Source organism: Labrys sedimenti, assembly GCF_034424805.1.
In the GTDB taxonomy this organism is placed as follows: domain Bacteria; phylum Pseudomonadota; class Alphaproteobacteria; order Rhizobiales; family Labraceae; genus Labrys; species Labrys sedimenti.
Genome location: NZ_JAXOUF010000004.1, coordinates 226,897 through 283,765, shown reverse-complemented (window position 1 = coordinate 283,765; position 56,869 = coordinate 226,897). Strand labels below are relative to the sequence as shown.

The window sequence follows — 56,869 nt, the reverse complement described above, 5'->3', positions numbered from 1 at the left end:
CGCTCGGCCAGGCGCTCGATGCCGTCAGCCAGAGCCGCGAATCCGCCGCCGTCATCGGCATCGATCCGCAGCGCATGTATACCGTCGCCTTCGGGCTAGGCTCGGCGCTGGCCGGTGGAGCCGGCGCGCTGATCGCCCCGGTCTTCGCGCTCTCGCCCTCGATGGGCGACCTGCCGGGCGTGCAGGCCTTCATCATCATCGTGCTCGGCGGCATGGGCTCGGTCGGCGGCTCGATCGTCGGCGGCATCCTGCTCGGCCTCGTCCAGAGCCTCGGTGTCGGCTATCTGCCCGATCCCAACCGGGCGCTGGCCTACACCCAGGCCTTCGGCGCCCTGCTGCTCGTCGTCACGCTGCTCGTGCGGCCGACCGGCCTTTTCGGCCGCTCGCATCTGCGCCTCGAATAGGCCGGGCAGACCATGGCGCGCTTCTCCCTGTCCCAGGCCGTCCAGGCCATCCTGTTGATCGCCGCGCTGCTCGCCCCGCTCGGCGCCGGCACCTACTGGATCCATGTCGGTGCCATCGCCTGGTACTACGCCTTGCTGGCGGCGAGCTGGGCCATGCTCGCCGGCTTCGCCGGGCAGTTCTCCTTCGCCCATGTCGCCTTCGCCGCCCTTGGCGGCTATGCCTCGGCTCTCGGTACCAGCCTGCTCGGCCTGCCGCTCGCCCTCTCCATGTTGTTGGCCGTCATCCTCGCCGCGATTGCCGGCGCATTGATCGGCGCCCTGGTGCTGCGATTGTCCGGCCCCTATCTCGCACTGTTCACGCTCGCCCTCGCGGAGATCTTCCGCATGGTGCTGGTGGCCGAGGAGGGCGTTACCCGCGGCATGCTCGGCCTGCCGGTGCCGACCCTGTTCGCCGGTCGGTCGGACCTGCCCTATTACTATCTCGGCCTTGGCCTCGTCGTCGCTGCCATGCTGGCGATGAACGGCCTCCTGGCAACGCGTGTCGGCCTGTTCCTGCGTGCCATTCGCGAGGATGAAGGCGCGGCGCGGGCCAGCGGTATCGACACGACGCGCTACAAGATCCTGGTCTTTGTCGTCACCAGCATGATCGCCGCCGTGGCCGGCATCTATTACGGGCATTTCATCGGCATTCTGACGCCCAACATCGCCATCCTGCCCGAAATGGGACTGGTGATCGCCATGGCGGTGATCGGTGGTATCGAGAGCCTGCCCGGCGCGGTCATCGGCGCCGTCGTGGTTTTCGTGCTGTCGGAATTCCTCAGGGCGTATGGCGAATGGCGCTTCGTCCTGATGGGCCTGGTGTTGATCCTGGTGCAGCGCTTCGCCCAGAACGGCCTTTATCCGATGATCGAGCGCTGGGGCCGGGCACGCCGGACCGCGCAGGCAGGCCAACCAGCTGGGAAACGCCATGCCGAATGAGAGCGCAGCCTTCTTCTCCGTCAGCGGCCTCGCCAAGCATTTCGGCGGCATTCATGCCGTCGAGGACCTGTCCTTCACCCTGCAGCGCGGCGAGATACTGGGCCTGATCGGTCCCAACGGCTCGGGCAAGACCACCACCATCAACATGGTCACGGGCGCGTTGAAGCCCGATGGCGGCAGCATCGAGGTCGAGGGCGCCGACATGGCCGGCCAGCCCGCCTATCTCTATGCCCGCCGCGGCATTGCGCGCACCTTCCAGGTGCCGCGGCTGTTCCGGCGTATGACGGTGATGGAGAACCTGATCGTTCCCGCCCTCTCGGACGCCTCGGAACGCCGCCGGACGGCCGAGGAGCGGGCCCGCGGCGTGCTCGCCTTCCTCAGGCTCGAGCACCTTGCCGACCATTATGCGCGCGCGCTCTCCGGCGGCCAGCAGAAGCTCCTGGAACTCGGCCGCGCGCTGATGCTGCGGCCGCGCCTGCTCCTGCTCGACGAACCCTTCGCCGGTGTGCATCCGCGCCTGCTCGATGAGATCGTCGAGCATATCCGCAGCCTGAACCGGGACGGCCATACCATCGTGCTGGTCGACCACAATCTGGATGCGGTGCGCTCGGTCGTCACCCGCGTGCTGGTGATGGCGCGGGGCCGCAAGATCGCCGACGGCGCCGTGTCGGACGTGCTCCGCAATGCCGACGTGGTTCGCGCCTATACCGGCACGCGCATGGGAGGGCCTTGAAATGAACCCGGCCACGGCGTCCGTCCCTGCCGAGCCGCGCTGGAGCGACGGGCCTGGCTTGCTGGCCTGCGAAGGTCTCGTCGCCGGTTATACCGGCGACATCGACATTCTGCGCGGTCTTTCGGTGAAGGCCTGGCCCGGCCGCATCTCCTGCGTGGTCGGGCCGAACGGCACCGGCAAGTCGACCCTCCTGAAATCGCTGTTCGGCTTCCTGCGCCCCAGCGCCGGCCGCGTGCTGCTGGGCAGCAGGGACATCACCGGCAGCCCGCCCTTCCGCATGCTCGGTCTCGGCGTCGCCTATCTGCCGCAGCGGCCGAGCCTGTTTCCGCATCTGTCAGTGGAGGCCAATCTCAAGCTCGGCCTGTGGCATGCGAGGCCGAAGAAGCAGATGCTGGCCGAGCGTCTCGACAGTGCCTATCAGCGCTTTCCCGTCATCCGGGAGAAACGCGGTCAGCCGGCCGGTCAGCTTTCCGGCGGCCAGCAGCGGCAGGTCGAGATCGCCCGCAGCCTGATGGCCGATCCCTCCGTCTATCTGATCGACGAGCCGACGGCCGGAGTCGATCCGCAGACCAGCGAAACCATCTACGACATCGTACAGGGCCTGGCGCTCGACCTGTCGAAAGCGGTGCTGCTGGTCGACCAGGATATCCGCGCCGCGCTTGCCATCACCGACTACGTCTATGTGGTGAAGAACGGCACCGTCTTCTCGGAAGGAGAGCGTGACGATTTCGGCACCGACACCGATGCGCTGGTGGCGCGCTGGCTCTATGCGAGCGGGGAATAGAAGTTCGAGCCACATCGCCTGAACGGCATGGCTCAGGGCGCTTGATAGGCGGGCGGTGGCTCGAACAGCCCGCCGCGGCGGATTTCGAGGGCTCGGCCGATGCGCAGGGCCAGCGCTTCCTCGAAACGTGGCACCGCGATCTGCAGGGCGGTCGGCAGGCCGGTCCCGACCAGGCCGGTCGGGATGCTGAGCGCAGCCATGTCCATCAGGTTGACGAAGCGCGTGAAGGTGCCGAGCGGTGTCTTCGTCTCGTCGATCTCGGCCAGCGGCGGCGGCAGGATCGGGGCCGTGGGCGTCAGCAATGCGTCCGTGCCCTCCAGATAGGCGGCGAATTCGACCTGCGCGGCGCGCCGCTGTTCCAGCAGATCCTGGTAACGGGCGGCGTCGACCTGCCTGCCCTTGAGGATGCGCGACCGTACATCCGGATGCAGCGGGCTGTCGTCCGGCCCGGCATAGCGGCCGAGATGGTGCCAGGATTCGGCCGACATCAGCTCACCGGTCAGGGTCATATAAGCCTCCGGCGGCCGGGGCATCGCCTTTTCCCGAATGTCCGCACCGAGTGCCTCGAGATCGGCAAGTGCTGCCCGGAAGCGCTCGAAGACGAGGGGCTCGACAGCGGCAAGGCCCGCAGCGGCGGGGATGCACAGGCGAAGGCCGGCAAGGTCATGCTCCGGCGCGCTCGACAGGGCGACCGGCGGCACGCCGAATGTCGCCGGGTCGAGTGGATCCCGCCCGGTCATGGCGGCAAACAGCAAGGCTGCGTCCTCAACCGAGCGCGTGAGGGGACCGACGCTGTCGAAGGAGGTGGCGAGGGTCATGAGACCCCCGCGCCCGATCCGGCCGACGGTGGTCTTCAGGCCGACGATGCCGCACATGGCGGCGGGGTTGCGGATGGAGCCGCCGGTGTCGGTGCCGAGCGCGGCCGGAACCAGGCCGGCGGCAACCGCCACGCCGGAGCCGCTGGAGGAGCCACCGGGCGCCCGGGGGACATCGGGATCCCGTGGATTGAGCGGCGTGCCGGTGATAGGATTGGTACCCCAGCCGCCGAAGGCGAATTCGACGGTCTGCACCTTGCCCACGAGCACCATGCCGGCCTCCGCGAGGCGCGTCACGGCGTTGGCCGTCACAGTCTGGGGCTCGGCGCCGAGAGCCCTGGAACCGGCCCTTGTCGGCCAACCCCGGACATGGAACAGATCCTTGGCGGCATAGGGGACGCCGTCGAGAAAGCCTCGCGCCTCGCCGTGGCGACGGCGCTGGTCGGACGCGACGGCAGCCTGGAGCGCTTCCTCTGCAAAGACGCCGACAAAGGCATGGAGCGTGCTGTCATGGGCGGCGATGCGCGCCAGGGCGCGGCCTGTGATGGCTTCGGAGGTGGTACGCCCCTCCGCCAGCAGGCGGCCGAGTTCGGCCGCTGTTGCGAATGCGGAAATGTCGTCTGCGCCCATACCAGTCTCCTCGCCGGATTCGGCCCAGCAAAGCATGGCGCGGCCCGGCAAGGAAAGACCAAGATGCGGATCGCCATCAGGCCGGCACCACTGGAGCCGGCCTGCGAGGCCTCTGCTAAGACAGGGCCCGGTGGTCAGGGGACAAGCAGCAGCTTGCCCGTGGTCCTGCGGCTCTCCATGTCCGCATGGGCCCTGGCCGCATCCGCCAGCCGATACTTGCCGCCGACCCGAACCGCGAGCTTGCCCTCGGCCAGCCAGTCGAATAATTGGGCCGAGCGCCTGCGCAGCAGTTCGGGCGTATGGATATGATCGAAAAAGGTCGCGTAGCCGATCTTGATGCTCCTCGGCAGGCTCATGATGTCGAGCGGGCCGGGGCCGCCCAGGACCGGGCCGTACCAGCAGAACGTGCCGGACCGGCGCAGGATGTCGAGCGAGCCCTGGAAAGTGGCGGGCCCCGAACCGTCATAGACCACGTGGACGCCTTCGCCCCTGGTCAGGCGCAGGGCCTCCTCGGCAAACTGGCCTTCGGCATCGACGATCACATGGTCGGCGCCGGCCGCCTTGGCCATGGCCACCTTGTCGGGCGTCGAAACCCGCCCGATGACCCGGCCGCCCCGCAGCTTGATGATCTGCGTCAGCAGCAGCCCCACGCCACCGGCGGCGGCGTGGACGAAGGCGGTGTCGCCGGGCTGAACGGGATAGAAGTCGGTGGCGAAGTGACTGGCTGTAAGACCCTGCATCATGATCGAGGCGGCAGTCCCGTCGTCGATCGCGTCGGGTACGGGCACCAGCGCACTGGCCGGGATCGCGATCCGCTCGGCATAGCTGCCCGGCGCATAGACCCAGGCAACGCGCTGACCCGGCTTGAAGTCCTCGACGCCGTCACCCAGCGCCAGGACGCGGCCGGCACCTTCCACGCCGAGAATCTTGGGATTGGGCATTTCAGTCCAGGCCATGCCCTGCCTGACGCCGATATCCATGAAGTTGACGCCGGTAAAGGCGACCTCGACCAGGACCTCACCGGGGCCGGGCACCGGCTCGGCGTGTTCGACATGGCTCAGCCTGTCGCCTCCGCCGATTCCGTTCATGACGATGGCTTTCATTTCTCATACTCCAATTTTGAATGTTCGTTCCTGAATTTTACAAAAAAAGGGCCTAACACAGGGCCCTCAGGGCCATGTCGGCCAGGCTGGCCAGGATCCGATGGTCGGCGCCGCTGCGCCCGGCAATCCGGATGCCGGCGATGCTGGCGACCAGAAATTCAGCCGTTCTGTCCGGATCGAGGCCGGCGGCGACGTCTCCTTCGCGCTGCGCGTCCCGGACCCGGCCGGCAAGGACGCCGCCCAGGCTTCGGGCCAATGAGGCGTTGATCTCGGCGAGATCGGCGCGGGAAACCCCGAACTCGCAGATCGAGCCGGTACCGAGGCAGGCCCGGTCGGCCGTATCGACCACCCGGCGCAGCATCGCCTTGATGCCATCCATGCCGCGTGCGCCGCTTCGCAGGGCATCGAAATGGGCCGAGCATTCTCCCAGCCCATAGCGGCGGACCGCCGCACAATAGAGCTGCCACTTGTCGCCGAAGGCGGCATAGAGGCTTTGCCGGCCGATGCCCATGGCGTCGACGAGCATCTGGGCCGAACTGCCTTCGAAGCCATGTTCCCTGAATACGCCGATCGCGGCGTCGAGGGCGGCGTCAGTGTCGAATTCCCGTAATCTTGCCATGTCGATCACCTAAACATTCGGGAACGAATGTTCAAGAAAAATCTTGAATGGGAACCCTGCTTTCGCCATTGCGTCGGACCACGCCATATCGAGACGCCGAACCGTACGCCCCGGAAAGTCGTCATCCGAAGGTGAAGGCATAGGCCTCGACGCCGGGGTCGAGAAAGCGGACCTCGAAGGTCCGCGCCGCCACGCTGCCGGATTGGCGCACGAGCTGGTAGAGCCGCGTCTCGGTGACCAGGCCGTTTCCCTGCGCATCGATATCGGCCCCATGGTCGGAACCGGGCGCCTTGCCGTCGACGGTGACCCGCAGGCGCACGGGCTTGCCGGCAGCGCCGGGACCGAGCACGAGATGCAGGTCGCGGGCGCTGAAGCGATAGCTGATGCCGCCGCCTGCCTTGTCGAGAACGGCTTTTTCCGGACCGACGGTCCACGTGCCCGACAAGCCCCATTGATTGAGCCCGGGATCGGTGACCGAATAGTCGCGGGCCGCGTCAGGCGCCAGACGCTCTGACGAGGCAAAATTGTCGGCGCGGCCATAGCCGAGATAGGTCTCCTGCGAACCGAGATTGCCGAGGTCGGGACTGGCCTCTGCGCCTTTCGTAGCGGGAGTGACCGCTTCTTTCGTGAGCCCGTCGCTGCCGGCCTCCCGCAGCAGGTCCTGGATCGCCTGTTCGGTCTGGCGATAATTGCCCTCGCCGAAATTGTGGTAGCGGATCTGGCCTCGGGCATCGATCAGGTAGAAGGCCGGCCAATAGCTGTTCTGGAAGGCGCGCCAGATGCGATAGTCATTGTCGACCGCCACGGGATAGGAGATGCCGAAATCCTTGACCGCCTGCCTGACATTGCCGAGCTTCTTTTCGAAGGCGAATTCGGGCGCGTGCACGCCGATCACCACCAGCCCCTGGTCCTTGTATCTGTCTGCCCAAGCACGGACATAGGGTGTGGTGCGGATGCAGTTGATGCAGGAATAGGTCCAGAAATCGACGAGCACCACCTTGCCGCGCAGTTGCTCCGTCGTGAGCGGGGGCGAGTTCAGCCAGGCCACGGCGCCGTCGAGCGAGGGAGCCTGGCTCTCGACGGGAAGATCACTGCGGAAGGGGGTCTCGGCCTTGGCGCTGGCGATCAGCATGCCGCCGCCGGCGAGACCCGACGCTATGGCGGTTCGCGGATCCACATGCAGCCTGTCGAGGATGGCCTGCTCGATGGTTGACGTGCTGGCATAGGAGAGCCGCGCCAGCAGGCCAGTATCCAGACCCAGGGCAACCGTGCCAACCCCGGCAAGCACGGCCACGCCGAGGCCCTGTCGAACGCGCTCGCTGACGCCGAGCGAACGCTTCATGCCCGCAAGCAGCCTGCCGCCCACCAGGAGGGCGCCGGCCAGCGAGGTGGCGGCGCCACCCGCATAGGCGAGCAGCAGCAACGTCGTCTCGATATTGGCGCCCTGAAGAGCCGCGCCGGTCAGGACCAGGCCGAGGATCGGCCCGGCGCAGGGCGCCCAGAGCAGGCCCGTTGCCACGCCGAGCATGAGCGAACTGCCGGCGGTCCGCGCGCCCGAGGCGGCCGAGGCACCGTGCAGCCGGTTGCCGAGGTCGACGATCGGCTGGGTGACCGCACCGGCGAGGCGCGGCGAGATCAGGCTCAAGCCGAACATGGCCAGAAGCGCGAGCGCAGCCAGGCGCCCGAACTCGTTGGCCTGGATGACCCAGCTCCCGCCGACGGCCGCCAGGGTCGCAACCAGCGCAAAGCTGCCGGCCATGCCGGCAAGCATGGGCAGCCTGCCGCGCAGGAAGGGCAGGTCTGCCCCGGCGAAGACGAAGGGGAGAACGGGCAGGATGCAGGGGCTGAGAATGGTCAGCACGCCGCCGAAAAAGGCAATGGCTAGAAGAACCATCATTGTCTCCTGTGCAACGGAGTGTCGGGCCCACGATGGCAGAGAGGTCCGACGGGCAAGGAGGCTGATGTGGCGTGCGCGAGTATCGTGAATGTGTCCGGGGCCTTGGCCGATTGTACCGGAGTGTAGGCGCCGGTCCGGCGGCGACACATGGACACAAAAAGCAAGGCGCCGGCAATGCGGCCCCGATTGTATCGGAACGTATCCGCGCCGCCGGATCCTACATGCATATGCAATGGGTGCCGGCGAGGACACATCCAGGATACATCGCGCTGGCTTGATTGCGCCTTGTGCCGTGGCCCTGATTCCTGCGCCTTGTATGAGATTTCCAGCAGGCGAAAGCGGTTTGCGACCTGATGGCGTCGCCGGGAATCGCAAAGCGCCCAAGCCAATCCGTTGGATGGGCTTGGAAACAACGAACTCGAGCAATGTGCGTTTTCACCAGAACGCGCATTGCTCTAGAAGACATGGCGTTGCGATGTATGACCCGGACTCGAATGCATCGTTTGGGTATCAGTTGACCGGCGGAAGCAGGACGTTCAGGCATGGAACATGTCGACCACATACTGATCGTCGATGACGACAGCGAAATTCGCGACCTGGTGTCGAGTTATCTGAAGAAGAATGGCCTTCGCGCGTCGGTCGCCGCCGATGGACGCCAGATGCGCAGCTTCCTCGACGCCAACACGGTCGACCTGATCGTGCTCGACGTGATGATGCCGGGCCAGGATGGCCTCGTGCTCTGCCGCGAATTGCGGGCCGGAAAGCACAAGGCCACACCGATCCTGATGTTGACGGCCCGCAGCGACGAGATGGATCGCATCATCGGGCTGGAAATGGGCGCCGACGACTATCTGCCCAAACCCTTCGCCGCGCGCGAATTGCTGGCGCGCATCAACGCCGTCCTGCGGCGAACCCGCATGCTGCCGCCCAATCTGCAGATCAGCGAGGCCGGACAGCTTCTGACCTTCGGCGAGTGGCGGCTCGACACCGTCGGCCGCCATCTTCTCGACAGCCAGGGCACGGAGGTGGCACTAAGCGGGGCCGAGTACCGGCTGCTGCGCGTCTTCATCGACCATCCCCAGCGCGTCCTCAACCGCGACCAGCTCCTGAACCTCACCCAGGGCCGTGATGCCGACCTGTTCGACCGCTCGATCGACCTCCTGGTCAGCCGCTTGCGCCAGCGACTCGGCGATGATGCGCGCGAGCCGACTTACATCAAGACCGTGCGCAGCGAAGGCTATGTTCTCTCCGTTCCCGTCGAGATCTCGGAGCCCAGGTCATGATGGTCGATGGCGCGTACCGCGCCCTGTGGTGGCCCAAGAGCCTTCGCGCCCGACTGTTCCTGATCCTGCTGGCGGGTCTTGCGATCGCCTATGGCCTGTCCTTCGGTGTGCTCTATGCCGAACGCTATATGTCGGCGAAGGCGCTGATGCTGCGCACGCTGGAAAACGATGTCGCGACCTCGATCGCGGTGCTCGATCGGACGCCGGCGAGTGAAAGACCGGAACTGCTGGATTGGTTGAGCCGCGGCAACTACAACCTCACGCTGGGGCCGGGCCTTCCCGGCGTGCCCAATACCTCCAGCCACGGCCAGGAGATCGCCGCGAAACTGGAGAGCGCCGCCGGGTCCCGTTTCCCCCTGCGCATCGAAGCCATCCCGGGGGAGGGCAACCGCCTGCAGGCCCACCTGACCTTGAGCGACGGCAGCCCGCTGACCATCGAGATCACGCCGCGAGGTGTCATGCCGATCGCGGATTGGCTGCCCTATGTCCTGGTCCTGCAGATGGCGCTTCTGCTGTTCTGCACCTGGTTCGCCGTCCGACAGGCCATCCGCCCGCTCGGACAGCTTGCGGCCGCCGCCGATGCGCTCGATCCCACCAAGAAGAGCGTGCCGCTCAGCGAGGCCGGGCCGAGCGAAGTCGCGCATGCAGCCCGTGCCTTCAATGCGATGCGCGAACGCATCGCCCATTATCTGGAGGAGCGCGTCCAAATTCTCGCCGCGATCTCCCATGACCTGCAGACGCCGATCACCCGGATGCGGCTCAGGGCCGACATGGCCGACGATTCACCGGAGAAGGACAAGTTGGTGCGGGACCTGCGTGAAATCGAACGCCTGGTCCAGGACGGCATCGCCTATGCGCGCAGCTCGCATAGCAGCGGCGAGAAGGCGGCCCGCATCGATCTCGCCTCCTTCATCGACAGCATCGCCTATGACTATCAGGATACCGGCAAGGCGGTGACCGTCGTCGGTTATGTCGATGGCGTCGCCTCCACCAAGCCGCATGCGTTGCGGCGCATTCTTTCGAACTTCATCGACAATGCGTTGAAATTTGCGGGCGCCGCCGAGGTCGGCGTGGAGCGCAGTGCCGACGGCAAGACCGTCATCACGGTGATGGATCGTGGTCCCGGCATCCCCGAAGACATGCTGAAGGCGGCCATGCAGCCCTTCTTCCGGCTGGAACAGTCGCGCAATCGCGAGACCGGCGGCACGGGCCTGGGCCTTGCCATCGCCCAGCAACTGGCCGGCACCATCGGTGGTGCGGTCCGGCTCTACAATCGCGACGGCGGAGGGCTGGCGGCAGAAGTCGTCATCCGGTGAAGGCCGGGGTATTTCCAAGGTTTTCAGGCATTGCGGTATGCCAACATGTCGCTCTGGCCGCAAGGTACGCTTTGTTACACTTCCGGGGTTTTCGGAAACATCGCGGACAAACGCCCCCTCCAAAACACTCCAGTCTTTCCGATGCCGCAGACGGCGACATCGCCAACCCTAGATGGACAGGAGTGTATCATGACCAAGATCGACAAGGTTCTCTATACCGGCCGGACCCATACCACCGGCGGCCGGGACGGGGCCGCGCGCAGCGAGGATGCCCGGCTCGATATCAAGCTGTCGCCCCCCGGCAGCAGCCAGCCCGGCACCAATCCCGAGCAGCTCTTTGCGGCGGGCTGGTCGGCCTGCTTCATCGGCGCCATGGGGCTTGCCGCCGGCAAGCGCAAGCTGAAGCTCCCGACCGACACGGCCGTGGATGCGGAAGTCGATCTCGGCACCACCGACGGCGCCTATTTCCTGCAGGCGCGCCTGAAGGTCAGCCTGCCCGGCCTCGATCGCGAGCTTGCACAGGCGGTCGTCGAGGAAGCCCACCAGACCTGCCCCTATTCGAAGGCAACGCGCGGCAACATCAATGTGGAGCTTTCCCTCGTCTGAGGAAGGAATTCTCCATCTCGCCCCCTTTTCCATCCGCAACCGATAGGGCGCGGCACCGCCGCGCCCGGCGAGGTTTCCAATGAAACGGATCACGATTTGCCTACTCGGCCTGGCGATCCTGGCAACTTCCTGCGTCTACGAACCGGCCTCCAGCGAACCATCGCCCCTTGCAGGGTTGCTGGCGCTTGCAGGAGTGTTGACCCCCGGTTTGCCGCGATGACCGCTACGAGATGCGAGGGGCCGCCGGTCTCGCACGGGCGTTCTTGCAAGACCGAGTTCGGCAAGGATCGGAGCGCTCGTCTCTCGTATTGTCCGTCAAATCACAAAACGCTCCGGATGCTTGTGCACAAGGCCCGGGGTATGGTGAGTTAACGGCGTTGAGTCTTTGAGCGCCTGCTCGCATGAGGGCCGCCGGATGGATAGCCGTATGGAGTCGAGTTTGCCCTCTACCGTTTCGCAGCCTGTTGTAGCCTCCCTGACGGGCAGTGCGATTTTTCTGGTGGTGACGGTGAAGCCCGGCGCGGAGCCGGAAGCGGCGATCCGGGCCTTGTGCGCGGACCTGTCTGGATTGCTGCGGGCGGTGGGGTTCCGGGACCTGGAGGGGCGGCTGTCCTGCGTGATGGGTCTGGGCTCGCAGATGTGGGACCGTCTGTTCGGGGCGCCCCGGCCGAAGGATCTGCATGCCTTCCGCGAGGTCCACGGCGTCCATCATGCGGTCTCGACGCCGGGGGACCTGCTGTTTCACATCCGCGCCCGGCGCATGGACCTTTGCTTCGAACTGGCGGCGCAGATCATGGCGCGGATCGGGGAGGCGGCCGCCGGCGTGGACGAGGTGCACGGCTTCAAATATTTCGACGACCGCGATCTGATCGGCTTCGTCGACGGCACCGAGAACCCGGTCGAGCAGGCGGCGGTGGCGGCCACCATCATCGGCGAGGAGGATGGCGCCTTTGCTGGCGGCAGTTATGTGATCGTGCAGAAATACCTGCATGACCTGGCGGGCTGGAACCGTCTGCCGGTCGAGATGCAGGAGCGGATCATCGGGCGTGCCAAGCTGTCGGACATCGAGCAGGAGGATGCGCGCAAGGCGCCCTATGCCCACAATGTCCTGACCTCGATCGAGGAGGATGGCGAGGCGCTGGAGATCGTGCGTGACAACATGCCGTTCGGCGATGCGGGCAAGGGTGAGTTTGGCACCTATTTCATCGGCTATGCCCGTTCGCCCCGCCGGATCGAGCAGATGCTGGAGAACATGTTCATCGGCCGCCCGCCGGGCAATTACGACCGGCTGCTGGATTTCAGCCGGGCGGTGACGGGTTCGCTGTTCTTCGTGCCCTCGGCGACGTTCCTGGATGACGTCACGGCCGCGGCCGGCGCTCCGGCGCCGGGCGAGGCGGCCCCGCCGGAGCCCGAGCCGGCACAGAATCCCGGTTCACGACCGTCCGGCGGCGATGGTTCGCTCGGCATTGGATCGCTCAAGAAGGAAGCAGGTCATGAATAATCTCCATCGGGAGCTGGCACCGATCTCAGAGGCTGCCTGGGGGCAGATCGAGGAAGAGGCGGCGCGCACCCTCAAGCGCCATCTGGCGGCGCGGCGGGTGGTCGACCTCGAGGGCCCGCAGGGTCTGGGGGCCTCGGCGGTGGGGACCGGGCATGTTCGCCCGCTGGCCGGGCCTGGCGAGGGCATCGAGGCGGTGCAGCGGGAGGTGAAGGCGCTGGTCGAGCTGCGCGTCGGCTTCGAACTCGCCCGCTCGGCGATCGACGATGTGGAGCGGGGGGCGGCCGACTCGGACTGGTCGCCGCTGAAGGAGGCGGCGCGCAAGCTGGCCTTCGCCGAGGACCGGGCGGTGTTCGACGGCTTTGCGGCGGCCGGGATCGGGGGCATCCGCCAGGGCCTCAGCAACCCGGCGCTGACGCTGCCGGCCCAGGTGAAGGCCTATCCGGACGTGGTGGCGCAGGCGGTGAGCCAATTGCGGCTGGCGGGGGTGGAGGGCCCCTATGCGCTGGTGCTGGGAGCCGATGCCTATACGGCGGCGGCCGGCGGCAGCGATGACGGCTATCCGGTCTTCCACCATATCGAGCGCCTGGTCGACGGGCCGGTGATCTGGGCGCCGGCGATCGAGGGTGGGCTGGTGGTGACGACACGGGGCGGGGATTTCGAGCTCTCCGTGGGCCAGGACATCTCCATCGGCTATGCCAGCCATTCGGCGACCTCGGTGCAGCTCTACTTCCAGGAAAGCCTGACCTTCCGCCTGCTCACGGCCGAAGCAGCCGTCGCCCTCCTGCCCGCCGGGAAATAGCGCTCCGCCGGCACGAGGCGCGCTCTGCCAGCGGGTGCGAGCAGGCGACATATCCGGCAAGCCGGGTTTTTGCGTAAGCGACCCGGCTGTCAAAAATGCGCAAGATCATCGCCGGGACGTATGTAGATCCAATCAATCCCCGCATGGTCGGCCCATTTGATCGTGCAGGCGAGCAAGTCGTCCAATAGATGAAAGGCCCCGATCGGAACGGACGGTACGCTGTCGCCGGTGGATGTGGTGCTGTTGATCGACCAGACGGGCCCCTCCCTGGTGATCAAGACCCAGTCTCCCCGCTGCGTGGAATATTCTCGGAATTGATTGCTTGTTCTGGCACAATGCCGCGAGGATTAGCCAGCTTTATTACCAAATCACGATAAATCGGGACGTCGATTTTTCCTGTTCAACGGCAGCGGGCTATACCAACGGTCTTGATGCTTGACCGATCAAGTACTTTCATTGCTTCACTACGCTCGCAAGGACGCGTGTGTCAAACATCGCGACCGTTGGTATTACACTCGTTGATCGCGATCGACCGGACGTATCAACATTCCACCCATGCCGTAATCTTTCGAGGCAAAGTGTGCAAGGGCGCCGGCGTCGCCCTCCTGGGCGATCTTCATTCTGGACCTCGCGACGTGGCAGGAACGTCGTCGATTATGAGGTCTGCCGAGAAAGTCCGCAGTTCGTTCTGCCTTAGACATGTCGATGGTTGAGAGCGGGCAATGTAAATCAGCTGCTTCCCGGTCGTCGATAGTTATCGTGAATTACACGCAGAAGGCGATCGATCAAGGATAAATCCAGAAGTGTTCTAAATAGTTTTACCGGAAATCATGATTATCTTTGAAGATAAGCTTTACACTGGCGTGCAATTGCCTGAAAGTCTGAGACAGCGCAGCGACAGGGTCCACAATGCTGCGCACATAAGAAAAACGTCACTCATTTCGCATCAACACAAAAAGAAAGTGACTGAACATGCTCGAGGACGACACGAGTTTGCTCGACCTGACCGCCGACATCGTCTCCGCCTATGTTGCCAACAACCAGGTCGCTACCGCTTCCCTGGCGGATCTGATCCGTTCGGTGCATGGAAGCCTTACCGGCCTGAACGATCCCAAGCCGGTCGCGGCGGACAAGCCACCGACGCCGGCGGTTTCGATCAGGAGATCCATCACGCCCGACTACGTGATCTGTCTGGAAGATGGCCTCAAATTCAAGTCGCTCACCCGGCATTTGCGAACGGCGTATAATATGACGCCGGAACAATATCGGGAGAAGTGGGCGCTGGCGGCAGATTACCCGATGGTTGCGCCGAACTATTCGGCCCAACGTTCTCGCCTGGCGAGGGAGTTTGGCCTCGGCCAACGACGCCAGGAGCCCGAGAGCATGCCAGCATCGCCTCGCGCTCCAAGCAAGGGCAAAAGGAAAAAGGTATCGTAGGCGGACATCGCTCGCGCCGGGTAAAACAATCCACCATCAAGATCCGGGATCGAACAGCTGGAGAAAAGTGCGATTTCTTCGGACCGCACCTTTACTCGAACGCCTTGTATCGACGCGTCCTCGTGATCTCGGCGACACCGTCAAATCGCAAACGCTTCAGGTGGTCGCAACCAATCGCGACCACCGCCGCACCAGATAATTGTGCTCGTCCATCGTCGTGTTCCAAACGGCGATCGAATTGGCGCGCTGCCGGTAGGATCCACCATCGCGCACGGATCCGGCCTTGATGGTGATGGTTCCATCCGGACCGGGCAACTCAGTCTGTGTCGGCAGGCCCTCATACCAGTAGGCCCACTCGTCTGGTGTCAGATAAGCCCGAACGCGGGCGGGGATGGACATGTAATAGCCCTGGCGGGCCATCACCGCGCCTGGCCAGCCGGCCAGCCACCAGTTCAGATAGTCATAGGCGACGTCGAGCATCCGTCCGGACAAGTTGCTCGAGAGGCACAGGCCGCCATGCCATGCTCTATAGCCTTCGCGCGGCACGGCCTCCATGACCGGCACGTTGCAATGGCGCAGGGCGGTGATGCCCGGCGACCACATGCTCTGGATGACGACACCGCCATCGCGCATCAGGCCGGCGGCTTCCGCCGCGGTCTTCCAGAAGCCGGCGAAAAAGCCGGCCTTGCGCCGTTCGATCAGGATGCCCAGCAGAGTGTCGATCTCCTCGGTCGACATGTTGCCGATATCCTCGAAGCTCATCAATCCCAGCGATTGGGCGGCGAGAGCCGCGTCGAAAACACCGATCGCCGGCTCGTCGACCAGGGCTGCCTTGCCGTGCCAGTGCTCGTCGAGCAGGGCGCCCCAGGAGACGATCTGCTCGGCATCGCCATTGGCGAGATCGGGACGGAAAGCGAAGGAATCGAAATTATGGGTGGTCGGCAGCATCGAGAGCCAGCGTGAGGGCGTCGGGCCCAGGGCACGGTTCGGCTGGACGAAGAGCTTGGTCACGGGAGCGTCCCCGAACCCGATGCGGGCACCCGGATCGAGCCGTCCCGTCTTGGTCAGGTCGGTGATTTCGCTCCAGAGCGGAATGCGCGTGAGATCGATGGGTTGGATGGCGCGCCAATACCAGACGATATCGAGGTTGTGGAAACACTGGTCGTAGATGTCATAGCTGCCGGGCTCCGCCGCCGCCTTGTGCTGGGCGGTGATGAAATCCTGGGTGTCGAAGATGACATTGAGGCCAAGATCCGCTTCGGCCTTGAGGCGCAGTTCCTCCAGATGCGAAATCTCGGTCCCCAATACCCGCAGTGTCGGCCGTTCCGCGAGGTGCAGGGCGGGCGCCGGGAGCTTTTCTTGCAATGCATCTCCTTTCATGGAGAGCTCGAACAGCGGGGCGGAGACAATGGCATTCGAAATCGCTTGATCAGGGTTGCTGCGACACGGGAGCCGCCAATCTGTTGAAGGCCGCCAGGGAGCGTCGGATCAAGCTGGAATCGAGGTCATCCACGATGAAAACGATGTGTGAGCGTCGATCATTGTCGGGCCAGGCCTGCATATGCACGGGCGTGTGCACTAGGTGCTGCACCCCGTGGATTGCCACTGGCGCACTCTCCCCGGCAAGGTTGAGCATGCCCTTTACCCGCAGGATACGGTCGCCATGACGGTTGAGGAGCATGGTCAGCCAGATGCCGAAGGCCGTCCAGTCGATCGGCTCATCGACCGTGACCACGAAGGAGCGGATGCGCTCGCCATGGCGCGTGCGATCGCCCGAACCATGCTCGTGCCCGGGCTGGCCGGCTGTCCCGGGGGCAAGCGGGTCGTCGCTTTGGAAGGTCTGGCGGAACCAGGCGCGGGTCGAGCGCTCCGGGCGGCCGGCGGAAGCTGAACCGTTCTGGTCGAAGAGTGAAGCAGCATCGAAATCGCCATCGGCGGCCCGCAGGACCGGCGCATCCGGGTTGAAGCGCCGGAGCCGATCGAGGAGGCGGGCGACTGTCACTTCATCGGCGATGTCGGTCTTGGTGAGCACGAGCCGATCGGCGATGGCGGCCTGACGCGTCGACTCGACATGGGTCTCGAGCTGGAACCGGCCGTTCACTGCATCTACCGTCGCAATCACCGTGCCCGGCCGGAAATGATGCCGCAGGACGGGATCTGCCTTGATGGTCGACAGGATCGGGAAGGGATCGGCCAGGCCGGTGCTTTCAATCACCAGCCGGTCGAAGGGTGGAATGTCGCCACGCGCCCGCCTGGCATGGATATCGCGGATCGCCTGGGCCAGTTCGCCGCGTATCGTGCAGCACAAGCACCCCGACGGCAGCAGCACCATGGTGTCGTCGATGGGTTCGAGTAGATGGTGGTCGAGCCCGATTTCACCGAATTCGTTGATCAGCACGGCCGTGCGCGCCATGTCCGGGTCCGACAGCAGCCGCCGCAACAACGTCGTCTTGCCCGAACCGAGGAAGCCGGTGAGGAGGTGGACCGGGGTGAAGGCCGGGACGTCATCCGCCACGGCGCTTCTCCATGGCCTCGATCACCGGCAGGGAGAGCGGATCGCAGGCGCGCCGGGCCAGCCTTTCGGCCGCGGGCCACAGATGGCCGAGATCGTCGATGATCTCGGTCTTGCCGGTTTTCGTCGACAGCAGGAAGGAAGCGCCCTGCCAATCGGAGAGGGTCATGCCGAAGGGTTCCAGAACCTGGCAGGCAATGCGCACGCGGTTCATGCGCTCACGGCGGCGATCGATTCTGTCGCCATTGCGCGTGAAGACGCCCGGCCGGGCCACCGCATCGGCCCAGTGCTCATTGCCACCCAGAATGCCGCAGAGCGAACACATGCAGATCTTCCCCGTTGCGGCGCATTTTTTCGACTTGAAAGGGCTGTAGCCCTTTCCCGACAGCATTGATGGCCGGGCCCACGATAGGGGACCCGGCCTCCCTCGTCACTTCTTGCGCGGGAAGCGGCGCGCGAAATCGTCGGCCATTTCGTTCATGGTGACGAACTTGACGCCGGGATGCTTGGCCATATGCGCATAGAGGCGCTCCAGCATCATCAGGACCTGCGGGCGGCCCGAGACGTCGGGATGGATGGTGATCGGGAAGACGGCATAGTCCATCTCGCGATAGACCCAGTCGAACTGGTCGCGCCAGAGCTGCTCGATATCGTGTGGGTTGACGAAGCCGTGACTGTTGGGCGCCTTCTTGATGAACATCATCGGGGGCAGATCGTCGAGATACCAGGAAGCCGGGATTTCGATCAGGTCGGTTTCATGCCCCCGCTTCAGCGGCACCATCCAGTCCCTGGGCTTGCCAGAATAATCGATCTTGGTCCAGGAATCGCCGACGCGCACATAATAGGGCGTGAAGTCGTTGTGCATGAGCGAATGGTCGTATTTGATGCCGCGCTCGAGCAGCAACTCATTGGTGACGTTGGAAAATTCCCACCACGGCGCGACATAGCCGGTAGGACGCTTGCCGGAGAGCTTGGTGACGAGATCGATGCATTTGTCGAGGATCTCGATCTCCTGTTCGCGCGTCATCGCAATCGGATTTTCATGGGTGTAGCCGTGGATGCCGATTTCATGGCCGGCGTCGGCGACGGCCTGCATCTGTTCGGGAAAGGTCTCGATCGAATGACCGGGGATGAACCAGGTCGTCTTGATGCCGAAGCGTTCGAACAACTTGACCAGGCGGGGCGAGCCGACCTCGCCGGCGAAAAGGCCGCGCGAGATGTCGTCCGGCGAATCCTCGCCGCCATAGGAACCGAGCCAGCCGGCGACCGCATCGACGTCGACGCCGAAGCCGCAGAGTATTTCCTTTGCCATGGGTGAGGTCTCCTCATTTCATGTTGAAATCGATGTTTTCTTGAAAGAATGGTCTGTCAGGCGGCTGGAATGACGGTTGCCTCGGCGGCATTCCAGGCCAGTACGACTTCCCCTCCCGGGGGAAAGAGGCCCGGCGGGTATTTCTCGACATGCGCTTCCAGGGAGATCGTCCGGCCTCCCGGAAGCTCGACGGACAGATGCGAGATGTGCCCGACGACATCGAGGCGCCGGACGGTCGCGGCGATGGTATTGCCCATGTCGCTTGCGCGCGCGCCAGAAGCCGAGCGGACTTCTATGGCTTCGGCCGGGACGACCACCTTGGCGGCGCTGCCATTGGCCAGGGCACCGTTTGCTGTGCCGCGCAGAATGCCGAGCGGGGTGTCGACCACCACGCGCCCGTCCTCGATGCCGCCGACGGAGCCGTCGAGAATGGTGTTGCGGCCAATGAACTGCGCCACGAAGGGTGTGTTCGGGCGGGTGTAGAGCTGGTGCGGCGGGCTGATCTGTTCGACGCGCCCCTGGTTCATCACCACGATGCGATCGGAAAGGGCGAGTGCCTCGGACTGGGCATGCGTGACGAACACGAAGGTGACACCCAGCCTTTTCTGCAGCAGCTTCAATTCGTTCTGGATCGCTTTGCGCAGATTGGCGTCGAGCGCACCCAGCGGTTCGTCCAGCAAGAGGATATCGGGTTCGACGACGAGGCCGCGCGCCAAAGCGATACGCTGGCGCTGGCCGCCGGAGAGCTTGTCGGGACGCTTGTCGGCGACATCCTCGAGGCCGAGCGTGTCCAGGATGCGATCGACCTTCGCGTCGCGCTCGGCTTTCGCCAGTCCCTTGACCTCGAGGCCATAGCCGATATTGCGGCGTACGGTCATATGGGGGAAGAGCGCGTAGTTCTGGAAGATCATCGATGTCGGGCGCCGTTCTGGCGGCACGTCGTTGATGCGCGTTCCCCTGATCAGCATGTTGCCGGACGAGATGGATTCGAAGCCGGCGATCATGCGCAAGGTTGTCGTCTTGCCGCAGCCGGAAGGTCCCAGAAAGGCGATGAACTCTCCCTTGGCGACGGCCAGGTCGAAACCGGCGACGGCGGGCGTGCCGTTGTCATAGACCTTGCCGACCTTGATGAGTTCGAGATCGTGGATCATCGCTTCGTGCTCCGCGGGAATGGCAGGGGAGGCGGGCGGAAAAGCGCGCTTTCCGCCCGGATCGTGATCAGGCGTTCAGGAACTCGTCCCACTTCTGGATGAGATGGTCATAGGCATCCGGCCATTGGTGCCAGTAGGCGACATTGGCGGCCCGTTCGGCCAGGCTGCCGCCGTCGCGCAGGTCGCCTTCCTTGATGCCGCGCTCGGCCGCGCCGACCCAGGGCTTGCCTTCGTACCAGAAGGCATATTTCTCTGGCGCCATCTCGCTTTTGATATTGGTCGTCGGCGAATAATAGCCCTGTTCGGAAACCGTGATGCCGGGCTTGCCCGAAAGCCAGTAATCGGCGTAGGCGGCCACGGCTTCCTTGTTGGGGGAGCCGGCGATCAGCGAAGGGCCGATCGCCCAGGCGCGATAGCCTTCCTTGGGGCGGGCATATCTGCAGGCCTTGCCCTGGGCCTTGACTGCCATCACGGCCGGCTGCCAGGCATCGCACACCACCATCTCGCCGGAGGCGAGGAGATTGACGAGCTCGCCGAAATCACCCCAGAGCGCGCGGAACTGGCCTTCCTTCTTCTTCGACACCAGGAATTTCGCAGCCTCGTCGATCTCGGCTTCCGAGGGGTTGCCTGGATTCTTGACCGCCGACAGGCCCAGCGAGTTCATGGCCATCACGGCCTGGCCGAAGGCGATGAGCGGATCGGTGTTGAGGCCGGACTTGCCCTTCCATTTGGGATCGAAGATCGCCGCCCAGGTGTTGGCCTCCTCATCCGACAGGACGTCCGGATTATAGCCGATGGAGTCGTAATTATAGACGGCCGGCACCATCCAGAGCTGGCTATGGGCATCGTCCTGCCAGATCTGGCCGGTGATCTGGGCCTTGGGATCCCATTTGTCGCTCGGCTTGGTGAAAGTATCGCGGATATTGGCCCAGTTCTTCAGCGACGAGGCGGCTATCGGCGCGACATTGTTGGTCATCACCACCGATGGCAGGCGTTCGGCGATCACTTCCCAGCAATCATAGTCCTTCGAACCCGACAGGATCTTGGTCTGGGCATCGGGGAAGGTCGCGGCCGTGCCCGAGGTCGTGCCCACGCCGGAGGCGGCCTTGAACTCGGCCAGGATGCGTTCCTGCACCGTCACGGACAGGCCGATCGTGCGCAGGCTCTGGCTCGCCAGGCCAGTACCTTGCGCCCAGGCGGCCCGGGAGGAGAGGAACGGCGTGCCGCCGCCCAGTGCCAGGGCCATCATTCCCGCGGATCGCTTCAACAAAGAGCGGCGCGTCATCTCGCTTCGGTCAGACATCGTTCCTTCTCCGGTTCTGGTTATTTGCTTTTGTTTCAGTAGCGGCCCACCAGCAGGCCGCCATCGACCACCAGCGTCTGGCCCGTGAGGTAGCGAGCGCTGGAAGAGGCTAGGAAAACGATAACGTCGGCGATCTCTTCGGGCTCGCCGATGCGGCCCATGGGAATGAAGGCGCCGGCGGTCTCCGCGCCCTCGGGACCGAGGGAATGTTCCTTGGAGAGGAGCTGGGCGGTGCGGATGTACCCGGGTGCCACGCCATTGACCCGCACTCCGTCGCGGGCGACCTCGACGGCGAGGCCCCGCACCAGGCCGACGACACCGGCCTTGGCCGAGGAGTAATGCACATGCTCGTCCCAGCCATAGGCGACGCCCATGATCGAGGAGAGCGCGACGATGGCGCCGGATCTGCGGGCGCGCATGCCGGGCAGCGCTGCCCGCGCCACGCGGAAGATGCCCTTGAGGTCGATGTCGAAGGTCAGGTCCCATTTGTCGTCATCGAGCCTGGCGAGCGGCACGCGGTGGGCGATACCGGCATTGGCGACGACGACATCGATGCCGCCGTGACGAGCCTCCACATCGGCGACGAGGGCGTCGGCCTTGTCGGTGGAACGAACGTCGAGCGGCGCGAATTCGGCCGAGCCGCCGGCGGCCTTGATCTCCTCGACGACAGCCTTGCCTTCCGCTTCCAGAATGTCGGTGACCACCACATGGTCGCCGAGCGCGGCGAAGGCCTTTGCGCTGGCGCAGCCGATGCCGATGCCACCGCCGGTGATCAGGACGATGCGTGCCTTCGTCATGGTGCTGTCTTCTCCCTCTGCTCGTTCACAACATCACGTCGCCGGAATTGGGCCCGAGCGTCTGGCCGACGAAGAGGCTGGCGGCCGGGGACGCGAGGAAGGCGACGGTCGCCGCCACCTCTTCCGGTTCGCCGAAGCGGCCGAGCGGCAGCTCCCTGGCCTTGCGGTCCTTCCAGTCATCGGAGAGCGCCTTCACCAGCGGCGTGTTGATCGGCCCTGGCGCTACGGCATTGACCCGCACGCCGCGGCCCGACACCTCGCGGGCAAGCGATTTGGTCATGCCGATCACGGCGGCCTTGGCGCCGGAATAATGGGTGAGCTCGATCCCGCCGATCTGGCCGAGCTGGGATGCGACATTGATGATGATGCCCGATCCTGCCGCCAGCATCGCCGGCAGCACGGCCCGTATCATCAGGAAGGTGCCGCGCACATGCACGGCGAACATGCGGTCGAAATCACCGGGCTCGAGATGTTCGAACAGGCATTGATGGACATGGCCGGCATTGTTGACGAGCAGGTCAACCGGCCCGAGTTGCGTTCTGGCCGCGGCGACGATGGCCGCGACGTCCGCTTCGCTGGAGACATCGCCGGCTGCGGCAACCGCCTTGCCGCCCGCCGCCCGGATGGCATCGGCGAGGGCCTGCGCCCGCTCCGGCGCCAGATCGTTGACGAGCACGCCATAACCGTCCGCCGCGAGACGTTCGGCGATAGCTTTGCCGATGCCCGAGCCGGCTCCGGTGACGATGGCTGTTTTCAGGCCGGGCATCATGCCTCCTCCTGGATGGCGACGCGCCTGCCACGGCGAACCGAAAGGCCCATCAGGATTGCGTAGACAGCGAGCAGGGCGAACGAGAACAGGGTGGTCAGCACGCCGAAGGCGAAGACGTTGGGATGGATCTCGACCGAGAACGTGCCGTAGATCGCCAGCGGCAGAGTGAGATCGCGCCCCGAGGCGAAGAGCGTGCGCGAGAATTCGTCATAGGAAAGGGTGAAGGCGAACAGCATCGCCGACAGGACGCCCGGGAAGATCAATGGGAACGTCACTTTCCGGAACGTGCGGATCGGCGAGACGCCCAGCGACCAGGAAGCCTCCTCGACGCTCTGGTCGAAGCGGTTGAAGATCGCCAGCATGACGAGGAAGGCGAAGGGATAGGTGTAGACGACGTGGAGGACGAAGGCCGTGCCCCACCAGTGCCGGTCGATGCCGAGGACATTGGCCACCAGCGCCATGCCGAGACCGACCAGCACGCCGGGCACCATCATGCCGAGGACGATCAGGTAGAAGGCGATGCCCGAGCCCCGGAACTTCTTGCGGAACGCCTGCGCGGACGTCACGCCCAGGACGGTCGAGACCACCATCGTCATGATGGCGAGGATCACCGAACGCCCGAGGCTTTCCTCGATCGGCAAGGGGGCAATGCGTGAAGGGGGCGTGAGGCCAAACAGATGCCTGTACCAATAGGTCGACCATTCGATGATCGGGAACTGCGGCCCGCCCTCCGGCCCGGTCTGGAAGGACAGGATCGCCAGCACGACGAAGGGGCCGTAGAGAAACAGCAGGAAGAGGGCCGTATAGACGGCCAGGACCGGTTTGACGCCGCGTGCCTGCATGGCTCAGAGCTCCTTCCTGAGATCGACGACGCGCAGCAGGGCGGCGACCACCGCGCCCATGACGATCGTCAGGATGACGCCGACCACCGCGGCAAAGGCCCATTTGAGCGAACCGACCTGGGTGACGATGATGTTGCCGAGCAGGTTGACCTTGCGGCCGGACAAGGCGGCTGAAGTCGCGAACTCTCCCAGCACCATCACCGAAACGAAGATCGAGCCGACGACTACGCCGGGCATGGACAGGGGCAGGATGATGGTGCGGAAGATACGCCAGAAGCCGGCGCCGAGATCGCGTGCCGCCTCGATGACGTTCGGGTCGATCCGGCCGAGCATGAAGGCGATCGGGCCGACCATGAAGACGCAGTAGATCTGCGTCATGCCGATCACCACCGAGAGGTCGGAGAAGAGCAGGGCCTCGATCGGCTGGGTGATGATGCCGGCCTTGAGCAGGATCAGGTTGATGGCGCCCTCCTTGCCCAGCATCGGACGCCAGGCAAGGACGCGGATCAGGAACGACGTCCAGAACGGGATGACGCACAGCACCAGCAGCGTCGTCTGCAACGCCTTGTTGCGCACGAACAGGCCCACGAACAGGGCCGTGGGGTAGCCGACCACCAGGGTCGCGGCCAGCACCGTCAGCCAGATGCGGATCGTGGTCCAGAGGGCCTGGAGATAGGTATCGCTCGTGAAGAAGCTGACCCAGCTCTTGGTGGTGAGGATGGGCTCGATCTTGAAGGTGGTCTGCGTCCAGAACGAGACATAGACCATCATCAGGATGGGGACGAGCAGGAAGAGCACCATCCATGCGACGCCCGGGGCCAGCAGCCATAGTGTCTTGTTGCCGGACCTGTGCGGCGATGCAGCCTGCGGCGCCGCCGCTTCGCTGCCGGGAGGCGTCGTCATCCAGTCGATCTCCGTTCCGGGTCGAGGGTCAGCAAGAGCCATGGCCGGCGCTCATGCGAAGAGGAGCGCAAGGTCGCGCTTCCAGACGAGGCCGTAGCGTTCCTGCGGCGCGTAGTCGGCGGGCGGGCGATGGCTGAGATGGGTCTCCACCTCCACCACCTGGCCGCTATCGAGTGCGAAGAAGGAGTTCACCGCCGCGCCGCTATATTCGCTGGCAATGAAGGCGCCCTCGACGCCCACCTCGTCCGTCGCAAGGGCCGAGGAGAGCGGGCGCACTTGAATGCGGTCATAGCGGACGGCGTAGGCAGTTTTTCCACCTGCGAGGCGTGTGCTTCCGTCAGTCGAGAATCTGCCCGCCGGCCCGACGAAGTCCGCGCCCGAGAGCGTTCCCTCGAACAGGTTGTAGCAGTTGAGGAAACGCGCCACCGAGGGCGCTGCAGGGCGGTTATAGATCGTGTCGGCATCCGCCGATTGGGTGATCCGGCCCCGGTCGAGCACCAGCACGATGTCGCCCATCGCCAGCGCTTCGGATTCACTGCCGGTGACATGGAGGAAGGTGACGCCGAGGCGTTCGCGGATGCTCCTGAGCTCTGTCCGCATCCGGGCTCGCAGATTGGCATCGAGCGCGCCGAGTGGTTCGTCGAGCAGCACGAGCCGCGGTTCCGTCACGAGCGTTCGCGCCAGCGCCACGCGTTGGCGCTGGCCGCCCGAGATCTGGGCAACACCGCGATCCTCCAGGCCGGCCAGACCGACCAGTTCAATCATTTCGCCGACCTTGCGGCGAATGGCGGCGCGATCCGTCGGTGCAGCGGCCTCGCGGTTTTCGAGGCCGTAGGCGATATTCCTGGCAACGGAGAGATGAGGGAACAGGGCAAAGTTCTGGAAGACGAAGCCGATGCCACGCCGATGCGCCTGGACATTGTCGATCGGGAGGCCGCCGAGTGCAACGCTGCCCTGGTCGGGATCTTCAAATCCCGCGATCACGCGCAGAAGCGTGGTCTTGCCCGAACCGCTGGGGCCTAGAAGCGACACATAGGCGTTGTCGGGGATGGCGAGGTCGATACCGTCCAGCGCTTGCAGATCGCCATAGGATTTCCTGATGCCGGATAGACGAAGTACATCTGCCAAACGAGCCTCCCAGGTCGTATTAAGCCACGTAAATACCAGGCTACTCCTCGGAGTAGCTTGGGTAATCGGTAGCTTAATGTGAGATGATGAATATCATTCGGCCGCAATACGCTCGCGCCCGATTGAATCTCGATCAACTTTCTTGATTCAGTTCGCCTCTGCATTGCTTCTTCGGCAATGAGTGCTTGGATCTTAGTACGATCGATTTTTGTATGCAACAATCTTTTTTGTGCATCGCCTGCTCAAATTCCGGGCGAGCTTCGAATTTGGACTCTCGGTGAAGGATTGGTGGAGCCTGGGCACCTTTTGTTGAGAATTGGCCATCCAGATTGGGTTTCTCTGTATTTTTTTACCGCATGCGGCGCGCTCGGCAGGGATGCGATGGGTGGCCGGGGATGATGTGGCGTCGGAGGGGGGTGGGCGCTCGCGACGAGATCTGCCGGAGATTTTGCCGGAAATCGGTGAAAATGAATTCTCTGCGCCAAAAATTGCATTATAGTATGCAAAAATCATTTATCCGAATGTGGGACAGGGTGTGTCAAACGCGGTAGACACGGACAGTTCGGGCGGCGGTCAGCGATGACGCCCGCAAGGAGGTCCGTTTACGGTATGCCATTGTCCAAGCCTCGCCAGACAGCCCAGCGGCGCTACGAAATCGTCGAAGACGTCTTGCGTGCCAATATCGCCGACGGGCTACTGCCATGGGGACTGGTGCTGCTCGAAGGGCCGATCGCCGAGATCTTTCAGACATCGCGTGCCCCGGTTCAGAAAGCGCTGCTTCGCCTCGAGGCAGAGCAACTCATCCATCGTTTCGATGGGCGCGGCTATCTCGTCGGAGCACCGGGACGGCAGGTCGCCCCCGTGCGCACCGATATCAAGAGCTTGGGGCTGATGGTGCCCGAAGCCATCGACGAGGCGCTGCAAAGCCGGTCGACCTGGGAGCGCATCTATGATTCCATCGAGGCGGATGTCGCGGCCTGCGTCGTATTCGGACAATATCGCATCATCGAGATCGAGCTGGCGGATCATTTCCATGTCAGCCGCACCGTGGTGCGCGATGTGCTCGGACGCCTGCAGGAGAAGGGGCTGGTGCATAAGAACCAGAGTTCCCACTGGATCGCCGGACCGCTCACGGCAAAATCGATCAAAGACCGCTTTGCCTTGCGGCGCATCCTCGAACCTCCCGCCCTGGTGTCGGCGGCTCCGCGCATCGATCGCTCCAGATTGACGGCTCTTCTCGAGAGCCTCTCCGAGGCCGAAAGAACCGTATCGGATGCCGATCTGGTCGAGTGGGAAGATCTGGAGACCAAACTGGTCGAAACCTGCGTGATGGCCACCCCCAACGAGCGGCTGCGCGATCTGATACGGGACAATCTGTTGCCGGTGGTTGCCTCGGAGCGCCTGCTGCGCCAACTCGGCCTGCCGCGCGATCGTATCGCCATTGCCGAATATCGCCTGATCGTCGAACTGCTGACACGCGGGGCAATCGATGCCGCAGCTGCGATGTTTGACGCGCATCTGGAAGAGGCGAGGAACCGCAATATCGCGCAGATGAAGATCGTCGCGGTGATCCCGGCCCCGCAAACGATTGCGCCTTACTTGACCAGGATCGCTGAGTAGGTGTTGCGGCTCGGAATCGCCAGCCTTCCCAAGCGCGCGGATTGCCGGCCTCCATAGCCAAAATCGCCGTGGAAAACCGCCCAGGCGGGAACGAACCTGGGCGGTTTTCGTGTCTGGAAACCTGCACTTCAAGGGGGGGCCGGCCCGGCACCCAGCCAGGAGCGGAAAGACCCTCGAAAGATCTCTGCGGGGCTGCGGAAGACAAAAGGGTCGGCCAGACAGGTTGGTCAGTTTTGTAGATCGGCGGGCACCTTGCCCCCATTCGCCGCCAGTTTTGCAATGACCGCCTTGTGCAGCCAGATATTCATCGTAGCGGAGTCCGACGTATCGCCCGTATAGCCCAACTCCCCGGCGAGCTCCTTGCGAGCCGCAAGGCTGCTGTCGAGCTTCAGGGCTTTGAGGAGGTCTACAATCGAGTGCTTCCAGTCGAGGCTCTGTCCGCTGGCCTTGACTGCTTGATCGAGGATGGCAGCGACATCGACGGTGCTCGGCGGAGCGGCCGAACTGGATGGCGCGGGAGCCGGATTGGACGAGGGCGTAGGGGCAGCGGGTGTACCGGCAGGCGCTTGTGGGGCTTCTGCAGCTTTCGCACGGCCGAAGATGGCGTTGCTGATTGAATCGAAGATGCCCATGTTTCTATCTCCGTTGAATGAAGCTTCGACTGCTGCGCTTGAACTTGGCTGATCAATGTTTGGACGAGCCGAAATGTTCCCCTACGGCCGCTGTGCGCCAGGTTTTGCCGGGCTGCAACAGTGCGGCCCGATCAGCTCCAGGCATGCAGAGGCGGATTGATGCCATTCAGCGCGTAATTGCCAAGAATGGCATATTTCCAGCGAACGGGATCATGGAGCGTATGCGTACGGGCATTGCGCCAGTGCCGGTCGAGGTTGTGAACGCCCAGCGTCGAGCGTGTGCCAGCCAGTTCGAACAATTTGTTGGTGGCCTGTAGCGCCACTTCCGTCGATAGGACCTTGGCTTCGGCAACGGCGATTTGGGCCTTGGCCACGCTTTCGGCTGTGGCATCGGCGACGGCCCTGTCCACGGCAAGACCTGCCTTTTCGAGAAGTGCCTCGGCGGCATGAAGGCGCAAGGTGAGGTCCCCGACCGCCTGGATCGTGTAGGGGTCCTGCCAGGCGTGATCGAGGCCGCTGTCGATCCAGGCCCTGGAGCCGCCCCTGACAAAGGCGATGGTATCCTTGATGGCCGCCTCCGCGATGCCTGTATCGACCGCCGCCTGGATGATCTGGAAAATCGCGCCGTCTGCCGTCGGGCGATCATAGCCCCGATAGCCCGGGACCAGATGGGTCTTCGGTACTTTCACGTGGTCGAGGATCACCGTGCCGCTCAACGTCGTCTTCTGGCCGAAACTCGACCAGTCGTCGATCACCACGAGGCCGGCGGCGTCGCGCTCGGCAATCGCATACCAGGCCCGGCCTTCGCCATCGAGAGCGACGATGGGCACCAGATGGGCGAGAAGCGCTCCGGAGGAATAGAATTTCTTGCCCGTGACGACGACGTGGTCGCCCTCGTCCTTGAATGTCGTCTCGAAATCGGCTGCTCGCTTGGAGGAGAATTCGGAGAAGGCATTGCCAAACCTGGTCCCGCGCAGCACCTCGGCAAACAACAGCTTCTGCTGGGCCTCGTCGGAGACCGTTCGAATGGCTGCGACGACTCCGATATGGTTCTGCGTGATCTGTCCGATCGAAGGATCCGCCGCCGAAATGATCTGGATCACGCGATCGATGGTGACATAGGAAAGCTCGGGTCCACCGAAAGCCTTGGGGACATTGAGCGACCACAGGCCGCTCTGGGAGTAGGCGTCGAGTTCGGCGACCGGCCAGATGCGTTCGCGGTCGCGCTCCGATGCGCCTTTGGCAAATTGTGCCGCAAGATCTTCGGCAACCGCAATCGCTTCGGCATTGCTGCGGATGATGCGTGCCGGTTCAGACGGGCGGGGGAGGGCAGATACGCCTTCTGCAAATATGTCTGGAAATGCTTTGGCTTGAGCGGCTGTCGTCATGGGCCGATTCCTAAGATGAGGGTGAAGATCAGGCCGCGGTCGAGACCGCGGATGGGTCGGCAAAGGAACTCCGTCCGAGATAGATATCCGTGAGGTCGGCACGGCCCCTCAGTTCGGCAGCCCGTCCTTGCAGGACCGAGCGCCCCGAAGCGAGCAGCACCGCGCGGTGGGCATGGCGCAGGGCCACGGCGGTGTTCTGTTCGGCAAGAAGAATGGAGAGGCCTTCTGACGCATTGAGCGCGGTGAGCCGTTCGAAGATGTCCTGCACCACGAGCTGTGCCAGCCCCATGGAAGGTTCGTCCAGCACCAGCAGGCGTGGCCTGGACATCAGGGCACGACCGATTGCGGTCATCTGCTGCTCGCCGCCGGAGGTCAGGCCGGCGATCGTCTTTCGTTTCTCGCGCAGGCGCGGGAAGAGGTCATGAGCATGTCTCTGCCCGCATCCCAGCCGACGGCAGGGATGCGGGATGGAACGGTTGTGGGGCGGGGAAGAGCGAGCCGCGATCACTCGGCCGCGACGGCCACGGGCTGCGCCGCTTCGAGCTTGCGGACCAGGGGGATGACCTCGCGGCCGAAGAACTCGACCTCTTCCTGGAAATGCAGGAAGCCGAGCAGGATCAGGTCGGCGCCCGCATCCTTCAGGGCCAGAATGCGTTCCGCAATCTGCTGCGGCGTGCCGATGAGGTTGGAGCGGAAGCCGTCATTATATTGCACCAGGTCCTGGAAGGACGACTTGGCCCAATTGCCCTCGCCTTCCGGAGAGGCCTTCCCGGCATTTTTCACCTCATGGGCAAAGCCGTGGACCGCCTCGGGAATGGCCTTGGCAATGATTTCATCCAGCACGGCCTTGGCTTCGGCCTCGGTATCGCGCGCGATGGCAAAGGCATTCACGCCGACCTTGACCGAATGCCCGTTCTCGCGGGCCTTGGCCTGGATGTCGTCGACCTGCTTCCCGATCTCGTCGGGCGTATTGCCGTTGGTGAAATACCAGTCCGAGACGCGCGAGGCCATGTCCCGGGCCGCGCGGGAGGAGCCGCCCTGGAAGATTTCGGGCTGCGGATCGATGGGCTTCGGCTTCAGGCTGTAGTTACGGAAGCGATAGAAATCGCCGTTGAAGGTGAAGCTTTCCTCGGTCCAGATACCGCGCAGCGAGCGGATGAATTCTTCCGACCGGCGGTAACGTTCGTCGTGGTCGAGCCAGGGCTCGCCGATCGCGGTGAACTCGCCACGAAACCAGCCGCTGACGACATTCACCGCCACCCGGGCGCCGTAGATGTTGTTGATGGTCGCGATCTGCTTGGCGGCGACGGCGGGATGCCAGGGGCCGGGCAGCAGGGCCACGATCAGCTTGAGGCGTTCGGTCGAGGCGAGCAGGGCCTGGCTGAAGGTCAGGGGCTCGTGCTGATTGTCCGCACCATAGCCTGCCGTGAAGCGGATCTGGCTGAGCGCATAGTCGAAGCCGGAACGCTCGGCGATCTGGGCGAGCTTGCGATTATAGTCGATTTCCCAGCTCGTACGCTGCTCGATCGAACTGATGACGAGACCGCCGGAGACATTGGGCACCCAATAGGCAAACTTGATCGGTTCGCGCTGAGGTTCGGCTGGCATGGTGGATCCTTGGTTTTTATGGCGGGTTCAGGCGGTGGCGGTGGCGGGGAACGGAACGACCGTTCCAGACCCTGGCGCGTGGGAAAGGCGCAGCTGGAGGCGGGCTTCGGCGACGGCGCGATCGATGCGCCCCGAAACCTCGGCGCTGGCCAGGGCATGATCGTCAAAATCGCCCTCGAGCGCATAGACGGTGGTCGGGAGCGTGATGGCCTTGAAGAAGGCGAAGAGCGGCCGGAACTGGTGGTCCATAGCCAGAGCGTGCAGCGGCGTTCCACCCGTTGCCGCCACCAGCACGGGCCTGCCTTCGAGGGCACGATAGTCGACGAGGTCGAACAGATGCTTCAAGGCGCCCGTATAGGAGGCGCGGTAGATGGGAGAGGCGACGACTAGCAGATCGGCGCCTTCGACCGCCTCGATGATCTCCCGCGCCCGCCCGGTTCGCGGGCCCTTTGGATGCGTTGCAAACAGGGCCGCTGCGTCGTTCGCCAGTTCCACGAGCTCGACCTGCGCAAAAGGCTCCAAGCGGGTGAGGATGGTGCGCACCAGCCCGGTCGTCCGGCTGGGCACGCTCAAGCTGCCGGATATACCGAGAATCTTCGGACGGGGATCGGGCACGGCGTACTCTCGGGTTAAATAAATATTCTATTTATATACTCTATATAATTTATAGACTGTCAAGAGGCAGAGTCCTGACTGCGAGAGCCGAGGTCGCGGCCATCCCGATCCGTGCCGGGGCGGCCCGGCAGACGGTGACGAAGAGCCGATCCATGGATCGGTCGAGCCATGATCAGGAGAGAGGCCACCGCCCCTGCAGCACGAAACGATCCGCTGCCTTTGCAACAGACACTTGTTCCAGCAGGCGGCGGCAGGTCGAGAAGAAGCGCAATCAATCAAAGGGTCGTTTGGGGGCGGGCTGACTGTGCGGTTTGATCGCAGCCCGGGAGATCATCGCTGCCAAGAGGGGCAAGCACTTCCCGTTCGATCGCCCGCTTCAAGGCATCCAGGGGCAAGGCGCTCGGCTCCAGGCCAAAAAGGCGTAGGCGACGAACAGAACGGGAAGCAATGCCCACCAATCCAGGGAGCCAGCGATCGAGGGCGGGCTGGTGCTGACGACGCAGGGCGGGGATTTCGAATTGACCGTTCGACCATCTCGGTGCAGCTCTCCTTCCAGGAAAGCCTGTCCTTCCGCCTGCTCACGGCGGAAGCAGCCGTCGCGCTCCTGCCTGCAAAGAAATAGCGCACAGCCGGCAGGAGGCGCACTCCATACCGGACGGGGCTTCAGCTTCTCAGGCGCTCACCGCGCGGGTCGAAGGCAGGCTCGGCGAGGATGCGCGCCTTGCGCGAGGCGCCCAATATGGCCACCGTCACGACATCGCCGGGTTGAGCCAGATCGGCTTTGACATAGGCAAGGGCCAATGACTGGCCGACCCAATAGCCATAGCTGCCGGAGGAAACCTGTCCGAGCGGGGTGCCGTCCGGTAGGAAGACCGGCTCGCCGCCAGTTGCGTCGGCATCCTCGGCCTCGATGGCCAGCGTGACCAGCCGGTCGCGCGGCGGATTGCTGGCGAGAGCTGCATAGGCATCGCGATTGAGGAACTCGCCCTTGTCCAGCTTGATCAGGCGGGCGAGGCCGGATTCCTGGGGCCAATATTCGGGTGAGTATTCCCGCCCCCAGCTGCCATAGCCTTTCTCGATACGCAGGGACGCCATCGCCCTCGCACCGACAGGGCCGGCACCGAGTCCCTTTCCAGTCGCGAGCAAAGCGCGATAGAGCGCTTCCTGGTCATCGGTCTGGCAGTGAAGCTCCCAGCCGAGATCGCCGGTGAAGGAAACCCGCAGGGCCACCACCTCGACCCCGGCCAGATTGAGACGGCGTGCTTGCATGAAGGGGAAGGAGCCGTTGGAAAGGTCTTCGGAAGCCAGGCCTTGCAGGAGCGCCCGCGCCTTTGGGCCGGCGACGCTGAAGCCGCACAGGGCCTGCGTCATCGAGCGAAACAGCGTGCCCTCCGGCAGTGGCACCGCATTGAAGAAGCGCTGGTGATAGCGCTCCGCCATGCCGGAACCGAAGACCATGTAGTTGTCATCGGCGAGCTTGGCCACCGTGAAGTCGCCGGCAACGCCGCCTCGCCGGCCGATCAGGGGGGTGAGGCGGATCTGGCCGGTCCGGTCCGGCATGCGATTGGCGAACAAAGCATCGAGCCACGCCTGGGCACCCGGGCCAGTGACCTCATATTTGGCGAAATTGGAGATGTCGATGATGCCGGCATGCTTGCGCAGCATGCGCGCTTCCCGTCCCACCGGCTCCCACCAGTTTTGGCGCGTGAAACCGGCGGTCTCCTCCCGTGGCTCGCCCTCGGCGGCGAACCAAAGCGGATGCTCCCAGCCGAAATTCAGGCCGAAGACGGCTCCGATGTCCTGCTGCATGGCATAGGCGGGGCGCGTGCGCACAGGCCGGCCGGCGCTGCGCTCCTCATTGGGAAAGTGGATCTTGAAGCGATGGCCGTATTGGTCGCGCACCCGGGCCTTGGTGAAGGCCTTGTCGGCCCAGTCGCCGAAGCGGGCGAGATCCCAGGCGAACATGTCGAGCGAGGGCTCGCCCTCGATCATCCATTCGGCCGCGAGCTTGCCCATGCCGCCCGACTGGGAGAAGCCGGGAATGATGCCGTTGCAGCAGAAATAATTCTGCATTTCCGGCACGGGGCCGAACAGAACGGCGCTGTCGGGTGACCAGATCATCGGGCCGTTGATCACCCGCCGGATGCCGGTCGAGCCGAGCAGCGGCACGCGTTCGATCGCCCGCATCATGTTGTCCTCGATGCGGGTGAGGTCGTCGGGAAAGAGCTCATGGCCGAAATTGGCGGGCGTACCGTCCTCGGCCCAGAATCGCATGTCGCGCTCATAAGCGCCGACCAGCAAGCCCAAGCCTTCCTGGCGCAGGTAATATTCACCGTCGCGATCCGCGACAGAGGGCAGGCGCCGATAAAGCGCGGCAATCTCGGGGATGGTCTGCGTGACGAAATACTGGTGCTCGGTCGGCATCAGCGGCAGGCTCAGCCCGGCCATGGCCGCCACCTCGCGGGCCCACAGGCCGGCGGCGTTGACGACCCATTGCGTGCGGATGTCGCCTTTCGGCGTGCGCACGATCCAGCTGCCGTCGGGCTGGGCCTCGGTGCCCGTCACTGGCGTGAAGCGGTGGATTTCGGCGCCGCGCTGGCGAGCCCCGGCAGCATAGGCGGCCGTCACCCCAGACGGGTCTACATTGCCGCCCTCGGGTTCGAACATGATGCAGCGTATGCCGGAGAAATCGACAAGCGGATGCAGTTTTTCGGCCTCGTTGCGCGAGACCTCGTAGAAGTTCATGCCATAGCGGCGGGCCTTGGCTTCCTGCAGCCGCAACTGGTGCTCGCGCTCTTCGGTCTGGGCCAGATAGAGGGAGCCGGGCTGGAAGATGCCGCAGCCCTGGCCGGTTTCGGCCTCGAGCTCCTTGTAGAGCGCCATGGTGTAGTGCTGCAGACGGCTGATATTGGTGGAGTCGTGCAGGCCGTGAATGTTGGCGGCCGCATGCCAGGTCGATCCCGAAGTGAGTTCGTCCCGTTCCAGCAGGACGACATCGGTCCAGCCGAGCTTGGCGAGGTGATAGAGGATCGAGCAACCGATCAAACCGCCGCCGATGACGACGGCCTGGGCATGGCTACGCATGAAACGAACTTCCCGATGAACAATCATGCGGCGAAGGCCCTTTACCGTTGGGAGATCCACGCGGAAGATCCTGGCAGGGCTTTCGCCTGTTGTGACCGGGCAAGTCTAGGCAGCAGGGCACGAGGCGGGTAGGCAGCCTTTCGCGCAAAAAAGCGGTGTTCGGCAAAGAATGACCAAATAAAACGATGTCATTGGCCTCGCGATCTTCGCTTGTTGCCGAACGCTTGAGACGTAGGATCGGCTCGGGGAAGTCTATCGGAGGATCGTGTCAGACCATGTCGGCCTTGGCGCGGGCCAGAATCCACTCCTTCACGATTTTTACCACGCTGCCCTTGGATGAAGCATTGTCGGAAAGATAATAGCCCCACGGACTGGGCGGGCGGACAGCGAAGGGTTCGGCCAGAAGCCCTCTTTTCAGAAAAGGGCGGGCGAGCGAAAGCTGTACGGCGACGCAGCCCGCACCGGCGACCGCCAGCTCCAGGGCGATATTGGAGGAGTTGGTGCTGAGATATTTCTCGTGCTCCGACGTCTCGATGCCGAGAGCCGCGCCCATGCATTGCCAATATTCCTGCCGGCTGTGCACGAAGATCCAGCCCTGCTTCAGGATATCGGCGGGGGACCTGATCGCGTTCGGCCCGGAGAGGAATTGCGGCGCGCACAGCAGAGCCAAGCTCTCATCCCATAGCGGGATGGCCATTGGTGGCTTGTTGTCGAAGCGCCGGGCGGAGACGGTGAGATCGGCCGCCGGTTCGCTGGGATCCTCCCAGATCGTGCCGTGCAGCACGACTTCGATATCAGGATGCCTGGCATGGAAGGCAGCAATGCAGCCCGCGAGCCAGTTGGTGGCGAGCGTCGCCGGGCAGGAAATCACCACCGTGCGGTTCCTGACCGAGGCGAGGATGGCTTCGGTGGCGTGGTCGATCTGATCGAGCGCCTGCCTGAGCGTCGGCAGGAAGGCCTCGCCCATCTCGGTCAGTTTCAGGCTGCGCGGATACCGTACGAACAGCTGACGGCCGATATAGTGCTCCAGGGCCCGCACATGGGTGCTGATGGCGGCCTGGGTATAGCCCAGCTCCTTGGCGGCCTCGGTAAAGCTCAAATGCCGGGCCGAGCATTCGAAGGAGCGGATGTAGTTGAGCGGAGGAGGGGGTTTCATGGCGGCTCTGGATGTTTGCCGGAGGCTAGTTCAACTGCCTCCGCCGGTTCAACGCCGCTTTGCGCCATGACATCATTTTTTTTGGGCAATGCCGCCAAACTAATCACGTGAAAGGCGCCTCGTACCACACCTATCATGGCGAGTTGTCAGATGAATTCAAGCAAGGGTGGCGTACCGGGCATGACACAGGACAGGCGTGGCGGGGGGCGCCGATCGAGAAGCGCGCGGGGTGGGGGCATTCCCCAGCTGCCCTGGCAGCGCGTGTCAAATCCCTATGCGCCCATGCAGATGCTCGACGAAGAGCGCATGGAGATGCTGCATCGCAGCTCGATGCGCATTCTCTCCGAACTCGGCATTCGGGTGATGAGCACGCGGGCGATGGACCTGTTCGAAAAGGCCGGCGCGCTCGTCGACCGGGAGACCCAGACCATCCGCATCGACGAGACATTGGTGAAGGAAGCGCTTCGCACCGCGCCGCGTCGCTTCACCTTGACGGGCCGCAATCCCGACAAGCAGCTCGAGATCGGCGGCAATGCGCTGGTCTTCGGCCTGGTGGCCGGACCGCCCAACGTGCATGACCGCATCAACGGCCGGCGATCCGGCAATCTTGCCGACTATGAGAACTTCACCCGCCTGGCCCATTATTTCAACGCCATCCACATCCTGGGCAACCAGGTGTGCGCGCCGATCGAATTGCCGGCCAATTCGCGCCACCTCGATACCTACAAAGCCAATCTGTCTCTCAGCGATCTGAGCTTCCACTGCAGCGCCATCGGGCGCGGCCGCGCCATGGACGCCATCGCCATGATGGCGATCGCGCGGGGCATCACCCTGGAGGAGATGCGCGCTTCGCCCGGCGTCATCACCATCATTTCCGTCAACTCGCCGCGGCTCTTCGACGACGCCATGGCGGACGGCCTCATGGCCATGGCCGAACATGGACAGCCGGTAACGGTCACCCCCTTCACGCTGATGGGCGCGATGACGCCGGTGACCCTGGCGGCGGCCCTGTGCCAGCAGAACGCCGAGGCCTTGTTCGGCGTCGTGCTGACGCAGCTCGTCAATCCGGGCACGCCGGTGATGTATGGTGCCTTCACCTCCAATGTCGACATGCGTTCCGGCGCGCCGGCCTTCGGCACGCCCGAGAACACCAAGGCCAACATCATCGCCGGCCAGCTCGCGCGGCGCTACGGCCTGCCCTACCGCACCTCCAATGCCAATGCTTCCAACGCTGTCGACCTGCAGGCCGCCTATGAGACGGAGATGGCGACCTGGGGTGCTGTCCTGGGCGGGGCCAACCTGATCTATCATGCCGCCGGGTGGCTGGAGGGCGGCCTCACGGCGTCCTATGAGAAGCTCGTCCTCGACGTCGAGATCCTCCAGAACATGATGGAGTTCCTGCGGCCCATGCCCTTCGAGGAGGACGACCTGGGCTTCGAGGCGATCAAGGCCGTGCCGGCCGGCGGGCATTTCTTCGGCAGCGAACACACGATGTCGCGCTACGAAACCGCCTTCTATCAGCCGATGCTCTCCAATTGGCAGAACTATGGCAGCTGGCAGGAGGCTGGGGCGCGTGACGCGCTCGAGCGGGCGACCGGCCTCTGGCAGCAGGCCTTGCAAGAATACCAGGAACCCGCGATGGACGAAGCCGTTCGCGAGGAACTCGAGGCCTATATCACGCGCCGGCGCGCCGAGATCGGTGCCGGGGAACCCTGAGGCATGCCGCGCAAGGCCCGGCATGCGAACGAGGAAGGGATCGATGCCATGGAGACGAGGCCGAGCGAAAGGCCGGTCGGCGAGACGATCCGCTTTGCCGTGCTGATGTTCCCGGGCTTTCCGCTGATGGCGTTCAGCTCGGTGATCGAGCCGCTGCGCGCCGCCAATACGCTGTCGGGCAGGTGCTGCTATTCCTGGATCACGGTCGGTCCGGACGACGCCAAGGTGCGAGCCTCGAACGGCATCAACATCGAGCCGGATTTCGGCGTCCGGAACGCGCCGTCCGTCGATCGCATCGTGGTGTGCTCGGGCGGCGATGCCGATCATCTGGTCGCCGAGGATGCCATGGCCTGGATCCGCCGCAACCTCAGGGCCGGTGCCGACCTCGGCTCGGTCGCCGACGCGGCCTTCCTGCTGGCCCGCGCCGGTCTGCTCGACGGCCATGCCTGCACCCTGCACTGGACCAGCCAGCCGGCTTTTCGCGAGGCCTTTCCGGGCCTCGACATGCAGCGAGACCTCTATGTCATCGACCGGCGACGCTTCACGGCGGCAGGCGGGGTGGGCAGCCTCGACATGATGCTGGAGATGATCGGCCGCGACCATGGCAGCGAGCTGTCTTCCGGCGTCGCCGAATGGTTCGTGCACAGTCCGCTGCGGTCGAGCGTGGACCGGCGGTTGATGCCGTTACGCCTGCGCACCGGGATCGGCGACGAACTCGTGCTGGCCGCGGTGGCGATCATGGAGGACTGTGTCGAGGACCTGCTGCGCATGGATTCGCTGGCGCGGCGCCTCGGCGTATCGGCCGACAAGCTCGAACGTTGTTTCCGCTCAGAGCTCGGCGTCACGCCGAGCCACTACTACCGCAGCCTGCGGCTGAGGCGGGCGGCCGACCTGCTCACCCATTCGAGCCTGCGGGTCGGCGAGGTGGCCCTGGCCTGCGGCTTCAACAATGCGGCCAATTTCTCCCGGGCCTTCCGCGACAGCTTCGGCTACGCACCCCGGGGCGTGCGCCAGCGCAAGTCGATCTCGGGCGAGGCGCCCCGGGCATGAGAGGGCAATCCGAGCTTTCATGTCATCCCGTGCGCGATGCAGCATGGAATGCTGCGTCGCAGATACGGGACCGCGAGACGGGAAAGGTGCCTCATTTGGAGGACGGTCCCGGATCTGCGAAGCGTCACTGCGTGCCGCATCGCGTCCGGGATGACGATATTGGTCCATATGCGTTTGCCCTGCCGGGCATGAGGAGAAAGGTCACAAAAGGTCGTTCAGCGGAATCGCGCATAGTTTTCGCGGAAAGCGGGCAAACGCCGCGCGCACGGGTTGGCCACTGTTCATGGACAGGAGAACGTTCATGAGCATTGTGGTTTTCGATCCGGATCGTGTCGAGGATGTCGACTTCAAGGATCGCATGCGCCATCCGGCGGCCGCGGATCCGGCCGGTGGCATGTGGCTTTCCGATACCGAGCCTTCCTTCATCGATGCCGACGCCCTGCGTAAGGGGCGTCTTGCCCGGCTGCGCCGATGGATGGCCGAGGCGGGCTATGGCGCGGTCGTGCTGTTCGACCCCTACAACCAGCGCTATGCCACCGGCTCGCGCAACATGTTCGGCTACTTCCTGCGCAACTCCACGCGCTATTTCTTCGTCCCCACGCAGGGGCCGATCGTCCTGTTCGAATATCCGCAGAGCTATCATGTCTCGATGGTGCTCGACACGGTCGACGAGGCCAGGCCCTCCAAGCTCGTGTGGTCGTCGGTCTCGGGCCGGGACGACGAGACGGCCGGGCCTTTCGCCGACGAGATCGCCGAGCTTCTGCGAACCCATGGCGGCGGGTCGATGAAGCTCGGCCTCGACCGCTGCAGCCATCTGCAGGCGCTGGCTCTGCAAAAGCGCGGTTGCGACGTCAGGGATTGCCAGGGCGAGATCCTGGCGGTGCGGGCCGTCAAGACGCCGGAGGAGGTCAAGTGCCTTCAGGTTTCGATGGCCGGCGCCGAAGCGGCCGTTGCCTCGGTCCGGGAGGCGATCAAGCCGGGCGTTTCGGAAAACGAGCTCTTCGCCATCATGTATCACGAGGTGATCCGGCAGGGCGGCGAATTCATCGAGACCCGCCTGCTGAGCTCGGGCCAGCGCACCAATCCCTGGTTCAACGAGGCGAGCGGGCGCAAGATCCGCCCGGGCGAATTGGTGGCCCTCGATACCGACACCATTGGCTGCTACGGCTATTATTCCGATTTCTCCCGCACATTCCGCTGTGGGCCGGGCAAGCCGACGACCTATCAGAAGATGCTGTACCGGATGTCCTACGACCAGGTGCAGCACAATATCGGCATCGTGAAGCCGGGCATGGCGTTCCGCGAGATCGCCGAAAAGGCCTGGAAGATCCCCGAGCGCTTCGTCGACCAGCGCTACACCTCGGTGATGCACGGCGTGGGCATGCATGGGGAGACACCGTTCATCGCTCATTCGATCGATTACGAGACCTATGGCCGCGACGGGCACCTGGTGCCGGGCATGGTCGTCTCGGTGGAAAGCTATATCGGCGAGAAGGGCGGGCGCGAAGGCGTCAAGCTCGAAGACGAGATCCTGATCACCGAGACCGGCACGGAGCTGCTGTCGCGCTTTCCCTATGAAGACGAATTCCTGGAAGGACAGATCTGACGTGAAACGGACGCTTCGCATCGACACCGGCAAGATGGCGGCCATCTTCATCGATCTCCAGGAGGAGCATCGGGCCGATCCGCGCTATCTGGTCGAAGGCTATGCCGGCGTCTTGGCGCAGGCGCGCCGCCTGCAGGATGCGGCACGCCGGCATGGCATGCCGCTCTATCACGCCGCCTATGTCGTGGATCCGGCGGCGCCTGGCCGCCCGTTCCATCCGATGCAGGCCGACGGACGCTCGGCTTTCAGCGACAAGGACGATCCCAACATCGCGATCTGCGCCGAGGTGGCGCCGGCTCCAGGGGAGGCAGTCATCTTCAAATCGGAACCCAGCCTGTTCGGCGTTGCCTCGCCGGCGGAAGAACTTCGGCGCAAGGGCATCGAATGGCTGGCGATCGCGGGGGTGTGGACCGAGGCCTGCGTCGATGCGACGGTCAAGGATGCCGTGGCCCTCGGCTTCCACGTGCTGCTGGTCAAGGATGCCTGCGGTACCGCGAGCACCGCGATGCACCAGACCGCCATCCTCAACCTGGCGAACCGGCTCTATGGCGGGGCGGTGGTGTCGACGGACGACGCCTGCCGCCTGATGGCGGGCGGGCCTGTCGAGGCCTGGCAGGTCCAGGGCTCGGTGCCCCTGCGTTTCACCTATGAGAATGCCTCTGGTCTCTATGCGGGACTGTGAGGGATGGTTTGCGGGTTCGAACGACGAAGACAAGACGAGGATCGCGGCGCATCGGCATGATGGAAATCCTGACCTTCATCTCCGACAATCTACATGTGATCGGTGCCAGGGCACTCGAGCACATTTCCATCGTCTTCGTGGCGGTGAGCATCGCCATCGCCACGGCGGTGCCGATCGGCATTGCGATCACCCAGTCCAAAACCGCGGCCGATGCGGTGCTCTACCTCGCCTCGATCATGATCACCGTGCCGTCCATAGCGCTGTTCGGGCTGATGATTCCGCTGCTTTCGCCTCTTGGCCACGGCATCGGCTATGTGCCGGCGGTGATCGCCGTGATCCTCTATTCGCAGCTTCCGATCATCCGCAACACCTATACCGCCATCGCCAATGTCGATCCGGCCCTTAGGGAAGCGGCCACGGGCATGGGCATGAGCACGGTCCAGCGGCTGCGCCAGGTCGAGATCCCCCTGGCCGTGCCGGTGATCATGGCGGGCGTGCGCACCGCCGTGGTGATGAACATCGGGGTGACCGCCATCGCCGCCTATATCGGCGCCGGCGGGCTCGGCACCTTCATCTCGCGCGGCATCAGCCAGTCCGATCCGCGGCAGCTGATCACGGGGGCCTTGGCCGTGTCTCTTCTGGCGATCGCCGCAGACCTGCTTCTCGCTCTGGTGCAGTGGCTGCTGACTTCCAAGGGCATCAAGGGCGGAGCGAGCCGATGATCCGTCTCGAACATCTCACCAAGACCTTCGAAACCGCGGGCAAGCCCTTCGTCGCCGTGGACGACATCAATCTCGATTTGCCGGCGGGGGAGATCTGCGTGCTGGTGGGGCCGTCGGGCTGCGGCAAGACCACGACCATGAAGATGATCAACCGCCTGATCCAGCCCACCAGCGGCAAGGTCTATATCGACGGCAAGGATACCGGCGCGATCGATCCGATCCAGCTCCGCCGTTCGATCGGTTACGTCATCCAGCAGATCGGCCTGTTTCCCAACAAGACCATCTGCGAGAACATCTGCGTGGTGCCCGATCTGCTGGGCTGGGACCGCCGGAAGTCGCGTGCCCGGGCGGGCGAATTGCTCGAACTGGTGGGCATGCAGCCCGATCTTTTCCTCAACCGCTATCCGCGCGAACTGTCCGGCGGCCAGCAGCAGCGCGTCGGCGTGCTGCGCGCGCTCGCCGCCGATCCGCCTGTCATGTTGATGGACGAGCCCTTCGGCGCGATCGACCCGATCAACCGCGAGGTGATCCAGGATGAATTCCTGAAGATGCAGCAGGCGATCCGCAAGACCATCATCTTCGTCTCGCACGATCTCGACGAGGCGGTGAAGATGGCCGATAAGATCGCCATCTTCCGCAGCGGGCGCCTGGAACAATATGCCAGCCCCGACGCGCTGCTGGCCAGGCCTGCCAATGCCTTCATCGAGAATTTCCTCGGCTCCGACCGCGCCCTCAAGCGCCTGCGGCTCGTCACGGCCGGGGAGGCGATGGCTGGGGAGTTCGATGCGGTGCGGGCCGAGGATCCGATCGCGCTGGCGCTCGAGAAGATGCAGGCTTCCGGGCAGCACGCCATCATCATGGTTGCGGCGGACGGCAAGCCCGAAGGCCTGCTCGCGCTCGACCGCGCCAAGACTGCGAGCGGGACTGTCGGTGACCATGCGCGGCCAGTCGAGACCACGGCTGCGCTCCATTCAGACTTGCGCAATGCGGTGGCTTCGATGTTCGCCCAGGACATGCCTGTGCTGCCCTGCGTGGACGAGGCCGGACGGCTCAAGGGGGTCCTGACCTATCGCTCGATCGTCGCCAGCCTCAGCCATGCCGGAGAAATGGGATGAGCGGGTCCGCAGCAGCCGTCGCAACCGGCGAGGGCAGGGGGCGCTCGCACCTCTGGGTACCACTCGCGATGTGGGCGGTGCTGCTCGCCATCTGTCTGTGGCTGTGGCTCAGCGGCATGGCGGGCGAGATCCTCGGCTATTGGGACGATATCACCTATCTGAGCGTGCAGCATATCGAGCTGGTGGCCTGGGCGGGCGGGCTCGCCATCCTCACCGCCGTTCCCGTGGGCATCCTGCTGTCGCGGCCGGCCTTCCGGCGCTTTTCCGAATTCGTGATGCAGGTCTTCAATCTGGGCAGCACGATCCCGACGCTCGCCATCCTCGCCCTGTCGATGACCTGGCTCGGCATCGGCACCCTGCCGTCCGTGTTCGGGCTATGGGCGGCGACCTTGCTGCCGATCGTGCGCAATACCTATGCGGGTTTGCGCGCGGTTCCGCCCCATCTCCTGGAGGCGGCGCGCGGCATGGGCATGACACCACTGCAAACCCTGTGGCGGGTGGAATTGCCCAATTCGCTGTTCGTCATCTTCGGTGGCATCCGCACCGCGCTGGCGATCTGCGTGGGCTCGGCCCCGCTCGCCTTCCTGATCGGGGCCGGCAGCCTGGGGGAGCTGATCTTCACCGGCATCGCCCTCGACGAGTTGCCGATGATGCTCGCCGGTGCCATTCCCACCGCGATCCTGGCCGTGCTGACCGACTTCCTGGTCGGCCGGCTGCAATATTACCTCGTCCCGCGAGGCATCAATCCGCTGCGCTGAACAGCGGCAACAAGCAACAGAGGGAAAGACGATGACAATGCTGAAGAAACTGAGCAGGAGCGTGTGTTCGGGCGTGTTTTCGGCTGCCGTACTGGCGGCGGCCGGTGGCGTGGCCCTGGCCGCCAATCTCACGGTCGGCGGCAAGGATTTCACCGAGCAGCAGATCATCGCCGAGATGACGACGCAGCTTTTGACCAGCAAGGGCTACACGATCGACAAGAAGAACGGCATGGGGACCAAGATCGTCCGCGCCGCCCTGGAGAACGGCGAGGTCGATCTTTATTGGGAATATACCGGCACCTCCCTCGTCACCTTCAACAAGGTGACGGACAAGCTCTCGCCGCAGCAGACCTATGATCGGGTCAAGCAGCTCGACGGCGAGAAGGGGCTGGTCTGGCTGGCGCCATCGAAGGCCAACAACACCTATGCCATGGTGGTGCGCAAGGACAACCCGAAGACGGACGGGCTGAAGACGGTCTCCGACATGGCGGCTGCCTACAAGGCCGGAACGGCGTTGATGATGGGCACCACGGCCGAATTCCCCAAGCGCCAGGACGGCCTGCTCGGCCTGCAGAAGACCTATGACTTCGAGGCCGGCCGCGCCAACGTCAAGCCGATGGATCTCGGTCTCGCCTATCGCGCCCTCGCTAACAAGGATCTCGACGTCATTTCAGCCCAGGCGACCGATGGCCAGATCGCGGCGCTGGGGCTGCGTGTGCTTGCCGACGACAAGGGCTTCTTTCCCAACTATGCCCTGACGCCGGTGGTGCGCAAGACCGTGCTCGACGCCCATCCCGACCTGAAGCCGACCCTCGAGGCGCTCTCGGCCAAGCTCGACGATGCCACCATGCAGAAGCTGAACGGCGAGGTCGATGTCGACAAGAAGACGGTCGAAGTGGTCGCCGCCGATTTCCTCAACCAGAACGGCTTGAAGTGAGCCCGTGGGCCGGCTCCGATGGGCTGGCCCATTCTTCCCGAATTTTCGCGCCAGCGCCGTCCGGAGGCGCCCGGCAGGGGGACAGACCATGATCAGCATTCTGCCGAAGCGCGCGATCGCCGCCTTATGCGTCGCAGCCTCCTTCGTGTTGGGCGCCAACGCCTCGGCCGCCACGCTCACCGTTGGCGGCAAGGATTTCACCGAGCAGTTCCTGCTCGCCGAAATGACCCGGCAGCTCCTGGAGAGCAAGGGCTATGCCGTCACCAAGAAGGACGGCATGGGCACCAACATCGTGCGTGCCGCCCTGGAGAACGGCCAGGTCGATCTCTATTGGGAATATACGGGCACCTCGCTGGTAACCTTCAACAAGGTGACGGAGCCGCTCTCACCCGAGGCGACCTATGCCAGGGTCAAGGAACTGGATGGCGCCAAGGGGCTGGTCTGGCTGGCGCCATCGAAGGCCAACAACACCTATGCGCTGGCGATCCGGCCGGGCAATGCCAAGACGGACGGGCTCAAGACCTTTTCCGATCTCGCAGCCGTTTACAAGGACGGCAAGCCGGTCCTGCTCGGCGCTACGGCGGAATTTCCCAAGCGCGAGGACGGCCTGATTGGCCTGGAGAAGAAATACGGCTTCAAGGCCGGGCGCGCCAATCTGCGGCCGATGGAGATCGGGCTCGTCTATAACGCCCTTGCCGCCGGCGACATCGACGTCGCCACGGTGGGCGCCACCGATGGGCGCATCGCCGCCATGAAGCTGATCCTGCTCAAGGACGACAAGGGTTTCTTCCCGAACTATGCGCTGGTGCCGGTCGTCAGGCAGGCCACGCTCGAGGCCCATCCGGACCTGAAAGCCACGCTCGAGGCGCTTTCGGCCAAGCTGGACGACGCCACCATGCAGGCGCTGAACGGCGAAGTCGACGTCCACAAGAAGGCGATCGAGGATGTCGCCAAGGCCTACCTCAAGCAGGCGGGATTGCTTTGATCCTGGCTGGCGCTTGGACTTGAACGATGAATGACCGTCCTTGCGAGCGTAGCGAAGCAATCCAGGGCTTCAGACGCAGTGTTTATAACCTCTGGATTGCTTCGCTATGCTCGCAATGACGATCGACCCTTCACGAGAATCCTGCTTACGTCTGCCTGTGGTACCCGATAATGACGCCGGACTACACTCGACTGATAGACGCCGAAACCTGGGACTTCATTATCAGGACGAATGCCTTCTATCCGCCTGAAGCGGTCGACTGGCCGATCGAGCGCAACCGAGAGGTCTATGACCGGATGGCCCAGGCCTTTCATGCCGGCCGTCCACCCGGCATTGCGGTCGAGACCACGGCTGTGGAGACGCCGAGCCATGTCATTCCGATCCGGATCTATTCGGCGGAACGCCACAATGATCGTGCGACGATCCTCTATTTCCATGGCGGCGGCTTCGTGCTGGGAGGCCTCGACAGCCATGACGACGTCTGCGCCGAGTTCTGCGCGGCGACAGGCCTGACGGTCGTCTCGGTCGATTATCGCCTGGCGCCCGAAAATGGGGGAACGGCAGCGCTGGACGATGCCATTGCCGCCTATGGCTGGGTGACGGCCGGGCTCGAGCGCCCGGTTGTGCTGGCGGGCGATTCCGCCGGCGGCAATCTCGCCGCCTGCGTGGCGGATCATGTGGGCAGAGAGGGGCGGCGACCGATCGGGCAGGCGCTAATCTATCCCCTGCTGGGGGCCGATGTCGACAAGGGCTCCTATCTGACCCATGCCGAGGCGCCCCTGTTGACCACCCGCGATGTCCTCTATTATCGCGATGTGCGCACCGGCGGCCTCGATTGCAGCGCCGATCCACGCTTCACGCCACTTGCCAGCCCCAGCTTCGGCCACCTGCCGCCGACCTTCGTCTTTACGGCCCAATGCGACCCGCTTTCTTCCGATGGCGAGGTCTATTGCAGCCGGCTGCGCGCCGAGGGCGTCCCCGCCTCCTGGCACGAGGAGGAAGGGCTGCCGCACAGTTTTCTGAGGGCCCGCGGGACGGCATCACGCGCGAAAGCTGCGATGGACCGCATTACCCAGGCTCTCTCGACGCTTGCCGCTGGCGCGCACGCTTAGGCGAGGCAACGCCACCCCCATCGATATCAGGAAGGAACGAGCAATATGGTCAAGATCTCGCAGGTGCGCGTCAGGCCGCTGGTGCTGCCCCTCAAGCAGCCCTATCACTGGTCCTATGGCATCAAGGAGAATTTCGCCGTCAATCTGGTCGAGATCGAGGCCGACAACGGGATGGTCGGCATCGGTGAATGCACCGTGGCACCGGACCAGGCCGGGACGGCGGCGATCCTCAGGCGGTTGACGGGGCATCTGGTCGGCCAGTCCCCCTATGATGTTGCGCCGCTGATCGCGCGCATCTTCCACCAGGAATATCTCGGCCATGGCGCCAACATCATGCGTGCGGCCAACCAGATGTTTTCGGGCGTAGACATGGCAATGTGGGACCTGCAGGGCAAGCTTGCCGGCCTGCCGGTCCATCGTCTCCTCGGCGGGGCCCATCGCCCGGCCGTCGGCTATTTCTATTTCCTGCAGGGGGAGACCGCCGAGGAACTGGCGCGCGATGCCGCAGCCGGTCGGGAGCGCGGCGAGCGTGTCTTCTATTTGAAGGTCGGCCGGGGCGAGAAGCTCGACCTCGAAATCACCGCGGCGGTGCGCCGCGAGATCGGCGATGCCCGCCTGCGGCTCGATGCCAATGAAGGCTGGAGCGTACATGACGCGATCAACATGTGCCGCAAGCTCGAGAAATTCGAGATCGAGTTCATCGAGCAGCCGACCGTGAGCTGGAGCATCCCGGCCATGGCGCATGTGCGCGAAGCCGTCGGCATTCCGATCGTCGCCGACCAGGCGGCCTTCACGCTCTACGACGTCCACGAGATCTGCCGCCAGCGCGCCGCCGACATGATCTGCATCGGGCCGCGCGAGATCGGTGGCATCCAGCCCATGCTGAAGGCGGCGGCGGTCGCCGAGGCGGCGGGGCTGAAGATCTGCATCCACAGTTCCTTCACCACCGGCATCACCACCTGTGCCGAGCACCACATCGCGCTTGCCATCTCCAATCTCGACGACGGCAACCAGATCATGTGGCAGCTGGTGCAAAAGGACATCGTGGCTTCCCCCGACCTCGATCCGAAGCAGGGCTGGATCGAGGCTCTCCAGGCTCCCGGCCTCGGCTTCGAGCTCGACGGGGATCTGATCGGGGACGGCGAGAAGCGATTTGCACAGGCGGCGTAAGACAGCCTGATCATCGCTCCACCGAGCTCCACCGATCATGGCAGCCTCGGCACCGTGCCTTTCGGCATCCGATCAGAGGCCGAGAGCGACTTTTCGGCCGTCGAAAAAGGCATAGGGGGCCTGGCGCGGCGCTGCGCCGTCGCCGATCTCCACATAGGGTATGTCCCGGGCCGCAAGGTCCGTGGCGAGCCAATTCGCCGCGATATTGGTCATGGCCAGCACTAGGCTGTCGGCTGCAACGAACGATCTTTCACCGCTGTTGTGGTCGATGATCGTGGCGCCCTGGCCATGCCATTCGGCGATGCTGACCTCGACCTGCCAGCTGACACCGAGCTTCTTGAGGATCCGCCGCAGGGGAACGTCGGCGGTGGTGCGCTGCAGTTCCTTGCCGACGAAGGCATCCGGCGTGAGGATGGTGACCTCGTGGCCATCCTCCGCCAGTTTCCAGGCCGTCCCGCCGCCGCGCCAGCCGCCGCCCTCGTCGAGCAGCAGCACCCGCTTGCCGAGACGGGCCTGGCGGCTCATCACGGCCTCGATCGAAAAGACATTGCCCTTTTCGATGCCGGGCAGCGTTTCGATTGCCGGAAGGGTTTTCTGGAAGCCGGTGTCGGGCGGCAGGGAGCCGGTGGCGAGGATGACGGCATCCGGTACCATCGCCGCCACGTCGTCGGCCTCCATATAGCAGTTCAGGCGGATATCGACGCCGAGCTTGTGCAACTGGCGTTCATACCAGGCGAGAAGATCGAGGATCTGGGCGCGGCGCGGCTGCAGGCCGGCGAGCAGGAAATTGCCGCCGAGCCGGCTGGAAGCCTCGGCCAGCGTCACTCTGTGTCCGCGTTCGGCGGCGACGCGGGCTGCTTCCAGGCCTGCCGGGCCACCACCCACCACCAGCACATGCCTTGGCGTGCCGGCCGGCTCGAAACGGTCGCCGCCCCACATGAACTCCCGCCCGACGGAGGGATTGATCAGGCAACTGATCCAATAGTCGCGCGAGCGGCGCCCCCAGCACATCTGGTTGCAGGAGATGCAGCCCCTGATGTCGTCCGGCCGGTCTTCGCCGGCCTTCCGAGCCAGATGCGGATCGGCGATCTGGCCGCGCACGATGGAAACCAGGTCGGCAACCCCTTCGCCCAGGACCGTCTCGGCATTTTCGGGTGTGCGGATATGGCTTTCGGCAATGACGACCGCATGCGTCGTGGCGGTCTTGATCCTGGCCGCCAGATCTGCACCGAGCTTTTCGGGATAGAGAAAGGTCGGCATCAGCTTGTGAAAGTCGAGATAGCCGCCGGAACCGCAGGTGACGTAGTCGATCAGGCCCTGTCGGTCGTGCAGGCCTACGATTTCGGCCAGTTCGTCGCGGCTGAGCGCGACGGTGTAGTCGGGCTCGTCGCTGACGGCCAGCCCGATGATGAAATCCTCGCCGCATGTCTTGCGGATGCGCGTGAGGATTTCCCGCGACAGGCGCGTGCGGTTCTCCAGGGTACCGCCCCATTGGTCCTCGCGGCGGTTGGTCCACGGCGTCCAGAACTGGTCGACCAGGCCGAGATAGGCGGCCCAGACCTCCACGCCGTCGAAGCCGGCGGCCTGGCACCGGTGCGCAGCCTCCACGAAACTCTCGATCGTCTCCCAAATCTCGGCCTCGCTCATCGCATGCGAGCCGTCGCTGTCATGGTAGCTCGGCAGGCCCGAGGGGGACCAATGGGGATGAAAGGAATTGTCGGAGTCGCCATGGGCGCCGATGTGATAGAGCTGCTGGACGGCGACGGCGCCATTGTCCTTGATGGCGCCGATGACTTTCCGGAAGGCAGGTATGACGCTGTCGTCGCAGGGGCGGAAATTGCCGCGGGTGAGGATGGCGGCGGGATGGACGGGCATCGGCTCCACCACGATCATGCCGGCGCCGCCCTTGGCACGTTCGGCATAATAGGCCGCATGCCGCTCCGTCGGCAGCCCGTTCACCGCCATGTTCGCAGTGTGGGCGCCGAAGACGATCCTGTTCCTCAGCGTGTGCGTGCCGATCGTAAGCGGTGAGAACAGGCGGGGAAACTGCTTGGACACCGTGGCCATCCGGCAGGTTGAGAGGGCGTTGGCGAGGGGCGAGGGCTTCTCCCGCGCCCCTCGGCTTGCTTGCTTTTGCAGCCGCCCGTCAGTGCGAGGCACGACGGCAGCTATGAGCCGCCCCGAGATTCACCACGCCGACGGGCCTGCCCGCCGGATCGAGGATGGCGTCGTCGTCATGCCGGCGGTGGACGAGCACTTGGGACGAAGCCCATGCTGCCATAGCCTCCCGTTTAGAAGCAATAAAAATGTACACTATTGTCAAAAAACATGACGACGCAGTTAGAGGCCAATTGACACTTATGTACATTTTGCCTAGCTTTTCGGTGCACATGCAACGCTGGACCCCCGAGCCATGTCGAACGATCCTCTTCTGCAGCCCTTTCAGCTCAAGCATCTCACGCTGCGCAACCGCATCATCGTGACCTCGCATGAACCGGCCTATCCCGAGGACGGCATGCCGAAGGAGCGCTATCGGGCCTATCACGTGGAGCGAGCCAAGGGCGGGGTCGCCATGACCATGACGGCGGGATCGGCAGCCATTTCGAAGGACAGCCCGCCGGTCTTCAACAATCTGCTCGCCTACAAGGACGAGATCGTGCCCTGGCTCAAGGACCTGACCGACGCCGTCCACGAGCACGGCGCGGCCGTGATGATCCAGCTCACGCATCTCGGCCGCCGCACGCGCTGGGACAAGGGCGATTGGCTGCCGGTCGTAGCCCCATCCCACCAGCGCGAAGCAGCGCACCGTGCCTTTCCCAAGAAGCTGGAAGACTGGGACATCGAGCGCATCATCAAGGATTTCGCCGACGCAGCCGAGCGCATGAAGGCAGGCGGCATGGATGGTATCGAGCTCGAAGCCTATGGCCATCTGATCGACCAGTTCTGGTCGCCGCTCACCAACGAACTGGACGGCCCCTATGGCGGTTCGCTTGAAAATCGTCTTCGCTTCGGCTTCGACGTCCTGAAGGCCATCCGCGAACGGGTCGGCCCCGACTTCCTCGTCGGCGTGCGCTACACGGCGGACGAGCAGCTCGAGGGCGGCACGACCAGGGAAGAGGGCCTGGAGATTTCACGCCGGCTCAAGGAGAGCAGCCTGATCGATTTTCTCAACGTCATCCGCGGCCATATCGATACCGATGCCGGGCTGACCGACGTCATCCCGATCCAGGGCATGGCGAATTCGCCGCACCTGGATTTCGCCGGGGAGATCCGAGCGGCCACGCAGTTTCCCACTTTCCATGCCGCCAAGATCCCGGATGTCGCCACGGCGCGTCATGCCATCGCCGCCGGCAAGGTCGACATGATCGGGATGACGCGTGCCCACATGACGGATCCGCATCTGGTCCGCAAGATCATCGAAAAACGCGAGGACGACATCCGGCCCTGCGTCGGCGCCAATTACTGCCTCGACCGCATCTATCAGGGTGGAGCCGCCTATTGCATCCACAATCCGGCCACCGGCCGCGAGCTGACAATGCCGCATACCCTGCAAGCGGCCGAAGTTCGCAAGACTGTTGCCGTCATCGGCGCTGGTCCGGCGGGCCTGGAGGCGGCGAGGGTCGCCGCCGGGCGGGGGCATCGGGTCGTCGTCTTCGAGGCTGCCGGCAAGCCGGGCGGGCAGGTCAGGCTCACCGCCCAGAGCCCGCGGCGCAAGGAGATGATCAGCATCATCGAGTGGCGCATGAGCCAGTGCGAGAAGCTGGGCGTGACCTTCCATTTCAACACCTGGGCGGATGCCGACAGTATCGAGGCCGAGAAGCCGGACGTGGTGATCGTCGCCACGGGCGGGCTGCCGCATACGGAAGTGCTCTCCAAGGGCAACGAGCTCGTCGTCTCCGCCTGGGACATCATTTCAGGCGATGTCAAACCCGGTTCCAACGTGCTCATCTTCGACGATGCCGGCGACCATGCCGGTTTGCAGGCCGCCGAGATCCTGGCGCAGGCGGGGGCGAAGGTGGAGATCATGACGCCGGACCGCTCTTTCGCGCCCGAGGTCATGGGCATGAATTTGGTGCCCTATATGCGTTCCCTGCAGAAACTGGATGTCACCTTCACCGTTACCTACCGCCTTCTTGCCGTTGAAAAGGCGGGGAACCAGCTGGTCGCCCACATCGGCAGCGACTATGGCGGCATCGTCAGGCAGCGCAGTTTCGACCAGATCGTCGTCAATCACGGCACGATCCCGCTCGACGACCTCTATTTCGAGCTGAAGCCGTCATCGAGCAATCTCGGCGAGATGTCCTACGAGCAATTGATCGCCGGCCAGCCCCAATCCGTGGTCCGCAACGGGGAAGGCCAGTTCCAGCTCTTCCGCATCGGCGATGCGGTTGCCGCTCGCAATACCCATGCGGCCATCTATGATGGCCTCAGGCTGGCCAAGGATATCTGATCGTGAGGGTTCGATGACGCAGCGAAGCATGGTCCTTCAGAATTTCGTCGACGCAGCCCGAGAGGCTTTCGGTCAATTCGCGCAGGATCCGGATGCAAGCCGGTCCATCGCAGAGATCTTCAGGGCCCTGGAAGAGCCGAGGGAGGCAAGGGCGGGCGCTGGCGCCCGTCTGCCGGCCTGCGGGCATCTCGATCAGGCCCTTGCGGTCGAAACGGGCCACACGACGCTCGACAGGCTGCTCCAATGCTTCAGGGCGGTCGAGCCGTCCCTGCAATGGCGTCGCCGTCCGAACAATGATGGCACGGCCAGCGCCAATTTCGAGGACGGGCACGCCAATGCGATGCTTCTGGGCCCCGGTGGCCTGGAGGAACGCGGGGACGTCTGGCTCGGCGTGTCGCTGATGGCGCCGAAGGTACGCTATCCCGACCATGACCATGCCCCCGAGGAGGTCTATCTGGTGTCGTCGGACGGCGAGTTCCGGCAAGGGGAGGGAGACTGGTTTTCGCCTGGGATTGGCGGCTCGTTCTACAACAGACCCGGTATCAGGCATGCGATGCGCTCGCTCGGCACGCCGCTATTCGCCTTCTGGGCGTTGCAGGCGGGCAACCGGCCCTGAGGCAGCCCCGGGCTGATTGGGCCCCGAAACAAGTTATGGCTTGAAGTCATGCCTGGCGTGGAAGCGATCGAGCTCGCGCTGTTCAGGCCGGACACCGGTAAAGATCTCGACATATTCGGGAATGCGCTTCATGCGAACGCCGACATCTTCCTGCATCTGCATCGAGATATAGCCAATCTGGGTGAGATAGGTTGTCCGGGCCCGCACGTCGGCCGTGATGGCGGTATAGCCGAACCGTGTGAACATCTGCGCAAGCGCTTCGAGGCGGATCTGGTCGGCAGTTCTCACTTCAGCGAGGATGTCCGAGGATTCGAGGGCCCAACTGCGTACGGCGAATTCGAACTGGGCGTCGAACAGGGTCTTGTCGATCCAGCAATCATTGACATTGAGCATCGCTTCGGCGATCGACTCGGCATAGGCCTGCGCCTGCTTGACGAGGTTGCCGGTGTTCTTGTCGCGCCAGCGCGCGATGAGGGCGCCGAGGAGTTCCTCGCGATCCTTGAAGAACCAATAGAAGCTGGTGCGCGACAGGCCGAGTTTCTTGGCCAGAGGCAGAATCTTGACCGTGCTGACCCCGGATTCGAGCAGGAGTTCATAGGCCGCCTCCAGCCAGACTTCGGCCGAGCCCCGCCAGCCTGTTTCGCCCAAAACCTGGTCCATGCAATGCCTCCATCAAACGGCAAATCGGCGATCAGGCGAAATGCACATGGATGTCGAGCATAGCGTCAATTATGTCGATTTAGTAGACATAAATGTACAGGTCTGGAACAGTATTCGGGCGCCATGTTGACCTTGATAGTGCCCCATTGCGGGCACTCGGCAAACCAGGGCGGCGATGGACGTGCATGAATGCCCTCCCGCTCCCCGGCGGGAAGGCGTTCAAGCCATTGTAGTATCTTGGATCGAAATCGCCTCTTCCGGGAGACAAGCGCAGGCATCCTTGGCCATGGGCGCTGGCGTGTCGATCTCCGAACCGACATCTTTGCTCCAGACGTCTTTCCCGCAAGCGTGTCGTTTCCAAGAATGTCGATCTGGAGATCGACATTCCAATCCTGCACCATACTCGTAAAGTCAGCACTTATGGGCAAGGATGTCTGCGATTGGCACTCGCACTGCAATTGCGGTTGGCTGGAGTCGGCACCGGGAACTATCTGTCGATCACCAGGTCGCTCAATGGCTTTGAGCAGCAGGGCAGGAAGAAGCCGGCATCGACCTCGCGCTGACGGATGCCGCCATTGTGCTGCATGTCGACGCTGCCGCTGACGAGCTTGGACTTGCAGGTGCCGCACAGGCCATTGGCGCAGGACGAGGGAAGGCGAACTCCGGCCTTCTTGGCGGAAGACAGCACTGTCTGCCCGCCGGCGACGTCGATGGTGCGCGACTGCTTGGCGAACTCGACCTTGAAGAGTTTGGCTTGCGGCAGGACTTCGGCAGGCGGCTCCTCGACGCCAGCACCGTCGAAGCTCTCCTCGTAATAATTGTGGGCCGGGCTTCCCAATTCGGCGCTGAAGGAGCGGACAGCCTGCATGAAGGGCGCCGGGCCGCAGCACATGATCACCCGCTCCGCGAGATCCGGAATGGCCAGCGACAGGAACGCCTTGGATAGCCGCCCGGTCAATCCCGGCCAGGATGGCTCGCCGGCGACGTGTTCGGGAAGCAGGATCAGCCGCAGGCCTTTCAGGCGGTTCGCCAGCACGCCGAGTTCGTCCCGGAAGACGAGGTCGCGGGGCGTCCTGGCCGCGTGGACGAACGCCACGTCCGCGGCTTGCGCCGAGTCGGCGATGTCCCTGACGATCGACATCAGCGGGGTGATGCCCGAGCCGCCCGACAGCAAGGCAAGCTTGGCCGGTGCGGTCGCCGGCCGGACGAAGGCGCCAAGCGGCCCCAAGGCCTTGACCGTCATGCCGGGAACGAGATTGTCGTGCAGCCAGTTCGAGACGCGGCCGCCCTCGGTGCGCTTCACGGTGACGGTGATGGCCTTCCGCCTCGCCGGCGAGGAGGACATGCTGTAGCAGCGGCTTTCCGGCAGGCCGTCGATCTCCAGTTCCAGCGACAGATGCTGGCCCGCCTCGAAATCGAAGGCCTTGCCGTCCGGCGACAGGAAGGTGAAGCTCTTCACGTCATGCGTTTCGTCATGGACATCGACGCAGAGCAGCTGATCGAATGCTTCGGCGTGCGGAGCCATGGGCATGCCGGCGCCTGTCTGCAACGAGCCGTCAGTAGCCATTGGCGCGCATCCGATCGATGTACCAAGTGGCGAAATTGTCGAGCTGCCCCTCGGTGAAGGGGGAGTAGGGTCCGGCCTCATAGGCCGGATCGAGGACACCCGAATAGGAGCGGGCGACCAGTTGCGCGTCCTGTTCGTTGGTGGCCATCCACACGCTGGTGAGCTTGTCGAGATCGTAGTCACGACCCTCGACGGCATCCTTGTGCACCAGCCATTTCGTGCGGACGAGGGTTTCGTCCGCACTGAGGGGGATGATCAGCGTGCACACGGCATGGTCGCCCATGAAATGATGCCAGCAATTGTGACCCCACAGATGGACGTCGCCGAGATCCTTGCGCGTCATCGAGCCGAGCAGCTTGGACGAGGCGGCCGTGGCGTCCGGCGTCTGGGACTCGCCGGCGCCCGCGATGATGAGGCGTTGGGTTCGGAAATTGGTGGCGCAGTCGACGAGCTGCTCGACGGCAGCCGAGGGATAGCCCTCAGCCTCCCAGGCCTTGGTGCGCGCCTCGTAGAGGGCCTGGTGCTGCTCGGCCTCTTCCCGGTCCTCGGGACTCAGGCTGGCCGGATCGAAGCCGAAATCCAGATCGATGAAGGAGACGCAGAGCTCGGGGTGATTGGACGAGCAATGGTAGCATTCCCGATTGTTCTCGATGGTGAGCTTCCAATTGCCCTTCTCGATGATCTCGCTCTGGAAGGCGACCTTGCTGTTGGCAATGTCGTAGGGCGCCAGGCGCTCCCGCATCACGGTCTCGAGCGTGCCGATGTCTTCGGGAGGATTGTCCGAGAGGCAGACATAGAGCAGGCCGCCGATCGAACGAAAATGGACCGGCTTGAGGCTCTTGCAGGTCTTGTCGAAGCTCGTGCCCATATGCGGGGCATAGGCGAGTTCGCCATCGAGCTCATAGGTCCACTGATGATAGGGGCAGACGAGCTTGGAGACGATGGACGTGCCGCTGTCCAGCAGGCGGGCACCACGATGGCGACAGACATTGTGCAATACGCGGATCTGGCTGTCGTCGTCGCGCAGCAGGATGATGCTGGAGCTGCCGAGATCGATCACATGGGCATCGCCCGGCTCGGGAACGTCACATTCCAGCCCGACATAGATCCAGTGCCGGCGAAAGAACACGTCGAGATCCGCCTTGAAGACGTCTTCGCGCGTGTAGAGGCCGGCGGGGAGGGCATGGCCCGGCATGCGCTGGTCCAGGAGGGGCGAGATCGCAGATGAGAATGTGTTGAGCATGAGTTTTCATCACCAGATTCGGTCTCATATTGCGCGCATGAAACCGCCCTCTCAACGGCATAAATGTTTACGTCTGCCATAACTCAATGTAATGCGTTGTTGATGCCGTCGCCGGTTTGCGACGTCTTCCTCAGGCGAGGGTTCCCGAGGGCCATGGCCAATCTGCGGCGAAAGCTTCCCCCGCTCACCGCGCTCACCGTCTTCGAGGCGGTGGCGCGCCTCGGCGGCTTCACCAGGGCGGCGGCGGAACTGGGCGTCACCCAGGCCGCGATCAGCCGTCAGATTCATCTCCTGGAGGAGACGTTCGGCTTCCCCTTGTTCCGGCGCCTGCACAGGCGGGTGGAATTGACGGAAAAGGGAAAGCAGCTTTCGTCCACGGCCACGACGGCCTTCAATCTCATCGCCGAGACGATTTCGGATTGGTCAAGGGAAGAGGCGGAGGACGACCTCGCCATCGCGGCGACGATCGCCTTCTCCCATTTCTGGCTTCTCCCGCGCATTTCCTCGTTTTCGAAGGCGCATCCCAACATCAGATTGCGCATCATCACGCAGGACAATGCCGTCAAGGTCGACGGCGAGGACGTGGATCTCGCCATTCGCTTCGGGACAGGCATCTGGCCGGATGGGGATGCCGAATTCCTCTTCCACGACGAAATCTTTCCCATCTGCAGCGCCGACTATGCGCAGGAGATCGGCGAGATCGAGCATCTTGGCCAGCTCACGCGCCATCCCCTGATCACCAACGACACGGCCGA

At 64.0% G+C, this 56,869-nt stretch carries 52 protein-coding genes and 1 pseudogene (2 of these 53 running past the window's edge); 25 read left to right on the top strand and 28 right to left on the bottom strand.

Annotated features, from left to right (window positions below; translation table 11 throughout):
* The 4 genes in view from U1R88_RS16345 to U1R88_RS16330 are tightly spaced (at most 12 nt apart) and all read left to right on the top strand, a layout consistent with a single transcriptional unit that may run on beyond the window.
* On the top strand, positions 1-404 hold the final stretch of the coding sequence (locus U1R88_RS16345) for a branched-chain amino acid ABC transporter permease (protein ID WP_322432179.1). 496 nt of this gene lie to the left of the window's left edge; 404 of the gene's 900 nt are visible here — the last part of the coding sequence; the start codon falls outside the window, past its left edge; the stop codon is at positions 402-404.
* Positions 405-416: 12 nt separating this feature from the next.
* Positions 417-1,382, top strand: coding sequence for a branched-chain amino acid ABC transporter permease (locus U1R88_RS16340; protein ID WP_322432178.1), 966 nt, complete (start codon positions 417-419; stop codon positions 1,380-1,382).
* The gene (locus tag U1R88_RS16335; protein ID WP_322432177.1) at positions 1,372-2,115 is read left to right on the top strand and encodes an ABC transporter ATP-binding protein; all 744 of its coding nucleotides are present in this window, start codon (positions 1,372-1,374) and stop codon (positions 2,113-2,115) included. The genes U1R88_RS16340 and U1R88_RS16335 overlap by 11 nt, the downstream gene beginning before the upstream one ends.
* Position 2,116: 1 nt before the next feature.
* Positions 2,117-2,899, top strand: a complete 783-nt coding sequence (locus tag U1R88_RS16330) for a branched-chain amino acid ABC transporter ATP-binding protein (protein WP_322432176.1) — start codon at positions 2,117-2,119, stop codon at positions 2,897-2,899.
* A gap of 32 nt (positions 2,900-2,931) precedes the next feature.
* On the opposite strand, the gene U1R88_RS16325 is transcribed toward U1R88_RS16330, so the two are convergent.
* The 4 genes from U1R88_RS16325 to U1R88_RS16310 form a co-directional block, all read right to left on the bottom strand.
* Complete coding sequence (locus tag U1R88_RS16325) at positions 2,932-4,344, bottom strand: amidase (RefSeq protein ID WP_322432175.1); 1,413 nt, start codon at positions 4,342-4,344, stop codon at positions 2,932-2,934.
* Between the two features lie 134 nt (positions 4,345-4,478).
* Positions 4,479-5,447, bottom strand: a complete 969-nt coding sequence (locus U1R88_RS16320) for a quinone oxidoreductase family protein (protein ID WP_322432174.1) — start codon at positions 5,445-5,447, stop codon at positions 4,479-4,481.
* Positions 5,448-5,499: 52 nt separating this feature from the next.
* Positions 5,500-6,066: a TetR/AcrR family transcriptional regulator gene (locus tag U1R88_RS16315; RefSeq protein ID WP_322432173.1), complete on the bottom strand. Its 567-nt coding sequence runs from the start codon at positions 6,064-6,066 to the stop codon at positions 5,500-5,502.
* A gap of 121 nt (positions 6,067-6,187) precedes the next feature.
* Positions 6,188-7,960 (bottom strand): cytochrome c biogenesis protein DipZ, encoded by a 1,773-nt coding sequence (locus U1R88_RS16310; RefSeq protein WP_322432297.1) that lies wholly within the window; start codon positions 7,958-7,960, stop codon positions 6,188-6,190.
* Positions 7,961-8,505: 545 nt separating this feature from the next.
* On the opposite strand from U1R88_RS16310, the gene U1R88_RS16305 reads away from it, so the two are divergent.
* From U1R88_RS16305 to U1R88_RS16285, 5 genes are all read left to right on the top strand, one after another.
* A complete protein-coding gene (locus U1R88_RS16305) occupies positions 8,506-9,246 on the top strand; it encodes a response regulator (protein WP_068287811.1) in 741 nt (246 codons plus the stop codon).
* Positions 9,243-10,562, top strand: a complete 1,320-nt coding sequence (locus tag U1R88_RS16300; RefSeq protein ID WP_322432172.1) for an ATP-binding protein — start codon at positions 9,243-9,245, stop codon at positions 10,560-10,562. The genes U1R88_RS16305 and U1R88_RS16300 overlap by 4 nt, the downstream gene beginning before the upstream one ends.
* Positions 10,563-10,751: 189 nt before the next feature.
* Positions 10,752-11,168, top strand: a complete 417-nt coding sequence (locus tag U1R88_RS16295; RefSeq protein ID WP_322432171.1) for an organic hydroperoxide resistance protein — start codon at positions 10,752-10,754, stop codon at positions 11,166-11,168.
* Positions 11,169-11,595: 427 nt separating this feature from the next.
* The gene (locus U1R88_RS16290) at positions 11,596-12,669 is read left to right on the top strand and encodes a Dyp-type peroxidase (RefSeq protein ID WP_322432170.1); all 1,074 of its coding nucleotides are present in this window, start codon (positions 11,596-11,598) and stop codon (positions 12,667-12,669) included.
* Complete coding sequence (locus tag U1R88_RS16285; protein ID WP_322432169.1) at positions 12,662-13,468, top strand: family 1 encapsulin nanocompartment shell protein; 807 nt, start codon at positions 12,662-12,664, stop codon at positions 13,466-13,468. Before U1R88_RS16290 ends, U1R88_RS16285 begins: the two co-directional genes overlap by 8 nt.
* Before the next feature lie 89 nt (positions 13,469-13,557).
* On the opposite strand, the gene U1R88_RS16280 is transcribed toward U1R88_RS16285, so the two are convergent.
* Positions 13,558-13,746: a hypothetical protein gene (locus U1R88_RS16280; protein WP_322432168.1), complete on the bottom strand. Its 189-nt coding sequence runs from the start codon at positions 13,744-13,746 to the stop codon at positions 13,558-13,560.
* Positions 13,747-14,440: 694 nt separating this feature from the next.
* Here U1R88_RS16280 and U1R88_RS16275 point away from each other — a divergent pair.
* On the top strand, positions 14,441-14,905 hold the full coding sequence (locus U1R88_RS16275; RefSeq protein ID WP_322432167.1) for a Ros/MucR family transcriptional regulator: 465 nt from the start codon (positions 14,441-14,443) through the stop codon (positions 14,903-14,905).
* A gap of 156 nt (positions 14,906-15,061) precedes the next feature.
* Here U1R88_RS16275 and U1R88_RS16270 read toward each other — a convergent pair whose 3' ends face one another.
* The 11 genes from U1R88_RS16270 to U1R88_RS16220 form a co-directional block, all read right to left on the bottom strand.
* Positions 15,062-16,270, bottom strand: coding sequence for an ABC transporter substrate-binding protein (locus tag U1R88_RS16270; RefSeq protein ID WP_425545442.1), 1,209 nt, complete (start codon positions 16,268-16,270; stop codon positions 15,062-15,064).
* Between the two features lie 64 nt (positions 16,271-16,334).
* On the bottom strand, positions 16,335-17,420 hold the full coding sequence (locus U1R88_RS16265) for a CobW family GTP-binding protein (RefSeq protein ID WP_322432165.1): 1,086 nt from the start codon (positions 17,418-17,420) through the stop codon (positions 16,335-16,337).
* A complete protein-coding gene (locus tag U1R88_RS16260) occupies positions 17,410-17,742 on the bottom strand; it encodes a hypothetical protein (protein ID WP_322432164.1) in 333 nt (110 codons plus the stop codon). The genes U1R88_RS16265 and U1R88_RS16260 overlap by 11 nt, the downstream gene beginning before the upstream one ends.
* 105 nt (positions 17,743-17,847) lie before the next feature.
* Positions 17,848-18,729: a polysaccharide deacetylase family protein gene (locus tag U1R88_RS16255; protein ID WP_322432163.1), complete on the bottom strand. Its 882-nt coding sequence runs from the start codon at positions 18,727-18,729 to the stop codon at positions 17,848-17,850.
* A 56-nt stretch (positions 18,730-18,785) separates the two neighbouring features.
* Positions 18,786-19,880 carry an ABC transporter ATP-binding protein gene (locus U1R88_RS16250; RefSeq protein ID WP_322432162.1) on the bottom strand — a complete coding sequence of 365 codons (1,095 nt, stop codon included), beginning with the start codon at positions 19,878-19,880 and terminating at the stop codon, positions 18,786-18,788.
* A 67-nt stretch (positions 19,881-19,947) separates the two neighbouring features.
* Entirely contained in the window at positions 19,948-21,183 is a 1,236-nt protein-coding gene (locus U1R88_RS16245; RefSeq protein ID WP_322432161.1) for an ABC transporter substrate-binding protein, read from the bottom strand.
* Positions 21,184-21,218: 35 nt separating this feature from the next.
* Entirely contained in the window at positions 21,219-21,980 is a 762-nt protein-coding gene (locus tag U1R88_RS16240) for an SDR family NAD(P)-dependent oxidoreductase (RefSeq protein WP_322432160.1), read from the bottom strand.
* Between the two features lie 25 nt (positions 21,981-22,005).
* Complete coding sequence (locus U1R88_RS16235) at positions 22,006-22,749, bottom strand: SDR family NAD(P)-dependent oxidoreductase (RefSeq protein ID WP_425545441.1); 744 nt, start codon at positions 22,747-22,749, stop codon at positions 22,006-22,008.
* Positions 22,746-23,591: an ABC transporter permease gene (locus tag U1R88_RS16230; protein WP_322432159.1), complete on the bottom strand. Its 846-nt coding sequence runs from the start codon at positions 23,589-23,591 to the stop codon at positions 22,746-22,748. Before U1R88_RS16230 ends, U1R88_RS16235 begins: the two co-directional genes overlap by 4 nt.
* A 3-nt stretch (positions 23,592-23,594) precedes the next feature.
* The gene (locus tag U1R88_RS16225; RefSeq protein ID WP_322432158.1) at positions 23,595-24,494 is read right to left on the bottom strand and encodes an ABC transporter permease; all 900 of its coding nucleotides are present in this window, start codon (positions 24,492-24,494) and stop codon (positions 23,595-23,597) included.
* 51 nt (positions 24,495-24,545) lie between these two features.
* Positions 24,546-25,622, bottom strand: a complete 1,077-nt coding sequence (locus U1R88_RS16220; RefSeq protein ID WP_322432157.1) for an ABC transporter ATP-binding protein — start codon at positions 25,620-25,622, stop codon at positions 24,546-24,548.
* A gap of 609 nt (positions 25,623-26,231) precedes the next feature.
* Here U1R88_RS16220 and U1R88_RS16215 point away from each other — a divergent pair.
* Positions 26,232-27,242: a GntR family transcriptional regulator gene (locus U1R88_RS16215; protein WP_322432156.1), complete on the top strand. Its 1,011-nt coding sequence runs from the start codon at positions 26,232-26,234 to the stop codon at positions 27,240-27,242.
* A 227-nt stretch (positions 27,243-27,469) separates the two neighbouring features.
* Here U1R88_RS16215 and U1R88_RS16210 read toward each other — a convergent pair whose 3' ends face one another.
* From U1R88_RS16210 to U1R88_RS16180, 7 genes and pseudogenes are all read right to left on the bottom strand, one after another.
* Positions 27,470-27,874, bottom strand: coding sequence for a DUF3597 domain-containing protein (locus U1R88_RS16210; protein ID WP_322432155.1), 405 nt, complete (start codon positions 27,872-27,874; stop codon positions 27,470-27,472).
* A 131-nt stretch (positions 27,875-28,005) separates the two neighbouring features.
* Positions 28,006-29,262 carry an SfnB family sulfur acquisition oxidoreductase gene (locus U1R88_RS16205; protein ID WP_322432154.1) on the bottom strand — a complete coding sequence of 419 codons (1,257 nt, stop codon included), beginning with the start codon at positions 29,260-29,262 and terminating at the stop codon, positions 28,006-28,008.
* 28 nt (positions 29,263-29,290) lie between these two features.
* Positions 29,291-29,680, bottom strand: a pseudogene (locus U1R88_RS16200) (ATP-binding cassette domain-containing protein); the annotation flags it as partial.
* An 86-nt stretch (positions 29,681-29,766) separates the two neighbouring features.
* Entirely contained in the window at positions 29,767-30,870 is a 1,104-nt protein-coding gene (gene sfnG / locus U1R88_RS16195; RefSeq protein ID WP_322432153.1) for a dimethylsulfone monooxygenase SfnG, read from the bottom strand.
* A gap of 27 nt (positions 30,871-30,897) precedes the next feature.
* Positions 30,898-31,485: an NAD(P)H-dependent oxidoreductase gene (locus U1R88_RS16190; protein WP_322432152.1), complete on the bottom strand. Its 588-nt coding sequence runs from the start codon at positions 31,483-31,485 to the stop codon at positions 30,898-30,900.
* Between the two features lie 663 nt (positions 31,486-32,148).
* Positions 32,149-34,569: a GcvT family protein gene (locus U1R88_RS16185; RefSeq protein WP_322432151.1), complete on the bottom strand. Its 2,421-nt coding sequence runs from the start codon at positions 34,567-34,569 to the stop codon at positions 32,149-32,151.
* A gap of 268 nt (positions 34,570-34,837) precedes the next feature.
* Complete coding sequence (locus U1R88_RS16180; protein ID WP_322432150.1) at positions 34,838-35,725, bottom strand: LysR substrate-binding domain-containing protein; 888 nt, start codon at positions 35,723-35,725, stop codon at positions 34,838-34,840.
* Between the two features lie 180 nt (positions 35,726-35,905).
* Between U1R88_RS16180 and U1R88_RS16175 the strand changes: the two genes are divergently transcribed.
* The 11 genes from U1R88_RS16175 to U1R88_RS16125 all read left to right on the top strand — a co-directional run bounded on the left by U1R88_RS16175 (position 35,906) and on the right by U1R88_RS16125 (position 47,578).
* Positions 35,906-37,441 carry a trimethylamine methyltransferase family protein gene (locus U1R88_RS16175; protein WP_322432295.1) on the top strand — a complete coding sequence of 512 codons (1,536 nt, stop codon included), beginning with the start codon at positions 35,906-35,908 and terminating at the stop codon, positions 37,439-37,441.
* A gap of 48 nt (positions 37,442-37,489) precedes the next feature.
* Positions 37,490-38,491, top strand: a complete 1,002-nt coding sequence (locus U1R88_RS16170) for a GlxA family transcriptional regulator (RefSeq protein WP_322432294.1) — start codon at positions 37,490-37,492, stop codon at positions 38,489-38,491.
* A gap of 301 nt (positions 38,492-38,792) precedes the next feature.
* Entirely contained in the window at positions 38,793-40,097 is a 1,305-nt protein-coding gene (locus tag U1R88_RS16165; protein ID WP_322432149.1) for a M24 family metallopeptidase, read from the top strand.
* A gap of 1 nt (position 40,098) precedes the next feature.
* Complete coding sequence (locus U1R88_RS16160; RefSeq protein ID WP_322432148.1) at positions 40,099-40,779, top strand: isochorismatase family protein; 681 nt, start codon at positions 40,099-40,101, stop codon at positions 40,777-40,779.
* Between the two features lie 59 nt (positions 40,780-40,838).
* Positions 40,839-41,501, top strand: coding sequence for an ABC transporter permease (locus U1R88_RS16155; RefSeq protein WP_068298559.1), 663 nt, complete (start codon positions 40,839-40,841; stop codon positions 41,499-41,501).
* On the top strand, positions 41,498-42,616 hold the full coding sequence (locus tag U1R88_RS16150; RefSeq protein ID WP_322432147.1) for an ABC transporter ATP-binding protein: 1,119 nt from the start codon (positions 41,498-41,500) through the stop codon (positions 42,614-42,616). Before U1R88_RS16155 ends, U1R88_RS16150 begins: the two co-directional genes overlap by 4 nt.
* Positions 42,613-43,374 (top strand): ABC transporter permease, encoded by a 762-nt coding sequence (locus U1R88_RS16145; RefSeq protein WP_322432146.1) that lies wholly within the window; start codon positions 42,613-42,615, stop codon positions 43,372-43,374. Before U1R88_RS16150 ends, U1R88_RS16145 begins: the two co-directional genes overlap by 4 nt.
* 37 nt (positions 43,375-43,411) lie before the next feature.
* The gene (locus U1R88_RS16140) at positions 43,412-44,311 is read left to right on the top strand and encodes a glycine betaine ABC transporter substrate-binding protein (RefSeq protein ID WP_322432145.1); all 900 of its coding nucleotides are present in this window, start codon (positions 43,412-43,414) and stop codon (positions 44,309-44,311) included.
* An 88-nt stretch (positions 44,312-44,399) separates the two neighbouring features.
* Entirely contained in the window at positions 44,400-45,296 is an 897-nt protein-coding gene (locus tag U1R88_RS16135; protein ID WP_322432144.1) for a glycine betaine ABC transporter substrate-binding protein, read from the top strand.
* Positions 45,297-45,466: 170 nt separating this feature from the next.
* A complete protein-coding gene (locus tag U1R88_RS16130) occupies positions 45,467-46,408 on the top strand; it encodes an alpha/beta hydrolase (protein WP_322432143.1) in 942 nt (313 codons plus the stop codon).
* A gap of 45 nt (positions 46,409-46,453) precedes the next feature.
* Entirely contained in the window at positions 46,454-47,578 is a 1,125-nt protein-coding gene (locus U1R88_RS16125; RefSeq protein ID WP_322432142.1) for a mandelate racemase/muconate lactonizing enzyme family protein, read from the top strand.
* Between the two features lie 72 nt (positions 47,579-47,650).
* Here the strand turns inward: U1R88_RS16125 and U1R88_RS16120 are convergent, their stop codons facing one another.
* Together U1R88_RS16120 and U1R88_RS16115 are read right to left on the bottom strand one after the other, a co-directional pair.
* Positions 47,651-49,636 carry an oxidoreductase gene (locus U1R88_RS16120; protein ID WP_322432141.1) on the bottom strand — a complete coding sequence of 662 codons (1,986 nt, stop codon included), beginning with the start codon at positions 49,634-49,636 and terminating at the stop codon, positions 47,651-47,653.
* An 88-nt stretch (positions 49,637-49,724) separates the two neighbouring features.
* A complete protein-coding gene (locus tag U1R88_RS16115; protein ID WP_322432140.1) occupies positions 49,725-49,859 on the bottom strand; it encodes a hypothetical protein in 135 nt (44 codons plus the stop codon).
* 132 nt (positions 49,860-49,991) lie between these two features.
* Here U1R88_RS16115 and U1R88_RS16110 point away from each other — a divergent pair, with 132 nt between their 5' ends.
* Positions 49,992-52,028, top strand: coding sequence for an NADH:flavin oxidoreductase (locus U1R88_RS16110; RefSeq protein ID WP_322432139.1), 2,037 nt, complete (start codon positions 49,992-49,994; stop codon positions 52,026-52,028).
* Between the two features lie 13 nt (positions 52,029-52,041).
* Positions 52,042-52,644, top strand: coding sequence for a dimethylsulfoniopropionate lyase (locus U1R88_RS16105; RefSeq protein ID WP_322432138.1), 603 nt, complete (start codon positions 52,042-52,044; stop codon positions 52,642-52,644).
* A 33-nt stretch (positions 52,645-52,677) separates the two neighbouring features.
* On the opposite strand, the gene U1R88_RS16100 is transcribed toward U1R88_RS16105, so the two are convergent.
* The 3 genes from U1R88_RS16100 to U1R88_RS16090 all read right to left on the bottom strand — a co-directional run bounded on the left by U1R88_RS16100 (position 52,678) and on the right by U1R88_RS16090 (position 56,114).
* Positions 52,678-53,304: a TetR/AcrR family transcriptional regulator gene (locus U1R88_RS16100; RefSeq protein WP_322432137.1), complete on the bottom strand. Its 627-nt coding sequence runs from the start codon at positions 53,302-53,304 to the stop codon at positions 52,678-52,680.
* Positions 53,305-53,791: 487 nt separating this feature from the next.
* Complete coding sequence (locus tag U1R88_RS16095; RefSeq protein WP_425545440.1) at positions 53,792-54,871, bottom strand: FAD-binding oxidoreductase; 1,080 nt, start codon at positions 54,869-54,871, stop codon at positions 53,792-53,794.
* Positions 54,861-56,114, bottom strand: coding sequence for an aromatic ring-hydroxylating oxygenase subunit alpha (locus U1R88_RS16090; protein WP_322432136.1), 1,254 nt, complete (start codon positions 56,112-56,114; stop codon positions 54,861-54,863). The genes U1R88_RS16095 and U1R88_RS16090 overlap by 11 nt, the downstream gene beginning before the upstream one ends.
* A gap of 63 nt (positions 56,115-56,177) precedes the next feature.
* Here U1R88_RS16090 and U1R88_RS16085 point away from each other — a divergent pair, with 63 nt between their 5' ends.
* Positions 56,178-56,869, top strand: partial view of a LysR substrate-binding domain-containing protein gene (locus U1R88_RS16085; protein ID WP_322432135.1) — the 5' portion only. The gene runs 349 nt beyond the window's last position; the window shows 692 of its 1,041 coding nt (coding positions 1-692); it begins with the start codon at positions 56,178-56,180; its stop codon lies beyond the right edge, outside the window.

What these genes read in the sequence shown, in the direction of transcription:
- U1R88_RS16215 (WP_322432156.1), top strand. Translation starts at nt 26,232, where the DNA reads ATGCCATTGTCCAAGCCTCGCCAGACAGCCCAGCGGCGCTACGAAATC.
- U1R88_RS16285 (WP_322432169.1), top strand. Translation starts at nt 12,662, where the DNA reads ATGAATAATCTCCATCGGGAGCTGGCACCGATCTCAGAGGCTGCCTGG.
- U1R88_RS16110 (WP_322432139.1), top strand. Translation starts at nt 49,992, where the DNA reads ATGTCGAACGATCCTCTTCTGCAGCCCTTTCAGCTCAAGCATCTCACG.
- U1R88_RS16240 (WP_322432160.1), bottom strand. Translation starts at nt 21,980, where the DNA reads ATGACGAAGGCACGCATCGTCCTGATCACCGGCGGTGGCATCGGCATC.
- U1R88_RS16145 (WP_322432146.1), top strand. Translation starts at nt 42,613, where the DNA reads ATGAGCGGGTCCGCAGCAGCCGTCGCAACCGGCGAGGGCAGGGGGCGC.
- U1R88_RS16245 (WP_322432161.1), bottom strand. Translation starts at nt 21,183, where the DNA reads ATGTCTGACCGAAGCGAGATGACGCGCCGCTCTTTGTTGAAGCGATCC.
- U1R88_RS16290 (WP_322432170.1), top strand. Translation starts at nt 11,596, where the DNA reads ATGGAGTCGAGTTTGCCCTCTACCGTTTCGCAGCCTGTTGTAGCCTCC.
- U1R88_RS16325 (WP_322432175.1), bottom strand. Translation starts at nt 4,344, where the DNA reads ATGGGCGCAGACGACATTTCCGCATTCGCAACAGCGGCCGAACTCGGC.
- U1R88_RS16255 (WP_322432163.1), bottom strand. Translation starts at nt 18,729, where the DNA reads ATGGCAAAGGAAATACTCTGCGGCTTCGGCGTCGACGTCGATGCGGTC.
- U1R88_RS16205 (WP_322432154.1), bottom strand. Translation starts at nt 29,262, where the DNA reads ATGACGACAGCCGCTCAAGCCAAAGCATTTCCAGACATATTTGCAGAA.
- U1R88_RS16275 (WP_322432167.1), top strand. Translation starts at nt 14,441, where the DNA reads ATGCTCGAGGACGACACGAGTTTGCTCGACCTGACCGCCGACATCGTC.
- U1R88_RS16150 (WP_322432147.1), top strand. Translation starts at nt 41,498, where the DNA reads ATGATCCGTCTCGAACATCTCACCAAGACCTTCGAAACCGCGGGCAAG.
- U1R88_RS16165 (WP_322432149.1), top strand. Translation starts at nt 38,793, where the DNA reads ATGAGCATTGTGGTTTTCGATCCGGATCGTGTCGAGGATGTCGACTTC.
- U1R88_RS16100 (WP_322432137.1), bottom strand. Translation starts at nt 53,304, where the DNA reads ATGGACCAGGTTTTGGGCGAAACAGGCTGGCGGGGCTCGGCCGAAGTC.
- U1R88_RS16095 (WP_425545440.1), bottom strand. Translation starts at nt 54,871, where the DNA reads ATGGCTACTGACGGCTCGTTGCAGACAGGCGCCGGCATGCCCATGGCT.
- U1R88_RS16125 (WP_322432142.1), top strand. Translation starts at nt 46,454, where the DNA reads ATGGTCAAGATCTCGCAGGTGCGCGTCAGGCCGCTGGTGCTGCCCCTC.
- U1R88_RS16130 (WP_322432143.1), top strand. Translation starts at nt 45,467, where the DNA reads ATGACGCCGGACTACACTCGACTGATAGACGCCGAAACCTGGGACTTC.
- U1R88_RS16335 (WP_322432177.1), top strand. Translation starts at nt 1,372, where the DNA reads ATGCCGAATGAGAGCGCAGCCTTCTTCTCCGTCAGCGGCCTCGCCAAG.
- U1R88_RS16180 (WP_322432150.1), bottom strand. Translation starts at nt 35,725, where the DNA reads ATGAAACCCCCTCCTCCGCTCAACTACATCCGCTCCTTCGAATGCTCG.
- U1R88_RS16170 (WP_322432294.1), top strand. Translation starts at nt 37,490, where the DNA reads ATGGAGACGAGGCCGAGCGAAAGGCCGGTCGGCGAGACGATCCGCTTT.
- U1R88_RS16260 (WP_322432164.1), bottom strand. Translation starts at nt 17,742, where the DNA reads ATGTGTTCGCTCTGCGGCATTCTGGGTGGCAATGAGCACTGGGCCGAT.
- U1R88_RS16230 (WP_322432159.1), bottom strand. Translation starts at nt 23,591, where the DNA reads ATGCAGGCACGCGGCGTCAAACCGGTCCTGGCCGTCTATACGGCCCTC.
- U1R88_RS16340 (WP_322432178.1), top strand. Translation starts at nt 417, where the DNA reads ATGGCGCGCTTCTCCCTGTCCCAGGCCGTCCAGGCCATCCTGTTGATC.
- U1R88_RS16115 (WP_322432140.1), bottom strand. Translation starts at nt 49,859, where the DNA reads ATGGCAGCATGGGCTTCGTCCCAAGTGCTCGTCCACCGCCGGCATGAC.
- U1R88_RS16225 (WP_322432158.1), bottom strand. Translation starts at nt 24,494, where the DNA reads ATGACGACGCCTCCCGGCAGCGAAGCGGCGGCGCCGCAGGCTGCATCG.
- U1R88_RS16250 (WP_322432162.1), bottom strand. Translation starts at nt 19,880, where the DNA reads ATGATCCACGATCTCGAACTCATCAAGGTCGGCAAGGTCTATGACAAC.
- U1R88_RS16210 (WP_322432155.1), bottom strand. Translation starts at nt 27,874, where the DNA reads ATGGGCATCTTCGATTCAATCAGCAACGCCATCTTCGGCCGTGCGAAA.
- U1R88_RS16155 (WP_068298559.1), top strand. Translation starts at nt 40,839, where the DNA reads ATGGAAATCCTGACCTTCATCTCCGACAATCTACATGTGATCGGTGCC.
- U1R88_RS16235 (WP_425545441.1), bottom strand. Translation starts at nt 22,749, where the DNA reads ATGATGCCCGGCCTGAAAACAGCCATCGTCACCGGAGCCGGCTCGGGC.
- U1R88_RS16175 (WP_322432295.1), top strand. Translation starts at nt 35,906, where the DNA reads ATGACACAGGACAGGCGTGGCGGGGGGCGCCGATCGAGAAGCGCGCGG.
- U1R88_RS16300 (WP_322432172.1), top strand. Translation starts at nt 9,243, where the DNA reads ATGATGGTCGATGGCGCGTACCGCGCCCTGTGGTGGCCCAAGAGCCTT.
- U1R88_RS16310 (WP_322432297.1), bottom strand. Translation starts at nt 7,960, where the DNA reads ATGGTTCTTCTAGCCATTGCCTTTTTCGGCGGCGTGCTGACCATTCTC.
- U1R88_RS16105 (WP_322432138.1), top strand. Translation starts at nt 52,042, where the DNA reads ATGACGCAGCGAAGCATGGTCCTTCAGAATTTCGTCGACGCAGCCCGA.
- U1R88_RS16320 (WP_322432174.1), bottom strand. Translation starts at nt 5,447, where the DNA reads ATGAAAGCCATCGTCATGAACGGAATCGGCGGAGGCGACAGGCTGAGC.
- U1R88_RS16135 (WP_322432144.1), top strand. Translation starts at nt 44,400, where the DNA reads ATGATCAGCATTCTGCCGAAGCGCGCGATCGCCGCCTTATGCGTCGCA.
- U1R88_RS16295 (WP_322432171.1), top strand. Translation starts at nt 10,752, where the DNA reads ATGACCAAGATCGACAAGGTTCTCTATACCGGCCGGACCCATACCACC.
- U1R88_RS16315 (WP_322432173.1), bottom strand. Translation starts at nt 6,066, where the DNA reads ATGGCAAGATTACGGGAATTCGACACTGACGCCGCCCTCGACGCCGCG.
- sfnG (WP_322432153.1), bottom strand. Translation starts at nt 30,870, where the DNA reads ATGCCAGCCGAACCTCAGCGCGAACCGATCAAGTTTGCCTATTGGGTG.
- U1R88_RS16330 (WP_322432176.1), top strand. Translation starts at nt 2,117, where the DNA reads ATGAACCCGGCCACGGCGTCCGTCCCTGCCGAGCCGCGCTGGAGCGAC.
- U1R88_RS16140 (WP_322432145.1), top strand. Translation starts at nt 43,412, where the DNA reads ATGCTGAAGAAACTGAGCAGGAGCGTGTGTTCGGGCGTGTTTTCGGCT.
- U1R88_RS16090 (WP_322432136.1), bottom strand. Translation starts at nt 56,114, where the DNA reads ATGCTCAACACATTCTCATCTGCGATCTCGCCCCTCCTGGACCAGCGC.
- U1R88_RS16185 (WP_322432151.1), bottom strand. Translation starts at nt 34,569, where the DNA reads ATGCGTAGCCATGCCCAGGCCGTCGTCATCGGCGGCGGTTTGATCGGT.
- U1R88_RS16305 (WP_068287811.1), top strand. Translation starts at nt 8,506, where the DNA reads ATGGAACATGTCGACCACATACTGATCGTCGATGACGACAGCGAAATT.